Origin of the sequence: Herbiconiux daphne, assembly GCF_024979295.1 — a bacterium.
Classification (GTDB): domain Bacteria; phylum Actinomycetota; class Actinomycetes; order Actinomycetales; family Microbacteriaceae; genus Herbiconiux; species Herbiconiux daphnes.
Window position 1 is genome coordinate 339,110 of sequence record NZ_JANLCJ010000002.1, and the last position, 56,965, is coordinate 396,074.

The window sequence follows — 56,965 nt, forward strand, 5'->3', positions numbered from 1 at the left end:
AATTATGACGGAACAAAAATTACGACTGGACGAAGAACGAGGATTCCGCTCTCGCCTCGTTGCCGGTCTCGCCCGACACGGAGACGTGCGAGGGCGAGAGCAGGAAGACCTTGCTGGTGACTCGCTCGATCTTTCCGTAGAGCCCCTGCGAGAGGCCGCCGGCGAAGTCGATCAGGCGGCGCGCATCGGCATCCGTCATCTGCGACAGATTGATGATGACCGGGATGCCCTCGCGGAAGTTCTCGGCGATGACCTGAGCGTCTTTGTACTGCTTCGGGTGGACGGTGAGGATCTCATTCATTTCAGCAGGAGCCACATTCTTGACGGGCGCGGACTTGCGGAGCGGGGTCACCGGCGCACGGTTGGACGCCTGCGGCTGCGCGGGCGCCGCTTGGGGGTGAGGGTGGGGCACCGGCGCGACGGGAGCCGCGGGGGCCTCGTATTCGAGTTCTTCATCGGCGAGACCCAGATAAACCATGGTCTTGCGGAGCGGGTTGGCCATGCGAACCTCCGGTAGCAGTTACTTTTCCTAATCCAGAGATTAATCGCGCGGCGGTCGATTTCCCGTGATTGCCGTGCCGATGCGCAGGTGTGTCGCGCCTTCGGCGATGGCCTCACGGAAGTCGTGGCTCATGCCGGCCGAGATGGCCGTCGCCGACGGCACCACCGACGAGACGACCTCGCCGATGCCGCGGAGCCGCGCGAACGCGGGCCGCGGATCTTCGCCGAGCGGCGCCACGGCCATCACGCCGAGCAGCCGCAGACCGGATGCCGCGGCGGCGCTCTCGGCGAGGGCCCGAGCGTCCTCGGGCCGGGCTCCCCCGCGCGCGGGGTCGTCGGTGAGGTTGAACTGCAGGAACACGTCGACGGGTGGGGTCACCTCGGCCAGCTGGTCGACCAGGGCGACCCGGTCGATCGAGTGGATGACGCTCGCGTACTCGCGCACCTGCCGCGCCTTCTTCGACTGCAGCTGGCCGACGAAGTGCCAGCGCAGGTCGAGGTCGTCGAGTTCTGCCGCCTTCTCGCGCGCATCTTGGTGCCGGTTCTCACCGAAATCACGGAGGCCGAGGGCATGCAGCTCGCGCACGAGCGACACCGGATGGAACTTCGTGATCGCGATGAGCGTGATCTCGTCGGACGTGCGGCCGGCCGCGTGCGCGGCATCCGACACCTGGTCGGAGATCCACGCCACGCGGTCGGCGAGCGTCGCGTCTGCGCCGGCTGAACTGAGGCCCGGTGCGTCGGTCACAACGAGGCGTGCGTTACTTCAGGAAGTCGGGAACGTCGAGATCGGCGTCGTCGTCTTCTGACGCGGGGTCGAGCGCGACCGCGCCCGTGAGGCCGAGGTCGCTCGTGGGTGCCGACCAGGTCTGCGGCGCGGGAGCGGCTGCCGGTTCTTCGGCGGGCTCGGCCCGCTGATCACGGCGCAGGGTCGTGGTGGGCTGCGCAGCGCGGGCGAACGGGTCGCTGTCGTCGTTGGCGGCGTAGCTGCCGCGACGCGACTCGGCCGGGGTGTTGGCGTTGGGCTCGCCGCCGTCGAATCCGGCGGCGATGACGGTGACCCGCACCTCGTCGCCGAGGGTGTCGTCGATCACCGCACCGAAGATGATGTTCGCCTCGGGGTGCACGGCGTCTTGCACGAGCTTGGCGGCATCGTTGATCTCGAAGATGCCGAGGTTGGAACCACCCTGGATCGAGAGCAGCACACCGTGCGCCCCGTCGATCGAGGCTTCGAGCAACGGGCTCGCGACGGCGAGCTCGGCCGCCTTGATGGCACGGTCGGCACCCCGCGAGGAGCCGATGCCCATGAGCGCGGAACCGGCGCCCTGCATGACCGACTTGACGTCGGCGAAGTCGAGGTTGATGAGGCCGGGGGTGGTGATGAGGTCGGTGATGCCCTGCACACCGGCGAGCAGCACCTGGTCGGCGGTGGAGAACGCCTCGAGCATGCTGATGCCGCGGTCGCTGATCTCGAGCAGCCGGTCGTTCGGCACCACGATGAGGGTGTCGACCTCGTTCTTCAGGGTGGCCACGCCGTCTTCGGCCTGGGCCGCGCGGCGCTTGCCCTCGAAGCCGAAGGGCTTCGTGACGACACCGATCGTCAGCGCGCCGATCGATTTCGCGATGCGGGCCACGACCGGTGCACCACCGGTTCCGGTGCCGCCGCCCTCACCCGCGGTGACGAACACCATGTCGGCGCCCGCGAGCGCCTCTTCGATCTCTTCGGCGTGGTCTTCGGCGGCGCGACGGCCCACCTCGGGGTCGGCGCCGGCGCCGAGCCCTCGGGTGATCTCACGACCCACGTCGAGCTTCACGTCGGCGTCGCTCATCAGCAACGCCTGCGCGTCGGTGTTGATGGCGATGAATTCGACTCCGCGAAGACCGAGCTCGATCATGCGGTTCACGGCGTTCACGCCGCCGCCGCCGATGCCGACGACCTTGATTACGGCTAGGTAGTTCTGGTTTGACGTCACGTCCGGCCTCCGCTGAAACCTCGTAGGGTGCAACCTTAAAGTTCTAGTTGAAAGTTAAAGTTATTCCGAGTATGTATTTCCTAGGAATGAACCTAGGTGACGATCAGTTGGCCGCCCCGGATAGCGCGCCGCGTGTCGCGATCCGGCACCCCAGGTCGGTGGCCGAGACCGCTCCGACTCACCGCGGATAGAGCCAGACGCCGACGAAGACGAGCAGCGAGACCCACGCACCCGCCGCGGCAGCCAGGCCGACGCGCTTCCGCGTCGGAGTAGGCGGCCAGAGGTAGGGCAGCGAGAAGGCCACGGTGACGAACGCGGCGGCCGACGCCAGCACGAGAACTCGGGCCATGTCGCCGATGAGCACCCAGCCCACCACGATCCACACGGCGATCGCCGAGGTGGCAGCGCCGTAGACCAGCCGCATCCGCCGCACCCGAGCCCGGCGGGTGGCGGCCGAGCGTCGATCCTCCGCGGCGAACGCCGGCGGCGGCGAGGCGTGCGGCGACGGCGACGACGACGACGACGACCCTGATCCACTCATGACCGTGAGAACCTATCATGACCATGAGGATTTCTCAGCCGACGTACCGCCGGTCAGCGCACCACGGGGCTCTGCGGGCTCGACACGTCGTACTCGACCGGCAGCGAGGGGTCCTGCGTCGCGATCAGGCGCTGCAGGATGCGCGCCTTCAGCTCGGAGTCCTCGGCACTGCCCCAGACCACCCGCTGGCCGGCGCCGGTGAAGACCATGGTGACGCTGTCGGGAGTGGTGCCGCTGATGCGATCGACCTGCGCGATCAGGTCGTCGGGCAACGACATCAGCACGGCCGCAGCCGCCTCGAAACCGGGGCTGCCGATCTCGGTGCCGGTGAGGTCGAGCACGGGGAACCCGGCGATGCGGTCGGCCTGCTGCTGCACGGTCACCCCGGCCGCGTCGATGAGGTTGAATCCCGAGTCGGTCTGCACCTGGGCGACCGGGCGTCGCTCGACCACCCTGATCGCCAGGGTGTCGGGCGGCCGGGCCTCGACCGAATACGACTCGATCAACGGGAACTGGGCGAGATCGCTCTCGATGGCTCCGTAGTCGACCAGGGCGAGCGGTCGGCCGAGCTGGTCGTCGAGCGCGCCGGTGACGGCGACGGAGTCGAGACGGCTGGTGCCCTCGATCGCCACGGTGCGCACGGCGAGCAGGGGGGAATAGGCGGCGAGCAGCACCACCACCACGAGGGCGGCGACGGCTGCGCCGGCCGTCAGCCACGCGATGCGGCGCCGGCGCGAGCGCTGGGTGAACCGGCGGGCCTCGGCGCGCTCGTAGCGCCGGCGCTCACGGGTCGCCCGGCGCAGCTGCCTGCGCGCGTCGGCATTCGGGGCCTTCGAGGGCGATGACGTGGCCGAGTGCGATGATCCGGTCGATGTCGACGTCGATGTCGACGTGCTCGTGCCTCGCGACCCCGCTCCCCCGCCGGGCCTCGGCACCGCGGCCGCGCCGGGTGCGCTCGAGGGCACCCTGGGCGAACCGGAGGTCGAGCGGCCGATGGCGCCGGTCGATCCGGCCGAGCTCTTCGCTGTTCCCCGGGCTCCGGATGCCGCCGCCGCGGTCTTGGGGCCACCGGAGCTGCTCGCTCCCGCCCCCGCCCTCCCCGAAGACGTCATGCCATTCTTCGGGCGGGAACCTCGAGGCAATGGATCGATCGGCGTGGTCTTGGCCTCGCGCAGCGACGCGCCCGCCGCGGAGGAACCGTCGCGCGGGCCGCGAACGTCGGCGCTGCGATCATCAGCGCTGCGATCATTGGCGCTGCGATCATCGGCGCCGGAACCGTCCGCACCGCGATCGCCACGGCCACCGTCACGGCCGCGGCGGGCCGAGGAGTCCCGCACGGCGGCGAGCAGGGATTCCGACCCCTTCGAGCCGAGGTTCTCGGAGCTGTCGCGGCCGCTACCTCGAGGCGACCTGCCGCGGGCGGAGCCGGCCGACGGAGCGCCGGCGCCCGACCCGGCCGGCGCCGACGGCGCCACGCTCGACGGACTCGCCGATCGCGACGGGCCCGACGGCACCGACGGACGGGGAGGCACAGCCTGACGCGAAGGCTCGGTCTGACTCGCCGGCTGACTCGCCGGCACAGCCGGGCTCGTGGGCACCGACGGGCGCCGCCGGCCCTTCGAGCGGGCCGCGGGCTGCGGGTCGGGCTCGGGAGCCGGCGCAGGCGGCGGCGTCAGGCCCGGCGGCCGCTTCACTCTCCTCCAGTGCCCGACGAGACGGGCTCGGCCGACGCGGCGCCGGAATCGGCCGACGGCCCGGCGACCCGCTCGAGCGACTCGAGCAACTGCGGAACCAGGAGGTTGACGTCGCCGCAGCCGAGCGTCACGACGAAGTCGCCCGGCTCGGCGTACGAGGCCATGAAGTCGGCCGCGCGCTGCCAGTCGTCGATGTAGACCACGTGGTCGGGATCGGCGAAGCGCTCCGAGACGAGCGCGCCGGTCACTCCGGGCACCGGGTCTTCGCGGGCGCCGCAGACGTCGAGCACGATGGTGAAGTCGGCGGTGCGCTCGAGCGTCTCGGCGAACTCGCCGGCCATCAGCTGCGTGCGGCTGTAGAGGTGCGGCTGATGCACCGCGATGATGCGGCCCTCCCCCACGACCGTGCGGGCGGCGGTGAGGGCGGCGTCGACCTCGGTCGGGTGGTGCGCGTAGTCGTCGTAGACGCTGACCCCGCCCACCGTGCCGTGCAGTTCGAAACGGCGGCCCGTGCCACCGAAGGCGCCCACGGCCTCGATCGCGGCATCCGGAGCAAAACCGAGCCCGACGAGCACGGCGACGGCACCGGCCGCGTTGATGGCGTTGTGACGGCCCGGCACGCGTAGCCGGCCCGGGTAGCTGACGCCCTGGTGCTCGATCGCGTAGCTCACGGGGCCGGAGGTCTCGATGGAGTGCACGCGGAAGTCGGCATCCGGTGCCTCACCGAAGGTGAACACGCGCTCGTGCTCGAGGCGCGACGACACGCGCAGCGCCCCGGCGTCGTCGGACGAGATCACGACGAACTCCGTGCTCGCCTCGGCGAACCGCACGAACGCGTCTTCGACGGCCTCGACCGAGCCGTAGTGGTCGAGGTGATCGGGGTCGACGTTCGTGATGAGGGCGACGGCGGTGTCGTAGAGCAGGAACGATCCGTCGCTCTCATCGGCCTCGACCACGAAGATCTCGCCGTCGCCGAGAGCCGAGCTCGTGCCGAGTTCGGAGATGACGCCGCCGTTGACGAAGCTGGGCTCCTGGTCGAGCTCGAGCAGCGCCGTGACGATCATGCCCGTCGACGTGGTCTTGCCGTGCGCCCCGGCCACGGCCACGAGCCGCTGCCGGTTCACCAGCCAGGCCAGGGCCTGCGACCGGTGCAGAATGGTGAGCCCGCGCTCTTGGGCGAGCAGGTATTCGGGGTTGTCGGGCCACAGCGCGCTCGTCACCACGAGGGTGTCGGCCGACCCGACGTTGGCGGCGTCATGCCCCACCGCGACGGGGATGCCGAGGGCGCGCAGCTTTCCGGCGGTCTTCGAGTCGTTGCGGTCGGAGCCCGTGACGGTGACACCGGATGCCGCGAAAAGACGCGCGATGCCGCTCATGCCCGATCCGCCGATGCCCACGAAGTGCACGGCGCCCAGGTCGTCGGGAATCTCGATGTCGAGGTCTGGCTTGATCACGGGTTGCTGCTCTTTCGTCGGTGTTCGGGATGCGCGGGGCGGCCGGGCATCCCATACAACGTTACGCTCACGCCGAGTCCTTCCCGTTCAGGTCGTCGTGCCGTGCGGCGGGTCCGCTGGTGCCGCCGGGTGTGCCGTCGACAGCGCCCGCGACCGCCTGGTCGATCAGGGCGGCGAGACGCACGTCGCCGTCGGGGATGCCGACCTCGCGGGCGTGCGCGGCCATCAGCGCGATGCGGTCGCGGTCGCCGAGCAGGGGCACGAGCTCGCGCGAGACCCACGCGGGAACGAACTCGGCGTCGGCCACCAGCAGGGCTCCCCCCGCCGACACCAGGTCGTGGGCGTTGAAGCGCTGCTCGCCGTTGCCGACCGGGTAGGGCACGAGCACGCCCGGCACCCCGAGGGCGCCGAACTCCGACAGCGTCGAGCCGCCCGCCCGCGAGACGGCGAAATCGGCGACGGCGAGTGCGAGGTCCATGCGGTCGCAGTAGTCGAGGAACACGTACCCGGGCAGGCCCGGATCGGTCACCTCGGCCCGGCCGCCGGCGATGTGCAGCACGTTCCAGCCCGCGGCGAGCACCTGCGCCGCCGTGGCGTGCACGGTGGCGTTGATGCGGCGGGCGCCGAGCGAGCCGCCCGTCACGAGCAGCGTGGGGCGTGCGGGGTCGAGACCGAAGACGCCGTGGGCTTCGGTGGCAGCCGCCGCCCGGGCGCCCGCGTCGGCGAGCGAGGTGATCTCGCGCCGCAACGGCATGCCGACGAGCGTGGCGTGCGGCAGCCGCGTCGACGCGAAGCTCACGCCGACCCATGGTGAGAAGCGGGCGCCGAGCCGGTTGGCGAGGCCGGGTTTCGCGTTGGCCTCGTGGATGACGAACGGCACGTGCGCCTTGCGCGCCCCGAGATAGGCCGGCGCCGAGGCGTAGCCGCCGAAGCCCACCACGACGTCGACGTGGCGGTCGGCGATGATCGAGGCCACCCGCGCGATGGTGCGCCGGAACGCCCCGGGAAACCGCAGCGCCGCGGCGTTCGGCCGGCGCGGGAACGGCAGTTTGGGGATCGTCACGAGCTCGTAGCCGCGCTCGGGCACGAGCCGGGCCTCGAGGCCTTCGGCGGTGCCGAGCACCACGATCTCGGCTGCGGGGTCGCGGCGGCGCAACTCGTCGGCGGTGGCCAGCAGCGGGTTGACGTGCCCCGCGGTGCCGCCTCCCGCCAGGAGGTAGGTGGTCATCGCAGCGGGCTCCGCGACGACGAGGGGCGCGTGACGCGCGAGGCGCGAGGCGCCGGCGCAGCCTGCGGGGCTTGCGGCGCCTGCGACATCCGTTCTGCCCTCGCGCTCGCCACGGCGTTCTCGCGCGCGATCGAGAGCACGATGCCGATGGCGGCGAGGGTCGTCAGAAGGGCCGACCCGCCCGACGAGATGAGCGGCAGCGGCACGCCGAGCACCGGCAGCACGCCGAGCACGACCGCGATGTTCACGAACGCCTGCCCGATCAGCCACACCATCACGGCGCCGGTCACGACCTTCGAGAACATGTCGTTCGACGACCGGATGATGCGCACGAACGCGATCGCCAGGGCGATGAAGAGGATGAGCACCACGATGGCACCGACGAGGCCGAGCTCCTCGCCGATGATGGCGAAGATGTAGTCGTTGTCGGCCGCCGGCAACCACGACCACTTGGCCTTGGAGTTGCCGAGCCCCACTCCGAAGACACCTCCGCCGGCCAGCGCCCACTCCCCGTGCTGCGCCTGCCAGTCGGTGCCCTGGTAATCGGCGCCGGTGCCGTTGAAGAACGACATGATGCGGGTGGTGCGGCTCTCGCTCGAGAACGCCACCACCACGGCGATGATCGCGCCCGCGATGACGGGCAGCACGATCATGCGCAGCTTGATGCCGGCGAAGAAGAGCGCGCCGAACACGAGGCCGGCCATGATCATCACCGTGCCGAGGTCGCCGCCGAGCAGCACGAGCAGGATGGCGCCGCCGGCGACCGGGAGCACCGGGATGGCGACGTGCCCGAGCGTGCCGAGCAGGGCCTCCTTCTTGGCGAGGATCGCGCCCACCCACACCACGAGGGCGAGCTTCACGAGCTCCGAGGGCTGGAAGGTGTAGCTGCCGATCGCGATCCAGTTGAGGTTGCCGCCCACCTCGTCGCCGAGCGGGGTGAACACGAGCAGCTGCACGCCGATCGCGACGAAGATGGCCAGCCACGCCCAGCGTTTCATGAAGCGGATGGGCAGGCGCGACACGACGAGCATGAGCGGGATGCCGAGCAGGGCGAAGAGCCCCTGCTTGAGGAAGACGCTGAAGAAGTCGCGGCCCGAGGTGAACGAGTCGATCGAGCTCGACGAGAGCACCATCACGAGCCCGAGCAGCACCAGGAAGAGCGTGGTGCCGAGCAGCAGGAAGTAGTTGCTCGACTCGGCCGTGAACACCTGGCCGAGCGAGATGCGCGCCGAGTGGGCGCTGCCGGCCGTGCCACCACCGCCGCCGCCGGTAGCGGGTGCTCCGGATGCCGCGGCCGAAGGCCTATTCCGGCCGAATCTCGGAAGGGTTCGGGAGGGTGTCGTCACCGTCAATACCTCCCACGTGCTTGCGCACGGCCTCCGCGAATCGGGTTCCGCGGTCGGCGTAGTCTGCGAACTGATCCATCGATGCCGCTGCCGGTGCCAGCAGCACGACGTCTCCGGGCTCTGCCGCGGCGGCCGCCAGAGCGACCGCACGCGTCATCACGTCACTAGTCTCATCGTGCTCGACCTCGAAGAGCGGCAGCCCGGGCGCGTGTCGCCGTAAAGACGCGACGACCTCGGAGCGGTCGGCCCCGATTACGACCACGGCACGCACGCGACCGCCGTCGCCGCCGACCGAGGCCTCGACGAGCGGGTCGATGTCGACGCCCTTGAGCAGGCCGCCGACCACCCACACGATCGACGGATACGCCCGCAGGGATGCCGCGGCCGCATGCGGATTGGTCGCCTTCGAGTCGTCGACCCAGGTGACACCGCCGGCCGTCACCACGTGCTCGATGCGGTGCCGGTCGAGCGTGAACTGCGCCAGCGCGGCACGGATGGCCTCGATCGAGGCGCCGTAACTGCGGGCGAGCGCACTCGCGGCGAGCACGTCGGCGACGGTGTGCGGAGCGCCGAGGCCACGCATCCGCAGTTCGTCGACCGTCGCGATCTCGAGGGCGGCGTCGCGGCGGTCGTCGAGGAATGCGCGGTCGCACAGGATGCCGTCGACCACCCCGAAGTCGCTCGGGCCCGGCACCCCGAGCCCGAAGCCGATGGCGCGGGCGCCCTCGATCACGTCGGCGTCTTCGACGAGGGTCATCGTGCGCAGGTCGTCGCGGTTGTAGACGCAGGCGATCTGCGTGTTCGTGTAAACCCGGGCCTTGGCGGCGACGTAGGCCTCGAACGAGCCGTGCCAGTCGAGGTGGTCTTCGGCGAGGTTGAGCACCACCGACGCGTAGGGAGACATGCTCGACGTGGAATGCAACTGGTAACTCGACAACTCGACCACCAGCACGTCGAACCCCTGGGGGTCGCGGATGGCGTCGAGCACCGGGATGCCGATGTTGCCGCACGGCGCCACGCGGTGCCCGGCGGCCAGCAGCATCGAGGCCGTGAGCTGCACGGTGGTGGTCTTGCCGTTGGTGCCGGTCACGGCGATCCAGTCGGCCGGCTTGCCCGTCTGGGCGTCGACGACCTTGTCGCGCAGCCGCCAGGCGAGTTCCACGTCGCCCCAGACGGCGGTGCCGCGGTCGCCCGCCCACACGAGCAACGCGTCGTCGGGGTGGTAGCCGGGCGAGGCGACCACGAGTTCGGGGTCGAAATCCTGCAGCTCGGCGGGCACCTCCCCACCGGGCGCGAGCACGAGCTCGGCGCCGATCACGGGGATGAGGTCGGCGTACTGCTTCGCCGCCTTGGCGGCGACCACCAGAACGGATGCGCCGAGTTCGGTGAGCGTGTCGGCCACGGAGAATCCGGTGATGCCGAGACCGAGCACCGCCACCCGGAGCCCCGCCCAGTCGGAGTGCCAGCTGGTGAGGCCGTCGAGACGGGACGGCTCGGGAATCGGGGTCGCCGCGGCATCCGTCATCGTGACAGCCACTCGAGATAGAACGAGCCGACGGCGCCGGCCACGAAGAGACCGGCGATGATCCAGAACCGCACGACGATGGTGACCTCCGCCCAGCCCTTCATCTCGAAGTGGTGGTGCAGCGGGCTCGCGCGCCAGATGCGTTTGCCCTTGGTGAGCTTGAAGTAGGTCAGTTGCACGGCGACCTGGCCGGCGACGATCACGAAGATGCCGCCGATCAGGATGAGCAGCAGTTCGGTGCGGGCGAGGATCGCGAGAGCCGCGAGCGCCCCGCCGAGGGCGAGCGAGCCGGTGTCGCCCAGGAAGATCTTGGCCGGGTTGGTGTTCCACCAGAGAAAGCCGATCAGGGCCCCGACGATCGTGGCGGCCACCACCGCGAGGTCGAGTGGATCGCGCACGTCGTAGCACTTGTCGAGCACGTCGGTGTCGAGCGTCACGCTCGCGCAGCTCTGGTTGAACTGCCAGAAGCCGATGATCACGAACGAGCCGATGGCGAGGATCGACGATCCGGGCGCGAGGCCGTCGAGCCCGTCGGTGAGGTTCACGCCGTTCGAGGTGAACATGACGATGATGCAGATCCAGACCACGAAGGCGATGACGCCGAGAACGAGGCCCCAGGAGAGGAAGTCGAACGGCAGGTCGCGGATGAACGACACCCGGGTCGACGCGGGGGTCTCGCCTTGCTTGTTCGGGAACTGGATGGCCAAAAGCGCGAAGATGATGCCGACGATCACCTGCCCGATGATCTTCGCCACAGGGCTCAGGCCGAGACTGCGCTCCTTGTGCACCTTGAGGAAGTCGTCGATGAAGCCCACCACGCCGAGCCCGGTCATGAGGAACAGCACCAGCAGGCCCGAGATGGTGGGCGGCTCCTGGGTGAGCAGCGCCGAGACGAAGTAGCCGAAGAGCACCGCCAGGATGATGACGATGCCGCCCATCGTGGGCGTTCCGCGTTTGACGTGGTGGGCGTCGGGCGTGTCGATGTTGATGAATTGACCCCAGGCGAACCGCTTGAACATGCGGATGAACACCGGGGTGAGGAAGAGCGAGAACGCGAGCGAGAGCGACGCGGAGGCGAGGAGGGTGATCATGCGTTCGCCTGCTCGGTCGAGTTCGCCTGGGCGATGCGGTCGCCGAGGAAGCGCAGGCCGGCCGAGTTCGACGACTTCACCAGAATGAGGTCGCCGGGCTGCGTGTCGGCGGTGACGAGGTCGAAGGCCTCGTCGGCGGTCTCGACGAAGAACGCCTCGCTGCCCCACGACCCCTCGTGCTCGGCGGCCAGGTGCATGGCACGGGCGGCCTCGCCCACGACGTAGAGCTTCTTGATGTTGAGGCGCACCGCCATGCGGCCGATGCGGTCGTGCTCCTCGACCGAGAACGGCCCGAGCTCGCTCATCTCACCGAGCACGGCGATGGTGCGCTGGTCGTCGCGGGCGATCTGGGCGAGCGTCTTCAGCGCGGCGGCCATCGAGTCGGGGCTCGCGTTGTAGGCGTCGTTGATCACCTGCACGCCGTTCTTGCCGCCGAGCAGCTCCATGCGCCAGCGCTCGGCGCGCACGACGGTCTCGAGCGCGGCGACGATGTCGTCGACCCCCACCCCGAGAACGTGCGCGGCAGCGGCGGCGGCCAGGGCGTTCATGACGTGGTGCTCGCCGAGCACGGCGAAGCGCACCGCGCGCGACTCGCCCGTCGGCAGGTGCAGCACGAAGGTGGTTCCGGCGGCCGTCGCGTCGAGGTCGGTCGCGCGCACCTCGGCCTCGGGCGACAACCCGAACCAGAGCACGCGAGCCGCCGTCTTGTCGGCCATGCTCGCCACCCGCGGGTCGTCGCGGTTCAGCACGGCGACGTCGCCGGGCACGAGGTCTTGCACCATCTCGGTCTTGGTGGCGAGGGTGGTCTCGATGCCGCCGAACTCCCCCGCGTGGGCGAGTCCGACCGTCAGCACGACACCCACGTCGGGCTTCGCCATGCGGATCAGGCGGGTGATCTCACCCTTGCCGCTCGCGCCCATCTCGGCCACCAGGAACCGGGTGGTCGGGGTGAGCTTCAACATCGTGAGCGGGGCCCCGACCTCGTTGTTGAACGAGTCGCGCGGGGCGACGGTCTCGCCCACCCGCGCTGTGATCGCGCTCAGCAGGTTCTTCGTGGTGGTCTTGCCGTTCGAGCCGGTGATGCCCACGATCTTGAGGTCTCCGGTCGCGCGCACGCGCGCCACGACCTCGGTCGCGAAGTGGCCGAGGGCGAGCACCGAGTCGGCCACGACGACCTGCGGGATGGCGAGATCGAACGGCCGCTCGACCACCACGAGCGCCGCGCCGGCCTCGACTGCCGCGGGAACGAACCGGTGGCCGTCGTCGAACTCGCCGCGCTTCGCGACGAAGATGTCACCGTCCCGCACCAGACGGGAGTCGGTGTCGACGGTGCCGTTCACGACCGTCTCCGGCGACCAGCCCGCGAGCGAGGCGGCATCGGTGATCACGAGTTCGCCCTGGAGCGCCTTCGCGATCTCGGTGAGTGTGAGATCGAGCATGTGTCAGAGCCATCCGTGTTCGTGCAGGGCGTTCCGTGCGTCGTCGCGCGCGGAATAGGGGATCTTCTCGCCCGCTACTTCGTGGTAGTCCTCGTGGCCGGGGCCGGCGTAGAGCACCACGTCGCCCTCCGAGGCGATCGACAGCGCCTTGCGGAACGCCGCCCGCGGATCCGCGACCTCGTAGATCTCGCGGCCGGGGGCTGCGGCTCGAGCGGAGTCGAGCAGCACGCGCCGGATGGCGGCCGGGTCTTCGTAGCGTGGGTGGAAGTCGGTGACGACCACGGCATCCGCGAGCCGGGCCGCGATGGCGCCCATCTCCTCGCGTTTGGAGGGGTCGCGGTCGCCGTCGGCGCCGAAGACCATGATGATGCGGCCGTCGGTGACCCGCCGGATCGACTCGAGCGTGAGCGTGAAGGCGTCGGGCGTGTGGCCGTAGTCGATGTAGACGACGGGCCCGCGGTCGCCCGAGACCTTCTCGGCTCGGCCGGGAATGTAGACGTCGATGCCGGGCTCGCGGTCGCCGTCGTCTTGCGCCGACCCGTTCGAACCGCCCTCGCCGCTCAGGGCGTGGGCGATGGCGCCGAGGTCGAAGCCCGATTCGACGAGCATCACGATCGCGAGGGCCGCGTTGGCGGCCATGAAGCTGCCGAGCAGCGGAACGGATGTCGTGAGCGACCGGTGGTCGGGCCCGCTCAAGGTGAACGTGGTGCGGTCGGCGGTCTCGTCGTCGATCGTGAGATGCCACTGCGCCTCGCCGAACCGCGCGTCGGAACTCGGGGCGGTCGAGATGGTGGTGAGCGGGATGCGCGACTCCGAGGCGAGGCGCTCGCCCCACTCGGCGTCGACGATCACGACGCCGCGCTTGGCGCGATCGGGCTGGAAGAGCTCGCGCTTGGCCGCGTAGTAGGTCTCCATCGTCGAGTAGTCGTCGAGGTGGTCGTGCGAGAGGTTGGTGAACCCCACGACGTCGAAGACGATGCCGTCGACGCGGTGCTGGGTGATGGCCTGCGCCGAGACCTCGAGGATGACCGAGCGCACGTGGGCCTCACGCATCCGCGCGAGCATGGCGTGGATCTCGGTCGCCTCCGGCGTGGTCAGCGTCGACACGATGGTCTCGTCGCCGATGCGGCGCTCGGCGGTGGTGCTGAGACCGGCGACGATTCCGAGCTGGCGCAGGATGGCCTCGAGCAGGTAGGCGACGCTCGTCTTGCCGTTGGTGCCGGTCACGCCGAACAGCGTCGGCGGCTCCTCGCGGGTGCGGTAGATCCAGGCCGCGAGCTCGCCGAGCGCGAGCCGGGGCTCGGGGGTGACGATGACGGGCAGGCCCGCCTCGGCGGCCAGGGGCACGCCCTCGGGGTCGGTGAGGATGGCCACCGCGCCGGCGTCTCTCGCGGCCTGTGCGAACGAGGCGCCGTGGAACCGCGCGCCCTTGAGGCCCACGTAGAGGTCGCCGGGAACCACGTCGCGCGACGAGATGGTGATGCCGGAGACCACGTCGGACACGGGGGGCCCGACCTGCTCGAACCCGAAGTCCTCGACCAGGTGAGGGAGCGATCGCGCGATGGGATGCTCCGGTCGTAGAGCCGAAGAAGCCCGATCAGCCACTGGTCTCCTTCGTGCTCAATATGTTGTCGGAAGATCGGGCGCGGGCTCCGTGGACGGAAGAACGCGGTGCTCTTTCAGAACCTGCGACATGATCTTCTGAAAGACCGGTGCCGCCGCCAAACCGTTCTCAATGGTAACCGGCTTCGCGATGGTGACCGAAACGACGTATTGCGGATCGTCGGCCGGAGCGAGCCCCGCGAGCGACGTGATGTAGCTGTCGCCGTAGGCTCCGTTGCCGTCGCTCATCTGCGCCGTTCCGGTCTTCGCGGCCACCCGGTAGCCCGGGATCTGCAGGTCTGCCGAGGCGTAGCCGCCGGTCGCGACGGTCTCGAGCATGTTGATCGTGTCGGTCGCCGCCTGGGGCGAGACCACCTGCGATCCGGTGGTGTCGGGCACCTGGGTGACGGTGCCGTCGGCCTGCTTGCAGCCCTCGACGAGCTGCACCGGCAACCGCACGCCGCCGTTGCCGAGCGCCTGGTAGACGCTCGCGATCTGCACGGCCGTGGTCGAGATGCCCTGCCCGAAAGTGGTGGTGAGGTTGGTCTGGTCGTCCCAGGCGTCCCACGGCGCCAGGATGCCGCCCGACTCGGCCGGGAAGCCCACCTCGCTCGGGCTCGTGACGTGGAACTTGGTCATGTAGTCGAACCGCTGCTGCGGGGTGAGCAGCTCGCCCAGCATCGCGGTGCCGGTGTTCGACGACTCCTGGATGACGCCCGCGAAGGTGAGGCGCAACGGGTCGACGTGGAACTCGCTGTCACGGGTCGACGCCCCGTTGGGGTCGGTGTAGACGTAGGGCGCTTCGACCTGCGTGCCCACGTTCGCGAGGCCGGCGTCGAGAACGGATGCCGCGGTCAGCGCCTTGAAGGTCGAACCCGGTTCGAACGGCGCCTGGAACGCGATCGAACCGCGCTGGTCGGCGGGCGTCGCGTCGATGTTGTTGGGGTCGACGCTCGGGTAGTCCGCCACGGCCAGCAGCTTGCCGGTCTTCACCTCAGTGACCACCACGGTGCCCCACGCGGCTCCGGTCTCCTGGATGCGGGCCGCGAGGGTCTGCTGCGAGAACCACTGCAGGTCGCTGTCGATGGTGAGCACGGCGGTGCCGCCGTTCTTCGCCTCGGTCTGCGTGACCGTGCTGCCGGGGATGGCCACGCCGTCGGCGCCGCGCTCGTAGGTCTCGAGACCGTCGGTGCCGGTGAGGCACTCGTTGTCGATCTGCTCGACGCCGGCGGTGCCGGTGGTGCCGTCGGACAGGAAGCCGATCAGGTTGCCGGCGACGGCGCCGTTCGGGTAGGTGCGCACGGGGTTCGACTCGTAGTAGATCCAGGGGATCTCGAGGTCGCGCACCGCCCGGAAGACGTCGACGTCGACGTTCTTGACCAGATAGGTGAAGTTCGACGAGGGGTCGGCCGTGAGGATGCCGTAGACCTCGTCGGAGGTCTGACCGGTGATCGCCGCGATCTCGGCGGCGGCCTGCGTGGGGGTGACGGTCGACGTCGTGCCCGCGGCATCCGTTCGGTCGAAGTCGGTGACCGATTTCGGCGAAGCCGTGATGTCGTAGCGCAGCACGGTCGTGGCGAGCACGGTGCCGTCGTTGTCGGTGATGTCGCCCCGGAGGCCGTAGGTCGAGGTGGAGGCCGAGAGCTTGTCGAACGACTCCGCGTTGAGGGTGTCGGCCTGCACGATCTGGATGGTCACCAGGCGCACGACGAACACCGCGACAACCGCGACGACGGCGAACACGGCGACGGCGGCCCGGCGACGGGTGCTTCGGGTGGCGGCGGTGTTCACTCTGGTCTCCCCTGAAGCCTGCGCCCGGTGCGGCGCGTCGGTCGTCGGATCATGCGGTGGTGGCTACCGCGTGGTCGGGGAAGGAAGTGCACCCTGCCACGGTACGTCGGGCTGGGGCTCGGCCGCGGGAGGCGCGCTTGCGACCGCGGTTCCGGTCGCGGCATCCGTGCCGGCCGCTGCCGTCGTGCCCGGGGTCGTCGTGCCCGGGGTCGTCGCGTCCGGGGTCGTCGCGGGCGGGGTGAGCAGCGAGTTCGGAATGAGCGAGGCGCCGGCCACCGCGCCAGGAGCCGCCGCGACCGGCGAACCGAGCACGGCACCGTCGGAGAGCCGCAGGTAGACCGGGGCGCTGTTGGTGACCATGCCGAGGGCGGCGGCGCTGGCCGCGAGGTTCTGGGGCGACGACAGCTTGTCGAACTGCTCGCTCAGCACCTGGTGGCTGCGGTCGAGCTCTTTCTGTTGCTGCTGCAGCGACGAGATCTCGTAGGCGCCGTCGGAGAGGCCGATGCTCAGCATGAGCTGCGTCACCACGATCGCGAGCACGCCGGTCACGACGACCGCCGCGTAGGCGATCTTCGGCCGGGCCCGACGCTGGCTGCGCGTCGGCACGATCTCGATGCGCGGTGCGGTCTCGCGGCGTCCGGGCTGCGGTCGCCCGATGCCGGGCCGAGCCGTGTCGGGGAACGCCGTGTCGGGGAACGCCGTGTCGGGGAGGGCGGAGCCGGAGGGCAGGAACGTGCGCGGCCTCGTCATGGTCGCGCCGGCCAGGTTGGTCATGCGATCTTCCTGATCTTCTCGGCCGCGCGCAGTCGCACGGGGATGGAGCGCGGGTTGCGCGCACGTTCGTCGTCGTCGGCGAGCTCGGCGCCGCGCACCAGCAGCTTCAGCTCGGGGCGGTGCTCGGGCAGTTCGACCGGCAGGCCGGCCGGAGCGGTGGATGCCGCCCGCGCCTGCAGCTCGCGCTTCACGATGCGGTCTTCGAGCGAGTGGAAGGCGAGCACCACGATGCGGCCGCCGACCTTCAGCGCGTCGATCGCCCGCGGGATGGCGCGTTCCAGCACGGCGAGCTCGGCGTTGACCTCGATGCGCAGTGCCTGGAACACCCGCTTGGCTGGGTGACCCGAGTGCGAGAACTTCGCCGGGGTCGCCGCCTGGATGATGTCGACCAGATGTCCCGACCGCAGGATCGGCCCGTCGGCCCGCGCTGCGACGATCTTGCGGGCGTAGCGGTCGGCGAGCTTCTCTTCGCCGTAGTCGCGGAAGATGCGGCGCAGGTCGGCCTCGGAGTAGGTGGCGATGATCTCGGCCGCGGTGAAGGCGGCCGTGTCGTCCATGCGCATGTCGAGGGGCGCGTCTTTGGAGTACGAGAAGCCCCGCTCGACCTGGTCGAGTTGCATCGACGAGACGCCGAGGTCGAACAGGATGCCGTCGACCTCGTCGATGCCGAGACCCTCCAGCGCTTCGTCGATCTCGTCATAGACGCAGTGCACGAGGTCGATGCGGTCGGCGAAGGGAGCCAGTCGCTCGCCGGCCAGACGCAGGGCGTTCGGGTCGCGGTCGAGGCCCACGAGGTGGAGGTCGGGGAACGCGCGGAGGAACGCCTCGGAGTGACCGCCGAGCCCGAGGGTGCAGTCGACGAGGATGGCGCCCGGCGCGCCGAGCACCGGCCCGAGCAGCTCGATCGTGCGCTCGAGGAGCACCGAGGTGTGGATCGAGGCGGGGTCTTGCTGCCCGTGCTGTTCGTGGTGTTCGCGCTGTTCGCGCTGTTCTGGCTGCTGGTGCTGTTCTGGCTGCTCGTCCATGTGCATCCGGTTCCTGGTTCGCAACCCCTGATCCCCATCCATTCCGACCTGGCACCGGGGAAGTGCGCCAGGGCGATGAACGGCTGGGAGTCAGGGGCGACGACTCAGAAGAGTCCCGGGATCACCTCCTCGTCGGTGGAGGAGAAGGCGGCTTCCTGGGCTTCGAGGTAGGTGTTCCAGGCCTCGGCGTCCCAGATCTCGGCGCGGCTGCCGGCACCGATCACGACGAGGTCGCGATCGAGGTTGGCGTAGCTGCGCAGTGGGGCGGGAACCGTCACGCGGTGCTGCTTGTCAGGGGTCTCGGCGCTGGCGCCGGAGAGGAAGACACGCAGGTAGTCGCGGGCCTGCTTCGAGGTGACCGGCGCTTGCCGGATCTTGTCGTGCAGGTCTTCGAACTCGCGGGTGGAGAAGACGTAGATGCAGTTCTCCTGGCCGCGGGTCATGACGACTCCCCCGGCCAGTTCATCGCGGAATTTGGCGGGCAGGATGATGCGCCCTTTTTCGTCGAGCTTGGGAGCGTACGTGCCAAGGAACACTTACCTCCCCTTACTCTTCCGGCCAGAATTGTGGGCTACCTCCACTTTACTCCACTTCACACCACCAATCAACGATCAAACCGGGATAAGCGTAGTGAATCGTAGAAAAACCCCCAAGATCATGCGGATCTCAGGGGTGGAGGGAAATGGAGGGTCTGGGGCACTCCCGGGAGGGTCCGGGCACAAAAAAAGACCGGCCCGAAGGCCGGTCTTCTCAGAAGTGGTGGGGACTACTCGTCGCCGTCGTCGCGACGCTCCCAGCGGTCGTTCAAGCGGTCCATGAAGCCCGACTTGTTCGACGACGCCTTGCCGGCCCGCGCCGAGCTGGCGGGGGCACCCGGTGCAGCCGGCATGCCGCGACCGCGCTTCGTGCGACGCAGTGCGAGCAGCACCCCGCCGAACATGGCGATGAAGCCGACGAGCCCGATGAGGGGTTGGTGGAAGATGACGCCGCCGATGACGATGCCGAGGCCCAGGATTCCGACCAGGATTCCGAGCACCAGGGCACCGTAATTCAATCGACCTCGACCACCGCCGACGGCCGATACGAAATCGGCATCGTTGTGGTAGAGGCTGCGCTCCATCTCATCGAGGAGTCGTTGTTCTTGCTCCGAAAGCGGCATCCTATTTCACCTCAGGCTCGGGACCGACGCGTGATACTGCTGATTGTAGTGCGCGCAGTCTAGCTAGGCTAGGCGAGTGATGGAAAGCCCGCGCCTAGTCAAACTGGTTGACGCACGAATCAAGGAATTCCTCGTATCGCGTGAGTCCATTCTGATCCGCATAGCCCCCGAGCTCCGCCCGTTCGCGCACTACTCCCGGGATCTTCTCAGCGGCGGCAAGCGGTTCCGCGCGCAGTTCTGTTACTGGGGCTGGCGCGCGGTCTCTCCGGTCAACTCCGCCACCGCCGTTCCGGGCGAAGCGGAGCTCGACGCGCTGGTCGATCTGTGCGCCGGTCTCGAGCTCTTCCACGCCGCGGCCCTCGTGCACGACGACATCATCGACAACTCCGACACCCGCCGGGGCATGCCGGCGGCTCACCGCCGCTTCGAGGCGCTGCACCGCGAAGAGGGGTGGCGAGGCGAGCCCGAGTCGTTCGGCGAGGGCAGCGCCATCCTGCTCGGCGACCTGCTGCTCGCCTGGAGCGACGAGCTGATCTCGGGTGCCGTGCTCGGCGCGCCCACGCTTCCGACCCTGATCGCGACCCGCGAGGCCGTCGACGTGATGCGCACCGAGGTGACCCTCGGCCAATACCTCGACCTGCTCGAGGAGCGTGCCTGGGCGACCACCGATCCCGACCGCGCCTTCGAGCGGGCCGAGCGCGTGATCGTCTACAAGTCGGCGAAGTACAGCGTCGAGGCGCCGCTGCAGATCGGGGCATCCCTTCGCGGTGCGTCGCTCGAACAGCTCGACAGCCTGCGCCGGTTCGGCCTGCCGCTCGGCATCGCGTTCCAGCTGCGCGACGATGTGCTCGGCGTGTTCGGCGACGCGGCGCGCACCGGCAAGCCGAGCGGCGACGACCTACGCGAGGGCAAGCGCACCGTTCTGGTGTCGCTCACCCGCGGCCGGCTCGATGCGTCGTCACGCCGTCTGTTCGACGAGTTGCTGGGAGACCCCGAGCTCGACGAGTCGCAGATCAGGATGCTGCAGCAGACCATGCGCGACACCGGCGCCCTGGCCGAGGTCGAGACCATGATCGCCGAACGCGTGCGCAGTGCGCTCGGCGAACTCGAGCGCGCTCCCATCGGCGACACCGCGCGGGCCGAGCTCGCGAGCCTGGCGCGCGTGATCACCCAGCGCGAGACCTGAGCCGCGGGTCGCTAGGCCGGGGTCGGTGAGCCGCGGGTCGCTAGGCCGGGGTCGGTGAGCCGCGGGTCGCTAGGCCGGGGTCGGTGAGCCGCGGGTCGCTAGGCCGGGGTCGGTGAGCCGCGGGTCGCTAGGCCGGGGTCGGTGAGCCGCGGGTCGCTAGGCCGGGGTCGGTGAGCCGCGGGTCGTGAGCTAAGAGTCGGTGATCTGGGCTCAGAACGCGAGGGCCTGGGCCACCCGGCGCACCTCGGCCTTGCGGCCGGCGTGCAGTGCCTCGATGGGCGACACGTCGAGCAGGTCGTTCTCATCGAGCAGCCACTCCACGATCTCGTCGTCGCTGAACCCGTTGTCGGCGAGCACGATGATGGTGCCCCGCAGCTCGGTGAGCGGCTCGCCGTCTTTGATGAACCGGGCGGGCACCGACACGACGCCGTCTCGTCGAACGGCCACCAGCGTGCGGTCTTCGATCAGCCGCCGCACTTTGCTCGGAGTCAGGCCGAGCAACTCGACCAGGTCGGGAACGGTCAGCCACTCGGTGGCAGGCAGATCAGTCACGAGTACAGATTGCCACGCATCCGGGCCGCCCGGGCAATGCCGTTCCGTCACGAAACCATAAAGATGGCCGCCGGAAGGCCAACCACTCGGTGTCTATGCGGCTAAGTGGATACCGCGCTCTCTAAACTCGAAGGCGTGACCAACGCCCCTCCCGACCCCATGATCGGACGTCTCATCGACGGCCGATATCAGGTGCGATCGCGAATCGCCCGGGGCGGCATGGCGACGGTCTACCTGGCCACCGATCTGCGCCTCGAGCGCCAGGTCGCGATCAAGATCATGCACGGCCACCTGGCCGACGACATCGTGTTCAAAGAACGATTCGTGCAGGAGGCCCGGTCGGCGGCGCGGCTCGCGCATCCCAACGTGGTGAACGTGTTCGACCAGGGTCAGGACTCCGACATGGCCTACCTCGTGATGGAGTACCTGCCCGGCGTCACGCTGCGCGACCTGCTGAAAGACTACGGAAAGCTCACCACCGAGCAGACGGTCGACGTGATGGATGCGGTGCTCGGCGGCCTCGCGGCGGCCCACAAGGCCGGCATCGTGCACCGCGACCTCAAGCCCGAGAACGTGCTGCTGGCCGACGACGGGCGCATCAAGATCAGCGACTTCGGTCTGGCCCGTGCGGTGTCGGCGAACACGGCCACCGGGCAGGCGCTGCTCGGCACCATCGCCTACCTCTCCCCCGAACTGCTCACCCGCGGCACCGCCGACGCCCGCAGCGACATCTACGCCGCCGGCATCATGATGTACGAGATGCTCGTCGGCAAACAGCCGTTCACCGGCGAGCAGCCGATGCAGATCGCGCTCATGCACGCGCACGACCAGATGCCGACGCCGAGCACCGCGAACCCCGGGGTGCCCGAGCAGCTCGACGACCTCGTGCTCTGGGCCACGGCCAAGGAGCCCGACGAGCGGCCGACGGATGCCCGTGAGATGCTCGAGCGCCTGCGCACGGCCGAGATCGAGATCGTCGGGTCGCGCCCGTCGTCGAATGCCACGCAGCGCACCATGGTGCTGCCGGCCGACACGTTCGACGCCGACCTCGACCACGCGCAGACCCAGGTGCTCGAGGAGCGCCGTCGCACCGACCCGGTGAAGACCGTGGGCGCCGGCGCGGCTGCTACGGCCGGAGCCGCGGGGGCGGGCGTGATGGCGGCGGGAGCCGGGCCGGCCGGCGCTCTCGCCGACGGCACCGACATCTTCGCCGGCGTCGGGGCCACCACCGTCTACGGCAACTCCGTGGGGGCGCCCCGCGCACCCCGCCCGCCCGACGGCCCGAAAGAGAAGTTGGCCCGCAAGGCGTCGTCGCGCCGCAAGCGCGGCTTCTGGATCTTCGCGATCGTCGTCATCATCGCCGCAGCGCTCGGCGGAGGCACCTGGTACTTCGGCGCCGGCCCGGGCGCCATGACGAGCGTGCCCGACGTGGCCGGGCAGTCGCCCGACTCCGCGATCAGCACGCTGACCGCGCTCGGCCTCGAACCCACGCGCGCCGATCAGTCGAGCGTCACCGTCGCCGCAGGCACGGTGATCGGCACCGATCCGGCATCCGGCGCCTCCGTGCGCAACGGCTCCGCGATCTCGGTGCTCGTCTCGTCGGGGCCGGCCCTACTGCCGGTGCCCACCCTCAACGGGCTCGCCCAGGCCGATGCCGAGGCGGCCGTGCAGAGCGCCGGCTTCACCCTCGCCGACCCGCAGCGCGAGTTCCGCGACGACGTGCCCGACGGCATCGTCGCCGCCTCGCTCGGTGCCGACGGCAACCAGGTCGGTCTCGACGGCGCCCAATATCCCGAGCAGCAGCCCATCACTCTGGTGGTGTCGCTCGGCCCGGTTCCGGATGTCGTGGGCCAGACCCTCGACGAAGCCAAAGCCACCCTCGAATCAGTCGGCCTGGTCGGGGTCGACGGGTCGCAGGACTTCAGTGACGACATCCCGGAGGGCTCGGTCTTCGAGGCCGTGCGTTCGACCGACCCGGTGCGACCCGGAGACAGCATCTCGCTCAACGTCTCGCGCGGGCCCGCCCCGGTGGCCGTTCCCGACGTGATCGGGATGACGTGGGACAAGGCGAAGCCGCTCCTGGCCGACGCCGGGTTCTCGCTCGACTACAACTTCGGTGCCGACCTCGCGCCGGGCCTCGTGCGTGTCACCGGCACGAACCCGTCGGCCGGAACGCTCGCGCCCAAGGGCTCGTCGATCAGCATCGCCTTCACCTGACCCATCCCGCGAGTTGCGCCGAAGTGCCCTTCCCCTGCGGGGAACAGGGCACTTCGGCGCAACTCGCGGGAGGGTGGAAAGCCCTGGGCTAGCGGCCGCCGTTGGTGGCCACGAGCTCCTCGGCCACCAGGAACGCCAGCTCGAGCGACTGCATGTGGTTGAGGCGCGGGTCGCAGAGCGACTCGTAACGGGTGGCCAGGGTGGCCTCGTCGATGTGTTCCGACCCGCCGAGGCACTCGGTGACGTCGTCGCCGGTGAGCTCGACGTGGATGCCGCCTGGGTGCGTGCCGATCGCGCGGTGCGCCTCGAAGAATCCCTTGACCTCGTCGACCACGTCGTCGAACCGACGGGTCTTGTAGCCGTTGGGTGTGGTGAGGCCGTTGCCGTGCATCGGGTCGGTGACCCACAGCGGCTTGGCGTCGCTGTTCTTCACCGTCTCGAGCAGCGGCGGCAGCGCATCCCGGATCTTGCCGGCGCCCATGCGCGTGATGAACGTCAGACGACCGGGCTCGCGGCTCGGGTCGAGCTTGTCGATCAGCCGCAGCACGTCGTCGCCGGTGGTCGTCGGGCCGAGCTTGACGCCCAGCGGGTTGCGCACGCGCGAGAGGAAGTCGACGTGGGCGCCGTCGAGGTCGCGGGTGCGCTCCCCGATCCAGACGAAGTGGCTCGACGTGTTGTAGGGAGTTCCGGTGCGCGAGTCGATGCGGGTCATCGGGCGCTCGTAGTCGAACAGCAGCGCCTCGTGGCTCACGAAGAACTCGGTGCGCTTCAGCGCCTCGAAGTCGGCGCCGCACGCCACCATGAACTTCACGGCGCGGTCGATCTCGCCGGCGAGCTGTTCGTAGCGCACGTTGGCCGGGTTCGACGTGAAGCCCTTGTTCCAGGTGTGCACCTGACGCAGGTCGGCGAACCCGCCCTGGGTGAAGGCCCGGATGAGGTTGAGCGTCGACGCGGCCACGTGGTAGCCGTCGAGCAGGCGCTGCGGGTTCGCGGTACGCGACTCCGGCGTGAAGTCGTAGCCGTTCACGATGTCGCCGCGGTAGGCGGGCAGCGTGACGCCGTCGCGCGTCTCGGTGTCGCTCGAGCGCGGCTTGGCGAACTGACCGGCCATGCGGCCCATCTTGATCACCGGCATCGAGGCGCCGTAGGTCAGCACGACCGCCATCTGCAGCACCGTCTTCACGCGGTCTTTGATCTGGTCGGCGGTGGCGCCGGCGAAGGTCTCGGCACAGTCGCCGCCTTGCAGCAGGAAGGCCTCGCCGTTGGCCGCCGAGGCGAGCCGCGAGCGCAGGTTGTCGACCTCGCCCGCGAAGACGAGAGGCGGGAACGAGGCGATCTCGCGTGAGACCGATTCGACGGCATTTTGATCGGGCCACTCCGGCTGCTGCTTCACCGGAAGGGTGCGCCAATAGTCCAGACCCGCGATCACCGATTCATCCGCTTCGACGACGAGTTCTGTTGGATCTACCACTGGTCTGTTTCCCGTATCTGTTTGCTGTCTCTACTCTTTCGAGACAGGCCGCGCGACGCTCGCGCGTTTCTCCTTTACCGAAGTCGCATACACGTCGGCGTATTCCTGACCGCCGAGGCGGTGGAGCTCGTACATGATCTCGTCGGTGACGGAGCGGAGGATGAATCGGTCGGATTCGAACCCCTCGAACCTAGAGAAATCTAGTGGCTTGCCGATGATGATGCCAATCCGCCGGATCTTCGGAACCTTGGTGCCGATGGGCATCACCTTCTCGGTGTCGATCATCGCCACCGGGATGATCGGAACGTGTGCCTCGAGCACCATCCGGGCCACGCCGGTGCGGCCTCGGTAGAGCTTCGCGTCGGGGCTGCGGGTGCCCTCGGGGTAGATGCCGAGCAGTTCACCCTTGGCCAGAACGCCGAGGCCGGTGTTGAGCGAGGCCTCCGACGCCTTGCCGCCGGAGCGGTCGATCGAGATCTGACCCGAGGCCGAGAAGAACAGGCGCACCAGCCAGCCGCGGAGACCCTTGCCGGTGAAGTAGTCGCTCTTGGCCAGGAACGACACCTGCCGGTCGACCACGACCGGCAGGAACACCGAGTCGCTGAACGAGAGGTGGTTCGAGGCGAGGATCGCCCCGCCCTTCTCGGGGATGTTCTCGAGGCCGATCACCCAGGGGCGGAAGAACGTCTTCAGCACCGGGGCGACGATCAGGTACTTGGCGAGGAAATAGAACATGGCCGCCTACAGGGTCTCGGCGTAACGACGGGCGAGGTCGGCGGCGCCGACCACGCCGGCGTCGTTCACCAGTTCCGCGATCGTGAACTCGGGCTCCGGATGGTAGCCGCGAGCGGGAAGGGTCTCGAGGAAGGCGGCGCGGATAGGGTCGAGCAGCACGGCGCCCGACTGCGCGACTCCCCCGCCGATCACGAACAGCTGCGGGTCGAGCACCGCGGCGAGGCTCGCGCAGGCCTGACCGAGCCAGGTGCCGAGCGTGCGCACCGCCGAGAGCGCGCCCGGGTCGCCGATGCCGACCAGTTCGCTGATGTGCTGACCGGTGAGCACGCCGTCGCGGGTGCGCACCGAGGCGAGCACCTGCCCGATGCCACCGGCATCGGCGAGTTCGTTGGCCATGCGCAACAGGGCACGGCCCGAACCGTACTGCTCGATGCATCCGTGGGCCCCGCAGCCGCAGGGAAGACCGTTCGGCACCACGCGAAGATGACCGAGCTCGGCGCCCGCGCCGAAGCCGCCGCGGAACAGCCGGTCGCCGCTCACGATCGCGCCGCCGACCCCGGTGCCGATGGTGAGGATCACCATGTCGCTGACCAGCCTGCCGGCGCCGAACCGGAACTCTGCCCAGCCGGCGGCGTTCGCGTCGTTCTCGATGATGATCGGCAGGTCGAGGCGGCGCTCGAGCTTCTCGCGGAACGGCTCGTTGCGCCAGTTGATGTTGGGCGCGTAATAGACGGTCGACTGCGACGAGTCGATGAAGCCGGCGGCGGCCACACCGACGGCGGCGATGTCTTCGCCCTCGGAGAGCCGCGTCACCATCTCGACGACGGTGTCTTCGATCACCTGGGGGTCGGCGGCGGATGTCGGCCGGCGGTCGTGCGTCACGATGGCGCCGAGTTCGTCGACCACTGCTCCGGCGATCTTCGTGCCACCGATGTCGATTCCGATGGCGCGCATGACCGGGGATCCTTCCGCAGTAGTGGGACGGCATCCAGGCTAGCCTCGGATGCACCAAGTAGAGTGTAGATGAGTTGCACTCGACCGGTACCAAAGGAGCTGCCGTGAACCACTATTCCGTTCCCCCCGTCGTCGCCGCCGACCCTGAAGCGAACGCGACCGACCTTCTCATCGAGCGGGTTCGGCAGACCCCCGACGACGCTCTGTTCGCGGTGCCCGACGGCGCCGGCTGGCGCGACATCACCGCGGCCGAGTTCCTCACGCAGGTGCGCGCCGTGGCCAAGGGCCTCATCGCGGCCGGCATCCAGCCCGGCGACAAGATCGGGCTCATGTGCAAGACGCGCTACGAGTGGACCCTGATCGACTTCGCCACCTGGTTCACCGGCGCCGTGCTCGTGCCGGTCTACGAGACCTCCTCCCCGGCGCAGGTGCAGTGGAACCTCAGCGACTCGGGAGCCGTCGCGGTCATCCTCGAGACGGCCGACCACTTCGCCCGGTTCGACGAGGTGCACGCCGACCTGCCGCTCGTGAACCAGGTCTGGCAGGTCGACCTCGGCGACCTCGACAAGCTCGCAGGTGCGGGGGGCGCCGTCACCGACGACGAGCTCGAACGCCGCCGGTCGATCGCGCGCGGCTCCGACCTCGCGACCCTCATCTACACCTCGGGCACCACGGGCCGGCCGAAAGGCTGCATCCTGACCCACTCGAACTTCGTCGAGCTGTCGCGCAACGCGGCGGTCGTGATGAAGGATGTCGTGCAGCCCGGCGCCTCGACGCTGCTGTTCATCACGACGGCGCACGTGTTCGCGCGGTTCATCAGCATTCTGAGCGTGCACGCCGGCGTCAAGGTCGGGCACCAGGCCGACACGAAGCAGCTGCTGCCCGCCCTCGGGTCGTTCAAGCCGACCTTCCTGCTGGCCGTGCCGCGGGTGTTCGAGAAGGTCTACAACTCGTCGGAGCAGAAGGCCGAGACCGGCGGCCGGGGCAAGATCTTCCGCAGTGCCGCGGCGGTCGCGGTCGAGCACTCCGAGGCGCTTGACGCCGGCCATGTGCCGCTCGGCCTCAAGGTGAAGTTCGCGCTGTTCGACCGGCTGGTCTACTCGAAGCTGCGCACCGCGCTCGGCGGCAACGTGAAGTACGCCGTGTCGGGCTCGGCCCCGCTCGGCCACCGTCTCGGGCACTTCTACCGCAGCCTCGGCGTCAAGATCCTCGAGGGCTACGGTCTCACCGAGACCACGGCGCCTGCCACCGTGAACCTCACCGACAAGTTCAAGATCGGCACCGTCGGCCCGGCCCTGCCCGGTGTCGGCATCAAGATCGCCGACGACGGCGAGATCTGGGTGTCGGGCGTCAACGTCTTCGCCGGCTACTGGCAGAACGAGGCAGCGACGGCCGAGGTGATGGACGGCGAGTGGTTCAAGACCGGCGACCTCGGCGCCCTCGACGACGACGGATTCCTCACCATCACCGGCCGCAAGAAGGAGATCATCGTGACGGCCGGCGGCAAGAATGTCGCTCCCGCCGTGCTCGAAGACCCCATCCGGGCCAACCCGCTCGTCGGGCAGGTGGTCGTCGTCGGCGACCAGAAGCCGTTCATCTCGGCCCTGATCACCCTCGACCCCGAGATGCTGCCCGTCTGGCTCGGCAACAACGGCCAGCCCACCGGCCTCACTCTCACCGAGGCCGCCGAGAACCCGGCGGTACTCGCCGAGATCCAGCGGGCTGTGGATGCCGCCAACAAACTGGTCTCGCGCGCCGAGTCGATCCGCAAGTTCATCGTGCTCGACACCGACTTCACCGAGGCGAGCGGTCACCTCACCCCGAAGCTCACCATCAAGCGCAACGTCATCGTGAAAGACTTCGCGCCCATGATCGAGGGCATCTACAACGCCGCTCCCGCCACCGAGGGCCAGTCACTGGTGCACTGACCCCCTGGCCCTGCGCCACGCCGCGCATCCTCCTCCGCGAGTGGTCAGTTTCGGCGCCATAACTGTCGGTTTGGCGCTGAAACTGACCACTCGGCGGGGGTTCAGAACCAGGAGGACTCGCGCACCTGCTTCATGGCCTCGCGCCGGGTGGGCTTGTCGAGGCGGTCGAGGTAGAGCAGGCCGTCGAGGTGGTCGGTCTCGTGCTGCAGCGCCTGGGCGAGCACGCCGGTGCCCGACACCTCGATCTCGTTGCCGTCGAGGTCGAGGCCCCGCGCCCGGGCGAACGGGTAGCGCGAGGTCTTGAACCACAGGTCGGGCACCGACAGGCAGCCCTCGTCGATGAGTTCGGGCTCGCCCGACACCTCGACCAGCACGGGGTTGAGGATGTAGCCCACCTCGCCATCGACGTTGTAGCTGAACGCCCGCAGGTTGACACCGATCTGCGACGCTGCGACCCCCGCCCGGCCGGGCACCTTCACGCTGTCGAGCAGGTCGTCGACGAGTGCGCGCACGCGGTCGTCGATCTCGCCGATCGGGTCGGAGACGGTCTTCAGAACGGGGTCGCCGAACAGGCGGATCTCACGAACGGTCACTGTGGTGCTTTCACTCTCATGCGTCGGGGGTGACGACCACGAGCAGGTCGCCCGCCTCCACCTGCTGGGTCTTCGGAATGGCCAGTCGGGTCACGGTGCCGCCCACCGGTGTGGTGATGGCCGCCTCCATCTTCATCGCCTCGATCGTTGCGACGGCTTCTCCGGCGGACACCTGAGCGCCCTCCTCCACCTTCAACGTGACGACGCCCGAGAACGGCGCCGCGATCTGGCCGGGCTTCGACTGGTCGGCCTTCTCGGCGGCCTTGGCCTCGACGCGCACCGAGCGGTCACGCACGTTCACCGGGCGCAACTGCCCGTTGAGGGTTGTCATGACCGTGCGCATGCCCTTGCTGTCCACCTCGCCGATGGCCTCGAGACCGACGAACAGGCGCACGCCCGGCCCGATCTCGACCACGTGCTCGACGCCCTGCGTGAGCCCGTAGAGATAGTCGACCGTGTCGACGACGGAAAGGTCGCCGAACAACTCGCGCAACTCCTCGAAGGTGCTGGTCGGTCCCGGGAACAACAGCCGGTTGAGGGTCGCCCGGCGCTCGAGGGCGTCGCCGCCGAGCGCCTCGCGGTCGCCGGCCGAGAGCTCGGTCACACCGATCGTGACGTTCTTGCCCGCGAGCACCTTGGTGCGGAACGGCTCGGGCCATCCGCCCGGCAGCTCGCCCAGCTCGCCGGCCATGAACCCGATCACGCTGTCGGGGATGTCGTAGTTCTGCGGGTTCTCGGCGAAGTCGGCCGGATCGGCCTTCACCGCGGCGAGATGCAGCGCGAGGTCGCCGACGACCTTCGACGACGGGGTGACCTTCGGGATGCGCCCGAGAATCTGGTTGGCCGCCGCATAGAGGTCTTCGATCAGCTCGAAGTCGTCGGCGAGCCCGAGCGCGATGGCCTGCTGGCGCAGGTTCGACAGCTGTCCGCCCGGGATCTCGTGCTTGTAGACCCGGCCGGTCGGGCCGGGCAGACCCGACTCGAAGGGCCGGTAGACCTGCCGCACGGCCTCCCAATACGGCTCGAGGTCGGAGACCGCCTGCAGCGACAGGCCGGTGTCACGCTCGGTGTGCGCGAGCGCAGCGACGAGAGCGGATGCGCTGGGCTGGCTGGTCGTGCCGGCCATCGGTGCGGCCGCGACATCCACCGCGTCGGCACCCGCCCGCGAGGCCGCCAGCAGCGTCGCCAGCTGGCCGCCCGCGGTGTCGTGCGTGTGCACGTGCACCGGCAGATCGAAGTTCTCGCGGAACGCCGTGACGAGCTTCTCGGCGGCATACGGCCGCAACAGCCCGGCCATGTCTTTGATGGCGAGCACGTGCGCGCCGGCCGCCACGATCTCGTCGGCCAGTCTCAGGTAGTAGTCGAGGGTGTAGAGATTCTCGGCCGGGTCGAGCAGGTCGCCGGTGTAGCAGACGGCGACCTCGGCGATCGTCGAGCCGGTGGCGAGCACCGACTCGATGGCCGGGCGCATCTGCGCCACGTCGTTGAGTGCGTCGAAGATCCGGAAGATGTCGACTCCGGTCGCCGCGGCCTCGGTGACGAAGGCATCCGTCACCTCCGTGGGGTAGGGCGTGTAGCCGACCGTGTTGCGGCCACGCAGCAGCATCTGGATCGCCACATTCGGCAGCGCCTCCCGCAGGGTCGCGAGCCGCTCCCAGGGGTCTTCGCCGAGAAAGCGCAGGGCGACGTCGTAGGTGGCACCGCCCCAGGCCTCGACGCTCAGCAGTTCGGGCGTCATGCGCGCCACGTAGGGCGCGACCGCCACGAGGTCGCGGGTGCGCACCCGGGTGGCCAGCAGCGACTGGTGCGCGTCGCGCATCGTGGTCTCGGTGACCGCCAGCGCCGTCTGCGACCGGAGCGCGTGCGCGAAGCCCACGGGGCCGAGCTCGAGCAGCCGCTGCCGCGAACCCGCGGGCGGCGTGGTCGCCAGGTCGATCGACGGCAGCTTGGCTGCCGGGTCGACCGACCCCACCCGGGGGCCGTTGGGCTGGTTCACCGTGACGTCGGCGAGCCAGTTCAAGATCTTGGTGCCGCGGTCTTTCGACTGGTGACCGGCGAGCAGTTGGGGGCGCTCTTCGATGAAGCTCGTCGAGAGGTCTCCGGCGATGAAGTCGGGGTCGTCGAGCACGCCCTGCAGGAACGGGATGTTCGTCGACACCCCGCGGATGCGGAACTCGGCCAGCGCGCGCCGGGCCCGTCGCACCGCGGCCGGGAAGTCGCGGCCCCGGCAGGTCATCTTCGCGAGCATCGAGTCGAAGTGGGGCGAGATCTGCGCGCCGACGTCGACGGTGCCGCCGTCCAGGCGCACCCCGGCTCCGCCCGGCGAGCGGTAGGCGGCGATCTTGCCGGTGTCGGGCCGGAAGCCCGCGGTGGGGTCTTCGGTGGTGATGCGGCACTGCAGCGCGGCGCCGTGCAGCACGATGCCGTCTTGCGTCAGCCCGAGATCGACGAAGGTGGACCCCGACGCGATGAGCATCTGAGACTGCACCAGGTCGACATCCGTCACCTCTTCGGTCACGGTGTGCTCGACCTGGATGCGCGGGTTCATCTCGATGAACACGTGCTCGCCCGCGCGCGCCCCGACGGTGTCGACCAGGAACTCCACCGTTCCGGCGTTCACGTAGCCGATCGAGCGGGCGAATTTGATGGCGTCGGCGTGCAAGGCAGCGCGGAGCTCGTCGCTGATGTTCGGCGCCGGAGCGATCTCGACGACCTTCTGATTGCGGCGCTGCACCGAGCAGTCGCGCTCGTAGAGGTGCAGCGTCTCCCCCGCGCCGTCGGCGAGGATCTGCACCTCGATGTGCCGGGGCCGCAGCACCGCCTGCTCGAGGAACATCGTGGGGTCGCCGAACGCGCTGTCGGCCTCGCGCATCGCCGCCTCGAGGGCGCCGCGCAGCTCCTCCTGGGTCTCCACCCGGCGCATCCCGCGCCCACCGCCGCCCGCGACCGCCTTGGCGAAGATCGGGAACCCGATCTGCTCGGCTCCGGCCAGCAGCTCCTCGATGTCGCGCGTCGCCGGCGTCGACTTCAGCACCGGCACGCCGGCGGCGATCGCGTATTCCTTCGCCGTGACCTTGTTGCCCGCCATCTCGAGCACGTGCTCGCCGGGACCGATGAAGGTGATGCCGTTCTCGGCCGCCGCCTTGGCCAGCTCGGGATTCTCGGACAGGAAGCCGTAGCCGGGGTAGATGGCGTCGGCCCCCGCAGCCAGGGCGACCCGGATGATCTCGGAGACATCGAGGTAGGCGCGCACCGGATGCCCCGGCTCGCCGATCTGGTAGGCCTCGTCGGCTTTCAGCCGGTGCATCGAGTTGCGGTCTTCGTACGGGAACACCGCGACCGTCTTCGCACCCAGCTCATACGCCGCCCGGAACGCCCGGATCGCGATCTCTCCGCGGTTCGCCACGAGAATCTTCTTGAACATGGAGACCTTTCAAGGGCATGCGCGCACAGCGAACAGTTAGGTTCTCTAAGCCTAGTGAAGGTAACGTTGTCGATTGTGCATGTACTCAGCGTCTCTTCCCTCAAGGGAGGTGTGGGCAAAACCACAGTGACGCTCGGACTCGCCTCCGCCGCGTTCGCCAAAGGTTTGCGCACCCTCGTCGTCGACCTCGACCCGCAAAGCGATGTGTCGACCGGAATGGACATCCGTGTCGCCGGTCACCTCAACGTCGCCGACGTTCTCGCGTCGCCCAAGGAGAAGATCGTTCGGGCGGCCATCGCGCCCTCGGGGTGGACGAAAGACCGCGGCGGCAAGATCGACGTTCTGATCGGCTCGCCCTCGGCGTTGAACTTCGACGGCCCGCACCCCTCGATCCGCGACATCTGGAAGCTCGAAGAAGCCCTCGCCACCGTCGAGAGCGAATACGACCTCGTGCTGATCGACTGCGCCCCGTCGCTCAATGCGCTCACCCGCACCGCGTGGGCGGCATCCGACCGCGTCACGGTCGTGACCGAGCCGGGCCTGTTCTCGGTGGCCGCCGCCGACCGTGCGCTGCGGGCGATCGAGGAGATCCGTCGTGGTCTGTCTCCCCGACTCCAGCCGCTCGGCATCATCGTTAACCGCGTGCGGTCGCAGTCGCTCGAGCACCAGTTCCGCATCAAAGAGCTGCGCGACATGTTCGGCCCGCTCGTGCTCAGCCCCCAGCTGCCCGAGCGCACCTCGCTGCAGCAGGCCCAGGGCGCGGCGAAGCCGCTGCACGTGTGGCCCGGCGAGGGCGCTCAGGAGATGGCCCGCAACTTCGACCTGCTGCTCGAGCGCGTCATGCGCACCGGTCGCGTGGGCGAGTACGCCGACGTCACCAAAGCGTGAGAGACCTCAGACCTACCGAAAAGTCATAATCCGCTCCATATCGCGAGATGTGGAACGGATTTCGACGTTTCGAGGGAGTCTGGTGCGCTACGACCTGGCGGGAGGGCTAGACCGCTTGGCGGGAGGCTAGACCGCTTTGCGGGCGGCGCGACGGGCGGCGAGCTCGTCGGCCGGGTCCATCACGACGGAGTCGAGTTCGACCAGGCTGTTCTCGACCTCCCGCAGCACCTTACCGACAGCGATGCCGAAGACGCCCTGGCCGCGGCTGACGAGGTCGATGACCTCGTCGTTCGACGTGCAGAGGTAGACGCTCGCTCCGTCGCTCATCAGCGTGGTCTGGGCGAGGTCGTTGATGCCCGACTCGCGCAGCTGATTGATGGCGGTGCGGATCTGCTGCAACGAGATGCCGGTGTCGAGCAGGCGCTTGACGAGCTTGAGAACCAGGATGTCGCGGAAGCCGTAGAGGCGCTGCGAACCCGAACCGGCCGCACCGCGCACGGTGGGCTCGACGAGCGCGGTGCGCGCCCAGTAGTCGAGCTGACGGTAGGTGATGCCGGCCGCGCGGGCGGCCACCGCGCCGCGATACCCGTTGGCGTCGTCGAGGTCGGGAAGACCGTCGGTGAACAGCAGACCGAGATCGTAGCGAGAATCGTCGTTCTGGCTTAGCTCGGTCATCAGCGCCTTCCATCGTCCGGAGCATCCGGAACTCGTCTTTGCTTACCCCACGCTATCGATGCTGGAACCCGGGGGCAACGACATCACGACTTCCGGCCACGGCGTGTCGCGCGACGGAGCCAATCGTTATCGAGATCGCCGTCTCGAGCTCGCCGCCTCGCCCTACGGCGCGATGCGCCCGAGCGCTGAACGGATGAGGCTCGACCGCACCACCTCGAGCTGCCCGGCGATCTCCATCGCCATCTCGGCCACTTTCGCGCGGCTCGACGGATCACGACGCCGGGCCACCGGCATCAACGCGCTCTCGATCAGGCCGAGCTCGCGCTCGGTGGCCTGCCGGAAGCCGCGCAGGTGCCGCGGTTCGATGCCGCTGCGTTGCAGTTCGACCAGGGCCTTCAGCACCACCAGCGAATCTTCGCCATAGGACTCCGCGGGGGTGAGCACCGACGCCGAGAAGGCATCCTGAACCAGCATCGGGGTGGCACCGGCCTCGCGGGTGAGGTCGTCGCGACTGAGCCGGCGCCCGGTCTGCAGAATCGAGGCGCCACCCGCGAGCCCGGCTCCGGGCATCGGCGGGTTGAGGCCGGCGTCGACGTCGGCCAGATAGTCCTTGATGACCGCGAGTGGCAGGTAGCAGTCGCGCTGCATGGTGAGGATGAGGCGCAGACGGCTGAGGTCGTTCTGCGAGAACTTGCGGTAGCCCGACTGGGTGCGGGCCGGATGCACGAGCCCGCGCTCCTCGAGGAAGCGCAGCTTCGAGGGCGTGAGGTCGGGGAAGTCGGTGGTGAGCTTCGACAGCACCTGGCCGATGCCGAGCAGAGGGCCTGACGCCGTGCCGCCGGACGGCGAGACGGACGAAGGGCCGGGATTGGTCGACGCCGGCGACGACGCCCGCGACCGCCCGTCGGGTTGGACTGCGGCCGCCACTACTCTCCCGCGGCGGTGACCACGTCGATGCGTGATGGGTAGAACGTGAGCCGGAACTTGCCGATCTGCACTTCGGCCCCGTCGTCGAGCAGCGCTTCGTCGACGCGCGCTCCCCCGACGTAGGTGCCGTTCAGCGAACCGAGGTCGCGCACGACGAACGAGCGGCCGTGGCGCGAAAACTCGGCGTGCCGGCGTGAGACGGTGACGTCGTCGAGGAAGATGTCGGCATTCGGATGCCGGCCGACGGTCGTGACATTGGTGTCGAGCAGGAATCGGGCGCCGGAGTTCGGGCCGCGCCGCACGATCAGCAGGGCCGAGCCCGACGGGAGAGCCGCGATGGCCTCGAGCTCTTCGCTCGTGACACCGCCTTCGAGAGCCGCGAGCTGGGCGGCGAATTCGCCGGTCAGCGAGAGGGTGGTGTCGCCGGTGGTCGTCGGGATGGTGATGCGCGCCGTGTGGTCGCCGTTCGGCGCAGCGCTCTTGTGCACGTCACTGTTCTGCACACCGCTGTTCTGAACATCACTGTTCGCGTCGTTCGTCATCGTCAGCCCTCCTCTGCTGCTTCCAGCGTAGTCGATCGCGACGCCACTCCAACCCGGGAATTGCCCGTGCAGCGCCTGCCCGGTGACCTACACTGGCCCCATGTTTCCGTTGACTGCGTCGCTCTGGGTCTTCGCCGTGATCTGCGTCGCGGTCTGGGTGACCTCGGTGATCACCCGCGAATACTCCTGGGTCGATCGCATCTGGTCGATCATCCCGGTGGTCTACGTCTGGATCTTCGCGGGAGCCGCCGGCTTCGCCGATCTGCGCCTCGACCTGATGGCGTCGGTCGTGACGCTCTGGGGCGCCCGGCTGACCTTCAACTTCTCCCGCAAGGGCGGCTACGCCCGCGGCGGCGAGGACTACCGCTGGGCGGTGCTGCGCGCCCGGATGAAGCCCTGGCAGTTCCAGGTGTTCAACCTGTTCTTCATCACGATCTACCAGAACGTCATCCTGCTGCTCATCACCTTGCCCGCCTTCATGGCGTTCGAGCACCGGGCGACCCCGTTCGGTCTGCTCGACGGCGTGCTGTTCGCGGTGTTCCTGGCCTTCCTCGTCGGTGAGACCGTCGCCGATCAGCAGCAGTGGAACTTCCATCAGTGGAAGAAGGCCGAGACCGCGGCCGGTCGCGATCCGCGGCCCCGGTTCTTGCAGACCGGCCTGTTCCGCTTCTCGCGGCATCCCAATTTCTTCTTCGAGCAGGCTCAGTGGTGGGTGATCTTCTTCATCGGGGCCACCGCGGCCGGCACGGTGCTGCAGTGGACGGCGGCCGGGCCGATTCTGCTCACCCTGCTGTTCATCGGGTCGACGTTCTTCACCGAGAGCATCACGCTCTCGCGCTACCCGGAGTACGCGAGCTACAGGAAGAAGACGTCGGCGCTCATCCCGTGGTTCCCCGGCAAGACGAGCACCGACGCCGACCCGCTGGCGGTCAGTTGACGTCGTTGGGGTGAGACCCGTTGCGGCCGTCTTCGCCGCGATCGAGCGTCGCGATGGTCGCGATCTCGGCAGCGGAGAGCTCGAAGTCGAAGATGTCGAAGTTCTGCGCCATCCGCTCCCTGTTGTTGCTCTTCGGAATGACGATGTTGCCGATCTGGGTGTGCCAGCGCAAGATCGTCTGCGGAACGGACGTGCCGTGGGCCTCGGCGATCGCGGCGAGCTCGTCGGAATCGTTGATCTTGCCCTGGCCGAGCGGGCCCCACGCCTCGATTGCGATGCCGTTCTCGGCGGCGTAGGCGCGCAGTTCGGGCTGCTGGAAGTCGACGTGCAGCTCGACCTGATTGACGGCCGGAACGATCTCGGTCTCGGCCAGCAGGCGCTCCAGGTGGTCGATGGTGAAGTTCGAGACGCCGATCGCCTTGGCGCGACCGGAGGCGAGGATCTGCTCGAGCGAGCGCCACGCCTCGAGGTAGGTGTCTTTCTCGGGCGTCGGCCAGTGGATGAGGTAGAGGTCGACGTAGTCGGTGCCGAGCCGCTCGAGGCTGCCCTCGAACGCGTCGAGCGCGCGGGTCTGGTCGGCGTTCCAGAGCTTCGTGGTGATGAAGATCTCGTCGCGTGCGAGACCCGACTCGGCGACGGCCCGGCCGACGCCTTCTTCGTTGCCGTAGATCTTCGCGGTGTCGAGATGCCGGTAGCCGACGTCGAGAGCGTCGCGCACGACGCGATCGGTCGTGCCGGGATCGACCCGGAACACTCCGAAACCGAGCTGCGGAATCTCGACTCCGTTGTTGAGGGTCACGAGGGGAACGGCGTTTTCAGTCATTCCCCAACCCTATTCCTCGTCTATTCGCCGTCGGTGACCAGACTCTGAACGATCAGGTCGAGCACCGCTTCGCCATAGGCGTCGGCGACGGTCAGGGCTTCGAAGGTGCGCACCTCGCCGCGCACGCTCGCGGTCACGAGATAGAGGGGCTCGCCGCCCGACCGGTCGACGTCGAGCGTGCGGAATCCGTCTCGCAGGATCTCGCGCAGCTGATCTTCGCGGGGCAGCCAGAGCGTGTCGGTGACGTCGACCGAGTCGAGCGCCCACTCGGTGGTGCCGTTGAAGCCGATCAGCTGCCCCGACGGGAAGTCGTGCACCTCGACGGTCATCTCGCTCACCGTGAACACGTCGCCCGTCGACTCCGAGGTCTCGATGACGAAACTGTCGCCCGACCGCGGATGCCACCGCAGGCCGGCGGTGCGAAGGGCGCGAGCGAGCTCGATGGAGATCATCTGCCCATCATTCCAGCGATGACCCTCCGGCCGCGGCGCGGATTCACAGATCGTTGGCTAACGTGGAGGTAAATCGGGAACCATCCAGGCGCATCCCGACGCAGAAACGGCACCGCACAATTGGCACTCGAGCGACGGACCTTCCTGGTGGGCGCCCTCTCGGCCGTGTCGCTCGCCACGCTCTCCGCCTGCACGCCTCCGGCGCCCCGCCCCACGGCAACCATCACGCCCACCGAGCTGCCGCCGTCGCCCGTGCCGCACCCGGCGTCGTTCCTGCGCACCTCGTGGGCGAACGACCCCTACGCGCTCGGCTCGTTCAGCATGACTCCCGTGGGCGCCACGCCCGCCGACCGGGCGACCCTCCGCGACACGGTCGGAGCGCGCGTCTTCTTCGCGGGCGAGGCCACCTCGAGCGAGTTCCCGGGCACCCTCGCCGGTGCGGATGCCTCGGGCGTCGCCGTCGCGGCCCGCGTCGAGGCCGTCGCGCAGCCCGACGAGCGCATCGCGGTGATCGGCGCCGGGCTCGCCGGGGCCCGGGCTGCCCGACTGCTGGCCGACGCCGGGTTCGACATCGTGGTGGTCGAGGCCCGCGATCGCGTGGGTGGCCGGATCGACACGCGCGACGACGACTCGTGGCCGTTCCCGGTGGAGCTGGGCGCGGCATCCGTCACCGGGTCGGACCTCGACGAGCCCTTGCGCACCAACGACGTCGGCACCATCTCGCTCGAGGCCACCAGCGAGGTGCGCACGGCCGACGGCGTCGTGGTGCCGCCCTCGAACGTCGGGCCGAATTCGGTCACCACGGCGGTCGAGTGGGCGCGGGCGCAGACGACCGACAGCTCCCTCGCCTCGGCACTCTCGGCGTCGGGGGCGGCGAACGTGTCGACGACACCGGATGCCGCGGGCGTGTCGTCGGCGGCCGAGCTCGCGCACTACCTCGACACCGTGATCGCGAGCGAGTACGGCGCCAACTCGTTCCGGCTCTCGGCCTCGTGGGGTCTCGATCGCTCCGGTCTCGCCGACGGCGAGCGGCTCGTCGTGGGCGGGCTCGAAACCGTGGTGTCGAACGCCCTCGACGACCTCGACGTGCTGTTGTCGAGCACCGTCATCCGCATCGGCTACGACGACGACGGGGTGAGCCTTCGGCTCGGCACCGGCGAGTCGCTCTCGGTCGATCGCGTGATCGTCACCGTGCCGATCGGCGTGCTGCAGGCCGGCACCATCGAGTTCGCGCCGCCACTGCCCGAGGCCATGACCACGTCGATCGAGTCGCTCGGGATGGGATCGCTCGAGCAGCTCTGGCTGCGGTTCGACGAGCCGTTCTGGTCGACGGATGCGACCGTGCTCTCGGTCATCGACGAGACGTCGGAGATCGCCGAGTGGATCAACCTGCTGCCGGCGACCGGTCAGCCCATCCTGGTGGGGCTCACGGCCGCCGATGATGTTCCCGTGGTGCTGAAGCAGGGCGACGACGAGCTCATCGCGGCGGCGCTGCGTTCGCTCGTGCCGTTCGTCGACGCGTCGCTCTCGACCACCACCGCTTCGCCGACCCCGAGCCTGCCGCCGACCCCGACGCTGATTCCCTGAGCCCGCCGTCTTCCCTGAGCCTGCCGTCTTCCCTGAGCCCGGGGTCGGCCGCAGCGCCGCGGGGCAGCAGCGGCCTCAACCGGCTGAGCGCCACGAGGCCCGCCATGATTCCGGCGAACAGGCCGATGGCGATGCCGCAATAGAGGGCGAACTCCCCCGGGCCCGACACCTGGTCGGGGTCGAGGAAGAAGTAAGGGTACCAGCGCACCGCCTGACCGCGGATGAGGGTGAAGATTCCCCAGACCACGGGGAAGATGAGCACGATCCACACCGTGCGCCAGCGCAGGCGGCGACGGCCGACGCCGATGATCCAGTCGATCAGCACGTACGACGGCAGCCAGAAATGCAGCACCTGGCTCGACCAGGGAACATCGATGCGGTAGTGATGGCTGCCCGCCTGCGACACGATCAGGCCGAACACGACGCCCGAGACGATCACGTAGGTGGTCACCATGGCCCGGGCGCTCACGAGCGCGCGGCCGACGGTGTGGCCGCGTAGCAGCAGAGCGCCCGACGCCCCGAGGGTGATCACGTTCAGCAGGTTGCTCTGAAAGGTGAAGTAGCTGAAGTAGTTGATGGTCGAGAAGGTGCTGAAACCGAGCACGTAGTCGAAGTCGAAGACGAGGGCGACGATGCCGACCGCTGCGACCACGAGTCGCAGGATGCCGAACGCACGTCGCACACGGGCTCCGATCATCTGCTCCTGGTCTGCTCCGCCCGGCCGGTGCGCCCGGGGAACGAGGTGTCATTCGAGGGTAGTCGGTTCCGGCGTGGCAGGATTTGCGCATGGAGAGACGGCGGGTCGTGGTGCGGGGCGAGGTGCAAGGCGTCGGCTACCGCTGGGCCGCACGCGAGCGGGCGAATGAGCTGGGCGTCGCGGGATTCGTGCAGAACCGGCCGGATGGCTCGGTGCTCGCCGAACTCCGCGGGGAGGCCGATGCGGTCGACGCGATGGTGGAGTGGCTGCGCCACGGACCGCCCGGCGCGCGGGTCACGTCCGTGGAGACGAGCGAGGGTTCGGCGGAGGCCCTGGCCGGGTCGGCGGAGGCCGGCGATTCTGGCGACGCCGGCGCCGAGGCCGGGTCGGCGAAGGCCGGCGCGCAGTTCGAGATCCGGCGCTGATCGCTCGGCACCGCGCGCGCTCCCTGTGAGCTCGACGGTTCGGCCCGTCGGCGGTCGGGTCTTCTCCGAACCACCGGCATGACCATGCGTACTGGCGTGCGGGCCGCTCCCCCGACAGCGTCGCGGCGGATGAAGGAGCCGTATGCCCCGTTCGACCTGTCGACCGATCCGGAGCGGTTCGGATTGCACACCTCGACGATCGTCACACCGCTCGGTGCCATCGTCGTGCGCTCGAGCCGTCGGCGCTGGGCTCGCGAAGCCGGAGGCCGCGCCACGGTCATGCTGCACGGCGCGGCGGGGTCGTGGACGACCTGGACCCCGCTGCTCCTCGAGGCCGAGCGCCGCGGCGAGCCGCTTCGCGACCTCGTGATCGTCGACCTGCCGGGCTGGGGCGACTCGCCGCTGCCCCGGCGCCGGCCGCTCGATGTCGAGGCCTACGCCCGGGCCGTCGCGGAGGTGCTGCGCCGGCTCAACTACTGGGAGTGGCAGGCGATCGGTCACTCCCTCGGCGGTTTCATCGCGCTCCATCTGGCCGCGCTGGAGCCGATCGCCACCCGGTCGGTCACACTCGTGTCACCGACGACCTTCTCCGTGGCAGCAGTCGCACGCCACCCGGTGCGCGAGTTCGGGCGGTTGCCGGCATTCGCGGCCCTGCTGCTCGCGATGCGCGCGGTCGCGCCGTTCGGCCGGGCCGCATCCGTTCTTCTCGGCGGGTTGCGCCGGATCGGGTTGCTGCCGCTCGTCGTCGCGCCGCTGTTCGCCCACCCGGCACGGGTGCCCGCCGGCGTGCTCATCGCGCTGGCGAGGGAACTGCGGCCCCGCTCCTTCACGATCGCCGCGCGCGTGGCCGCCGAGTGGGCTGCCGCGGGGTCGGATGGCGTGGGGCGGGACGGTGCCGGGCGGGACGGTGCGGGCCGGGATGCCACCGGCACAGCTGCGTCGAGGTGGGACGGCACGGGCCCGGATTCGACGGGGCGGCTCAGCGCGGCGTCGGATGACGTGGGCCCAGGGGCCGCGGGGCGGCACGGCACAGGGCTGGATGCGACGGGGCGAGTCGGTGCGGGGCGGGATGGCTTGGGCCCGGATGCCGCGACGCCGGATGCCGCGGGGCACGATGCCGACCGGTGCGCTGGGGACGACCGGTCGTGGCGGCGGATCACGTGCCCGGTGGTGTCGGTGCGTGGTGATCGCGATGTGTTCGTGACCGGCGACGACGATCGTCGGCTCCGAGCGATGGTGCCGGGATTGTCGACGGTGGTGCTACGCGAGGCCGGGCACTTCGGTCACATCGAGGCGCCCCGGGCGGTGCTCGGAGCCTTCCACGCGGTGAACGGTGCCGAAGCGCTCGCGACCGCCGATCGACGCGATCGGGCTCAGCCGGCGTGAATCACGGTCGAACGAGCGTGCGCCCGACGGTGCTGCTCGGGCTTCGGGGCACGCACCACCGTGGGGGCATCGTTGCGGGTGGGGATGCGACGGTGTCCGTCGCGCGCCACACCGACGAGAGCGGCCACGATGGCCCAGAGGGAGAGGGCGCCGAGAGCGATGAGGAAGATGGTCATGATGTCCTGCCTGGTCGAGGAGTTCGTGTGAAGGACACGTTCCTCGGTAAGGCGGGTGGTGCTCATCGGGCGGATGCCCTATTCCTCCTCATCGCGCCCGGGCCGGCCTAGGACGCGACCAGCCCCGGGCAGCTCAGGACGAGACGTGCGCGAAGCTGCGCGCCAGGAACGCGGCTTCGGTGCGTGAGGTGGTGTTCGTCTTGCGCAGGATGTTCGACACGTGCACGCTCGCGGTCTTGGCGCTGATGAACAGCTGCTCGGCGATCTGCCGGTTGCTGAGACCCTGGGCGATCAGCGCCAGCACCTGCCGCTCTCGATCGGTCAGCTCGTCTTCGACGCTGCGGGTCGCGCCCTCGGTGCTGTCGCGGCCCCCTGGCAGTCGCACGAGGCCCACGCGCCGCTCGAGGTCGGCCACCTGGGTCACGATCAGCCCCATCTCGATGCGCTCCGCCGCCACCCGGGCCTCGTCGGCACGCAGCCTTGCGGCGGCCCGCTCGCCCGACGCGGCGAGGGCCTCGGCCAGCCGCAGTCGCGCGTAGGGCTCGAAGGGAGCGGGCACGCCGGGCGCCGTGCAGCGCTCCACCGCTGCTTCCCAGAGTGCACAGTCGCTGCCGGCGTGGTCGGGGCCACCGAGTTCGGCCTCGAAGAGCGCCACGAACACCGGCGCCGTCGGCCAGGCCGACACGGCGGCCAGGGCCGAGCGGAGGCGGCCCTCGATCTCGTCGGGGTCGACCGGTGACGACTCGCCGCCCGCAGCGAGATCTACGCCGAGATCGACACCGCCGGCCCGGGCCGCGCCGAGCACCCTCGCGGCGACGACGAGCAGCGGCAGGTCGTAGGCGGGGAAGGTGCGGTGCTCGGGCGACACGATCACCGATGCTTCTCGCCACGCGAGGGCGATGTCGCCCGACGCGAGAGCGATCTCGGCGGCGATGGTCGCGAAGCCGAGCCGCGACTGCGCGTCGATGCGGAACTGGAGGCTGAGCGCCGCCCGCCAGGTGCGGAGCAACCGCTCGGCGCCGCTGACGTCGCCACCCCTGAGGGTGGCCTGCAGCTTCTGCAGCTGCAGATGGGCGCTGAACCCGATGGGCGGGTCGAGCTCGAGCGCGCGGTCGAGGATCTCGTTCGCCCGCCTGGTCTGCCCGAGCGCGAACAGCGGCGCGATGACGTTCGACATCAGGATGACGCCCGACGTGCGTTCCACGCCGCGCAGCCGGGCCCGCTCCGCGCCGGACTCGGCGATGCGGATGGCGTCGTCGAACCGGCCGAGCAGGTACATCGCGTCGGACTCGTTCACCCAGTAGCGCAACCGCGCCGAGTCGTTGCCCTCGGAGAGCTCGCCCGCGAGCGCGAGGTCGGCGAGCCCGGCGTCGATCTCGCCGAGCGACAGCCGCGAGATGCCGCGCATGTTGACGGCCACCGACATGCGCGCCCGGGAGTCGACCGCCTCGGCCTCGGCGAAGGCGCGATCGGCCGTGGCGACGGCGTCGGCGAAGCGAGCCGCGAGCATCAACCGCGCGGCCAGCTCGCCGAGCACGTTGGCCCGCAACACGCTGCGGGGCGACCCCTCGAGCACGTCGAGAGCCTGCCGCAACAGCTCGATCGACCCGGTGTGACCGACGTTGGCGAGGAACGACGCCTTGTCGCGCAGAAACCGGGCGAACTGCTCGGGCTCGTCGGCCGACGAGCCCGCGATGGCCTCGTCGATGAGCAGGATGGCCCGGTCGCTCTCGCCCGCGTTGCGGAGGATGTAGGAGGTCTCACCCAGGAGCGCCACCCGGGTGCGGCCGGCGAGCGTCTCGGCATCCGGAACCTGCTCCCAGAGCTCCAGCGCGCGCTCGCCCATGCGCGCCGCGGTCGCGTTGGCGTAGGAGGCGCGGGCCTCGGCCATCGCGGTGAGCGACGACTGGAAGGCGGCGGTGAGGTTGTGCGCCGCCATCCAGTGGTAGGAGATGGCGGTGGAGTCGACGCCCGGTGCGCCCGGCCGGTCTTCGAGGGCTTGCGCGTAGGCGGTGTGGAAGCGCATGCGCTCACCCGGCAGCAGTTCTTCGTGGATGGCCTCGCGCACGAGGGCGTGGCGGAAGGCGTAGGCCGTGTCGTCGACCACGAGCACGTTGGCCAGCACCGCCTCGCGCGCCGCGTCGTCGATCGCGTCGGGCGAGGCGTCGCTGACGGCGGCGAGCAGCTCGTGCTCCACTCGCACACCACCGGCCGCGAGCAGGCGCAGAAGCCGCTGCGTGGGGTCGCTCAGCGTTTCATAGCGGGCGAGCAGGATGTCGCGCAGTGTGTCGGGGAACGCCTCGGCGCTGACGAAATCGCACAGCAGCTCTTCGATGAAGAACGGCACGCCGTCGGTGCGCTGGAACACCACCGCGAGATCGTGCGCGTCGAGCGGCACGCCCCGCAGCGCCGACGAGAGCTGCCGCACCTGCCGCTTGTTGAGCCGCGGCAGCTCGCGACGCGAGACCCGGGCGTTGCGGTCGAGCTCGGGCAGCCAGGCCCGCAGAGGATGCCCTCGGCCCAGCTCGTCGCTGCGGAACGTGACCACCAGCAGGATGCGCGCGCGCTCGAGCACGCGCACGAGAAAGCGCAGCAGCCCGAGGGTGGCCTGGTCGGCCCAGTGCAGGTCTTCGATGATGACGACCAGGGGACGCGAGCGGGCGACGTTCTCGAGCGCGGCGGCGACGGCGTCGTAGAGGTAGCTGGCCGAACGCTGCTCGCCACCCGAGGGGCCCTGGGCGCTCGAGGGACGGGGTTGCGCCGGCGGCCGGTCGGACGAATCGCTGCTCGCGCCGATGGTCGCGAGCTCGGGCAATAGCACGGCGAGCGCGTCGCGCGCGGGGCCGGCGGCCTCGAACAGGGCGCTCTCGCCGATCTCGGCGGCGAGCGCCCGGAGCGGAGCCACGATGGGCGCGTAGGGCGGGGCGTCGCGGTCGAGGTCGACGCACTGGCCCCGCAGCACGATGGTGTCGGCCGGAACGCCGGCGATGAACTCGGCCACCAACCGGGTCTTGCCGATGCCGGCCTCGCCGCTCACCGCGACGACCCGGGTCGCGCCGCCGCGGCTGTCGACGACCGCGGTGCGCAGCGACTCGAGGTCGCCCTCGCGGCCGATGAGCAGTGGGCTCGACGTCTGCATGCCTACATCGTGCCACCCGCGACCGACATCCGTCGCAGCCAGCGGCCGACGCGCACCGGCACGGTGCCTGTGGGCACCTGCTGCTCCGCGCGCTCCTGCGCGACGCGCCGGCGCTCGAGCTGCTCGGTGACCTGCTGTTCGCGGGCCTCGTTGAGCCACGGGAACGAGTATTCGCTGATGTTCATGATGGCCTCCGTCACCTGTGTCGTTCGATGACTAGAGAGTGCTCTCTAAGACGGAGGCCGGACATGGGGCAGATGCCCTATTCAGGTCTGGTCGGCGGCCTACCGGCCTGACGGGTCGCGGGCCCCGACGGGTCGCGGGCCGGGCGGGACGACCCGTACGACCCGGCCCGGCCCGGCCCGTGCCGGGCCCGCGGGCATCCCGGCCTAGTCGGCCAGGATGAGGTAGAGAGCGCGACGGGCCTCGTCGAGCTTCTCGGTGGCCTGCGCGCGCTGCTCATCGGTGGCGGCGAAGCGGAACTGCTGCACCACTCCCATGAGCTTGCCGACGCTGGCGTGGAACTCGCCGTCGGCGGTGGACTGGCCGGCCGTGGCCTCCCAGGCCTTCTGCAGCTCGTCGTCGTGCTCGGCCACGTAGGCCTTGCCCGCGTCGGTGAGTTCGAACTCGGTGCGACGTCCGTCTCCGGTCGACACGATGAGTTCCTCATCGACGAGCTGCTGCAGGGTGGGGTAGATCGAGCCGGGGCTCGGGCGCCACACTCCCCCGGTCTTCTCCGAGATCGCCTTGATCAGGCCGTAGCCGTTCGAGGGTGCTTCGGAGAGCAGGGAGAGGATGGCCGAACGCACGTCGCCGCGGCTCGCGCGTTGCGGGCCGCGAGGCCCGAAACCGGGGCCGAAACCGCCGAAGCCGGGGCCGCCACGGCCGTGACCGTGGGGGCCGCGCTGCCAGCCGGACTGGCCGCGGCCGCCGCGGAGCGGGTGTCGTTCGTCGTGGACGTCGTCGTTGATGGTGTCGTGAATGCCTCTCATGATGCATCCGCCTTTCGTGTTGATATGGTCTTTAGTATCGCGAGTGTTCCGCGATGTGTTAAAGATATATCGGTACTTCACGAAAGTCAACCCAAAGATATATCGGTGACTATTCCGCCTCTTGCGGCGGCGAGGTCCACCGCTACTTCGGCGGGTCTTCGGCGAAGACCTCTTTCTCCATGGCGTCGTAGCCCTCGGTCTGCGGGTCGCCGTGCAGACCGCCGCTCAGGGCGTATTCCTCCTCGGGTGAGAGCACCAGGCGCTTGCGGCCCACCAGCGCGAACAGCGCGATGCCGACCACGAAGATGACGACGAAGGTGATGACCGCCAGCTGGAACGTCGGTGCCAGCAGGATGCCGAGGAACGCGGCGAACGCGATCACGCCGGCGATCACGGCCCCCGCCACCCCGGTCGGGCTCTTCCACGGCCGCTTGGCGTTCGGGAAGCGCCGGCGCAGCACCACGAACGAGATCATCTGCATCATGTAGGAGATGACCGCGCCGAATACCGCGATGAACAGGATGATTCCGTTCGCCGCCCCCGCGATGTCGGGGTTGGCCGTGCCGATGAGGTTCACGACGAGCAGGATGACGAAGCCGATCACGCCTCCGACGAGAAGGGCGACCCAAGGGGTCTGGTTCTTCTTTCCGGTGAGCGAGAGGAACTTCGGGTAGTAGCCGGCCCGCGAGAGCGAGTACATGTTGCGCCCGTAGGCGTACATGATGCCCTGCAGCGAGGCGAGGAGCCCGATCAGGGCGAACGCCGAGAGCACGGCCGCGACATCCGCCGGCAGGAACACCCGGAAGCCCGCGAGCAGTGGTTCGTCGCCGTCGCCGGGCGACACGGTCAGCGCCGACGACCCGGTCACCGCGGGGTTGAGGAAGAGCACCAGCAGACCGAAGAACGCGAGCGTGACGACGCCCCAGACGCTGGCCTTCGGAATGTCTTTCGCGGGGTTGTGCGCCTCTTCGGCCGCCAACGGCAGCTCTTCGATGCCGAGGAAGAACCAGATGGCGAACGGCAGGGCGAACAGGATGCCGATGCCTCCGAACGGCAGGAACGACGAGTTGCCCTCGGTCGGCGCGATGTCGAGCAGCTTGCCGAAGTCGACCGCCCCGTTCGCGATGGCGAGGATGGCGAACAGCAGCAGCACGGCCATCGAGATCACCGCCACGACGAGCGCGAACCGGAACCCGACCGAGGCGCCGAGCGAGTTGAGCCCCACGAAGACGGCGTAGAGGATGATCCACCAGAGCCATCCCGGCAGCGAGAAGCCGAAGAGCTCCGACACGATGCTGTCGGCGTAGTAGGCCGAGAATAGCACCACCACGGCGGTGGTCACGACGTATTCGATGGTCTCGGCGAGGCCGGTGATGAACCCGCCCCACGGCCCGAGCGCGGCCCGCGAGAACGAGTAGGCGCCACCGGTGTGCGGCATGGCGGCCGACATCTCGCCGATCGAGAAGATCATGGTGAAGTACATGACGATCACGATCGCGGTGGCGATGAGCAGGCCACCCCAGCCGCCCTGGCCGAGGCCCGGGTTCCAGCCCGAGAAGTCGCCCGAGATGACGGCGGCGATGCCGATGCCCCAGAGCCCCCAGAAGCCGGCGGAGCGGCGCAGCTTGCGTTTGTCGAAGTACTCGGCGCCCGCGGTCTCGTAGGAGACGCCCGACGTGTTCCTGATCGCATTGGTCATACCCGGCATATTGGCGTTCAATGGCTCGCCCTGTCTACCTTTGGATATTACGACCACGTTAATTGCGCCCGGACGGGCTCCGGATGCGTGTGGTCTAATGGTCGGAAACGTCGCGCAAGGAGATTCACTGTGGCATCATCAACGGCACCTCTCAGCCTCGAACGCCTCACCGAACTCGTCGGCCTCGGCGAGATCGACACCGTCATCGTGGCCTTCACCGACATGCAGGGGCGACTGGTCGGAAAGCGCGTCTCGGCACGCCTCTTTCTCGAAGACGTGGCGGAGCACGGGGCCGAGTGCTGCAACTATCTGCTCGCGGTCGACGTCGAGATGAACACCGTCGCGGGCTACTCGATGTCGAGCTGGGAGCGCGGCTACGGCGACATGGCGATGATCCCCGACTTCTCGACCCTGCGCCTCGCGCCCTGGCTCACGGCGACCGCCATGATCACCGCCGACCTGCAGTGGCTCGACGACTCCCCCGTCGTGGCGTCGCCGCGGCAGATCCTCAAGGGCCAGCTCGATCGCCTGAAAGACCGCGGTCTCGAGGCCTTCGTCGGCACCGAGCTCGAGTTCCTCGTGTTCGACGACGGCTACCGGGAGGCCTGGGCGAAGGGCTACCGCGACCTCACCCCCGCCAGCGACTACAACATCGACTACGCACTGCTCGCCTCGACCCGCATGGAGCCGCTGCTGCGCGACATCCGCAACGCCATGGACGGCGCCGGCATGTACTGCGAGGGCGTGAAGGGCGAGTGCAACCTCGGTCAGCAGGAGATCGCCTTCCGCTACGCCGGCGCCCTCGAGACCTGCGACAACCACTCGATCTACAAGAACGGCGCGAAAGAGATCGCCGACAAGCACGGCAAGAGCCTCACCTTCATGGCGAAGTTCAACGAGCGCGAGGGCAACAGCTGCCACATCCACATCAGCCTGCGCGGCGCCGACGGCGCCGCCGTGTTCGCCGAGGTCGACCCCGACGAGGGTCCGTCGTCGAACCACGGCATGTCGAAGCTGTTTCGGCACTTCCTCGCCGGCCAGATCGTGGCGATGCGCGAACTGACGCTCTTCTACGCCCCCAACATCAACAGCTACAAGCGCTACGTCGACGGCAGCTTCGCCCCGACGGCGGTGGCCTGGGGCTTCGACAACCGCACCTGCGCACTGCGCGTGGTCGGGCACGGTCTCGGCATGCGGGTCGAGAACCGGGTGCCGGGCGGCGACGTCAACCAGTACCTCGCCGTCGCGGCCCTCATCGCCGCGGGCCTGTACGGCATCGAGAACGAGCTCGAACTCGAAGACGCCTACGTCGGCAACGCGTACGAGGGCGATTCGCCCCGGGTGCCCTCGAACCTGCGCGACTCGATGGCGTTGTTCGCCGAGTCGGCCATCGCCCGTGAAGCCTTCGGCGACGAGGTCGTCGACCACTACCTCAACAACGCCCGCATCGAGCTGGCCGCGTTCGATGCGGCGGTGACCGACTGGGAGAGGGTGCGTGGCTTTGAGCGTCTCTGATTCGCCGCAGGTCTCCCTTCCCGAGAGCGGCACGCAGGCCGGCGCTCCGGATGCCGATGCTCCGGAAGCCCGAACTCCGGATGCCGCGGCTCCGGATGCCGGCAGCCGCCCGGTGATCGGCCTCACCACCTACCTCGAGCGCGCCCAGACCGGCGTGTGGGATCTTCCGGCCGCCTTCCTGCCGCACGCCTACTTCGACGCCGTGGTGCGGGCAGGCGGCATCGCCGTGCTGCTGCCCCCGCAGGCCGTCGACGACCGCGTCGCCGACCGCGTTCTCGACACGCTCGACGGTCTCATCGTCACGGGGGGCAAGGATGTCGACCCCGCGCGCTACGGCGCACCCGCGCACCCCGAGACCGATGAGCCGCGGCGCGATCGCGACGCGTGGGAGGACGCCCTGCTGCGCCGGGCGATCGACCGCGAGCTGCCGTTCCTCGGCATCTGCCGCGGCGCGCAGGTGCTCAACGTGGCACTCGGCGGATCGCTGCACCAGCACCTGCCCGAGCTCGTCGGCGACCGCCGTTACCAGCTCGGTGGCGGGGCCTACTCGTCGGCCGCCGTCGCCGTGACTCCAGACACGCTCCTGGCGGACGTGCTCGAGGCGACCCCGTCGCTCGACGTGCCGGTCTACCACCACCAGGCGATCGACCGGGTCGCCGACGGGCTCGTCGTCACAGCCACGACCGCCGACGGCGTGATCGAAGCGGTGGAACTGCCGACGGTGCCGTTCGGCATCGCGGTGCAGTGGCATCCGGAGGTCGACTCGAACGACCTGCGGTTGTTCGCCGCCTTGGTCGACGAAGCCGCCCGCTACTCCGCCGAGCACACGGCCCGCCATTCCTCCCGCACCCGCCACCCGGAGCCCGCCCGATGACCCTCACCCTCATCAACCCGGCCGACGAGACGGTGCTCGCCGAGATCGCCGAATACGACCTCGAGGGCACCGACGACGCCATCGCGCGTGCCGCTCAGGCTCAGCGCGGCTGGGCCCGGCTCGCCCCCGCCGACCGTGCTGCGGCGCTGCGGCGGTTCGCCGCGGTCGTCGACGCGCACCGCGAAGAACTCGCGCAGCTCGAGGTGCGCAATTCGGGTCATCCGATCGGCCAGGCGCGCTGGGAGGCCGGCCACGTGCGCGACGTGCTGGAGTACTACGCCGCGGCGCCCGAGCGACTGTTCGGCCGGCAGATCCCGGTGGCCGGCGGCCTCGACGTGACCTTCAACGAACCGCTCGGCGTGGTGGGCATCATCACGCCGTGGAACTTTCCGATGACGATCGCCGCGTGGGGGTTCGCCCCGGCGCTGGCCGCGGGCAACGCCGTGGTGCTGAAGCCGGCCGAGTGGACGCCGCTCACCTCGGTGCGCCTCGCAGAACTCGCGCTCGACGCCGGCCTGCCGGAGGGTCTCTTCACCGCGCTGCCCGGTCGCGGGCCGGTCGTCGGCGAGCGCTTCGTGACGCATCCGCTCGTGCGCAAGGTCGTGTTCACCGGATCGACCGTCACCGGCAAACGCGTGATGGCGGGCTGCGCCGACCAGGTGAAACGGGTCACGCTGGAGCTCGGCGGAAAAAGCGCCAACATCGTGTTCGCCGACTCCGACCTCGAGAAGGCCGCCGCGACCGCCCCCTACGGCGTTTTCGAGAACGCCGGCCAGGACTGCTGCGCGCGCAGCCGCATCCTCGTGGAGCGCTCGGTCTACGACCGGTTCATGGAGCTGCTCGAACCGGCGGTCGCGGGCGTGCGGGTGGGCGACCCCGCCGACGAGAGCACCGAGATGGGGCCGCTCGTGTCGCGCGCCCATCTCGACAAGGTCGCGTCGTATGTTCCCGACGACCGGGCGGTCGCGTTCCGGGGGCAGGCTCCCTCGGGCCCCGGCTTCTGGTTCGCCCCCACGGTGCTCGAACCGCCGTCGCGTGCCGACCGCACGGTGACCGACGAGATCTTCGGACCGGTCGTGACCGTGCTGCCCTTCGACGACGAGGCCGACGCGATCACCCTGGCGAACGCGACCGACTACGGCCTCAGCGGATCGATCTGGACGAGGGACCTCAGTCGGGCCCTGCGCGTCTCGCGGGCGATCGACTCCGGCAACCTGTCGGTGAACTCGCACTCGTCGGTGCGGTTCAGCACGCCGTTCGGCGGGTTCAAGCAATCCGGGCTCGGCCGGGAACTGGGGCCGGATGCGCCCCTGGCGTTCACCGAGACGAAGAACGTCTTCATCGCGGTCGACGACTGACGCCCGCGGCGAAAGCCGTGCTGCACCCGCAACCACCGCACCCGCACCTCAGCACCCGCACCACCGCACCCGCACTACCGCGACATCCGCACCACCTGTTAGGAGAGAAATGCCCGACGTCACCCCCATCGACCTCACCCAGCGCCTCGCGGGGAGGGTCGCCGTGATCACCGGCGGAGCGGGCGGCATCGGCCTCGCGACCGCGCGACGCCTGGCGGCCGAGGGAGCCCGGGTGGTGATCGGCGACGTCGACCCCGTCACAGGCAGCCAGGCGGCCGACCAGGTCGGCGGCCTGTTCGTGCCGGTCGACGTGACCGATCAGCAGCAGGTCGACGCGCTGTTCGACATCGCGGCCGAGAACTACGGGTCGGTCGACATCGCCTTCAACAACGCCGGCATCTCGCCCGCCGACGACGATTCGATCGAGACCACCGAGCTGCCCGCCTGGCAGCGCGTGCAAGACGTCAACCTCAAGTCGGTCTACCTCTGCTCGCGAGCGGCGCTCCGCCACATGGTGGAGCAGGGCAAGGGCTCCATCATCAACACGGCGTCGTTCGTGGCCGTGCTCGGCTCGGCCACTTCGCAGATCTCCTACACCGCGTCGAAGGGCGGGGTGCTGGCGATGAGCCGCGAGCTGGGCGTGCAGTTCGCCCGGCAGGGCATCCGGGTGAACGCGCTCTGCCCGGGCCCCGTGAACACGCCGCTGCTCGAAGAGCTGTTCGCGAAAGACCCCGAGCGCGCGGCCCGGCGGCTCGTGCACATCCCCCTGGGCCGTTTCGCCGATCCGTCCGAGATCGCCGCGGCGGTCGCGTTCCTCGCCAGCGACGACTCCTCGTTCATCACCGGCTCGACGTTCCTGGTCGACGGCGGAATCAGTTCGGCCTATGTCACGCCCGTCTGATCCGCCGGAGGCATCCGAAGGCTCGCCGCAAGGCGCACCGCAGGACGCCCCCCACGGCACTCCCGAATCGGCGGGCGCGCCCGCGCTGCCCGCGACCCTGCTGCTGCGCTCAGGCCGCACCACCAACGCGTTCGAGGAGTGCGTCGAGAAGCTGCTGCAGACGGTGCGGCTCGGAGTGGTGGCGCCCGGCAACCGCCTGCCGGCCGAGCGTGAGCTGGCCGCGCTCATGGGGGTGAGCCGCGACACCCTTCGCGAGGCGCTCGCCTCGCTCGCCGACGCGGGCTACCTCGAGGCGCGCCGCGGCCGCTACGGCGGCACGTTCGTCAGCGATCCGGTGCCGAGCCGCGTTCCGCGAGGCATCACGGCTCCGGATGCCGCGCCCACCGCTCTGCCCGACGCCGACGCCTTGGCCGACGTGCTGACCCTCCGCGACATCCTGGAACCCGGAGCCGCCCGCGCCGCGGCGAACCGCTCGCTGACGGCGCTCGAGCGGGAGCAGCTGTGGTCGGCGCTGCGTGACACGGCCGACGCGGATGCCGCGGACTACCGCCGCCTCGACTCCCGCCTGCACCTCGTGATCGCCGAGCTCGCGGGCTCGGCGTCGCTCGTGCCGATCGTCGCCGAGAACCGCATGCGCGTCAATGCGCTGCTGGACGCCATCCCGCTGCTGGAGAAGAACATCGAGCACTCGAACGAGCAGCACGAGGCGCTCGTCGGCGCCATCCTCACCGGCCGCGGCGACGACGCGGCGCGGGTGATGGCCGAGCACATCGCGGGTTCGGCGGCCTTGCTGCGCGGCTTCCTGTCGTGAGCCTGCGGGCGCCCAGGTCGCGTCAGACGACGCAACCGCCCTCACCCGGTGCGCCCTAGAATCGCAGTCATGCACGACGAAGCCTGGGACCGCACCCCGATCGAACCGCAGAGTGTCGACGCCCCGCTCTCCACCTCCGCCATCTTCCTGGTGGTCACCATCGCCGACGGCGCCGAGGCGGCCGATCGGGTGCGCGACGTCATCTCCGACATCGGCGGCCTCGTGCGGGCCGTCGGTTTCCGCGACCTCGGCGGGCACCTGTCGTGCAACGTGGGCATCGGCTCGGCGGCGTGGGACCGCTTCGGGCAGCCCTCACGGCCGGCCCAGCTGCGCCCGTTCTTCGAGGTGCGCGGGCCCGTGCACACGGCGGTGTCGACCCCGGGCGACCTGCTGTTCCACATCCGCAGCGAGCGCGCCGACCTGGGCTTCGAACTCGAGCGCCTGCTGCTGGGCAAGCTCGGCGACGACGTGACCGTGGTCGACGAGGTGCAGGGCTTCCGATTCTTCGACTCCCGCGATCTGCTCGGGTTCGTCGACGGCACCGAGAATCCCACCGGCGCCTCGATGGCACGCTCGTCGATCGTGGGCGACGAAGACCCCGATTACGCCGGCGGCAGCTACGTCGTCGTGCAGAAGTACCTGCACGACCTGGACGCCTGGGGGCGGCTCACCACCGAGCAGCAGGAGCACGTCATCGGGCGCACGAAGCTCGACAACGTCGAGCTCGACGACGCACCCGAGGGGCAGCAGTCGCACAAGTCGCTGGCGACCATCGTCGACGCCAACGGGGTGGAGCACGACATCCTGCGTGACAACATGCCGTTCGGGCGCCCCGGTCAGAAGGAGTTCGGCACCTACTTCATCGGCTACGCGCGCGAACTCTGGGTGATCGAGCAGATGCTCCGCCGCATGTTCCTCGGCGATCCGTTCGGCGACTACGACCGCATTCTCGACTTCTCCCGCGCGGTGACGGGCACGACGTTCTTCGTGCCGTCGAACGACCTGCTGGAGTCGCTCGCGGGCTGACCGGCGGGCGGGACATCCGGGCTCCGGGCATCCGGGCTGCGGGCATCCGGTGCCCGCGGTCAGTCGCGCCCGGCGCGGAAGGCGTAGCCGCGGTGATCGGCGGGCAGGTGCACGTTGCCCTCGCCGAACAGCCGCTCGCGCAGCGTCGAGCCCTCGTGGCCCGTCTTCGCCAGACCGCGCTCGCGCAGCACCGGCAGCAGCAGGCCGATCAGGTCGTCGTAGGTGCCCGGAGTCAGGTGCGGCTGGATGAGGAACCCGTCGGCGCCGGTCTGCTGCACGAACTGCTCGATCTGGTCGGCGACCTCGTCGGGGCTGCCGACGAACACGCTGCCGTTGATGCCGGTGCGCCGGAAGTTCTCGAGGATGTCGCGCACGAGCGGCGCCGGCTTGCCGTCTTTGCCGAGGTAGCGCTCGAGGTTCGACTGGCCCATCTCGGTGCTCGTCTGGGCGATGGGTTTGTCAGGGTCGAGCGCGAGCAGGTCGACCCCGGTGTTGCCGGCGTAGATCGCCGCCGCTCCCTCGGGTGTCGACATCGCGAGCATCTCGGCGTGCTTCGCCCAGGCCTCCTCGCTCGTGGGCGCGGTGATGAACAGGGCCCCGACGAGCACCTTGATCGACTCCGCCGACCGCCCTGCGGCCACGGCGCTCTCACGGATGCCGGTGATGTTCGCCGCGACGGTCTCAGGCTCTCCCCCGCCCACGAACACCGCCTCGGCGTTGCGGCCCGCGAACTGCCGACCCCTCCCTGATGCGCCGGCCTGCACCAGCAGCGGCGTGCGCTGGGGCGACGGCGGCAGGTTCAGGATGCCGTCGGTGCGGAAGTAGGGGCCCTCGTGATGCACCATGTGCACCTTGGCCGGGTCGGCGTAGACGCCGGCCGCCTTGTCGCGCACGAGGGCGTCGTCCTCCCACGACCCCTCCCACAGGGTGAGGTTGACGTCGACGTAGTCGTCGGCCATGTCGTAGCGCAGGTCGTGCGCGATCAGCTCCTTGCCCATCAGCGCCGCGGCGGTGGCGCCCGATGAGCCCGTGACGATGTTCCAGCCGATTCGGCCGTCGGTGAAGTGGTCGAGGGTCGCGAAACGGCGCGCGTTGGCCGCCGGTGGTTCGACCGTGGTGGACGTCGTGACGATGAAACCGAGCTTCTCGGTCACCGCGGCGAGGGCCGACACGAGCGGCATCGGGTCGCCGTGCGGGATGCCGCGGCCCTCGCGCACCGAGGCGTCGAGCAGTTCTCCGTCGAGCGCCGGGAACCCGTAGCTGTCGGCGAGGAACAGGAAGTCGAGGCCCGCGTCATCGAACTGCTTCGCCAGGGCGGTCCAGTGACTCAGTTTCGTGAAGTCGGCGGAGGTGTCGTCCGGATGCTGCCAGGCCGAGCCCACCGTGCCGTTCGGCCCGATGTACTGGAAGATGCCGAGAACGAGAGGAGTCATGCTCTCTTTATGTCACAGCCGTTTTTCGGCCATGTTTCCGCGCGTTTCGATCAGAAGCCGACCACGGGGGTGGCTGTGGGATCGTCGATGCGGCCCGGCGCGAGCACGTGCTCGATCGCGAGCATCCCGGCGCCGATCAGCCCCGCGTCGCCCGCGGCCCGCGACGCCACGATCGACAGGTGCTCGCTCGCGAGCGGCATCGAACGGGCGTAGACCACCTCGCGCACCCCGGCGATCAGGTGCTCACCGGCCTGAGCCATCGACCCGCCGATCGCGATCACGGAGGGGTTCATCAAACTCACGCATGCGGCGAGCACCTCGCCGATGTCACGCCCGGCCTGCCGCACGGCCTGAATGGCGTCGACGTCGCCCGATCGCACCCGGGCCACCACGTCGGCACCGTTCGGGGAGTCGATGCCCCCGGCCCGCAGCCGTGCCGCGATGGCGGGGCCCGACGCCACGGCCCCGAGGCAGCCGATGTTGCCGCAACGGCAAGGCGTGCCGTCGCCCCGGGGCACCCGCACGTGACCGATGTCGCCGGCGATGCCCTGGGCGCCGCGTTGCAGCCGACCGCCCGAGATGACCCCCGAGCCGATGCCGGTCGCCACCTTGACGAACAAGAAATGCGGCACCCCGGGCCACGCGAACGCCACCTCGCCGAGGGCCATCAGGTTCACGTCGTTGTCGACGAGCACCGGAACGGGCACCGGGATGCGGTCGTGGATCCACCCCGGCACGTCGAAGCCGTCCCACCCGGGCATGATGGGCGGGTTGGTCGGGCGCCCGGAGGAATGCTCCACCGGGCCGGGAAGGCCGATGCCGATCGCCGCCAGGTCGGCCACGTCGTGCCCCGCCGAGCGGATCAGGTCGAGCCCCGTGTCGACGAGCCAGCCGAGCACACGCTCGGGGCCGGCGGTGATGTCGAGGGGGTCGCTGTGGCGGCGCAGCACGGTGCCGTTGAGGTCGCTGACGCCGATGGTGGCGTGGGTGGCGCCGAGGTCGGCGGCGAGCACGACGCGCGCGATGGGGTTGAACGCGAAGCGCGACGACGGGCGACCACCGGTCGAGAGTGCGTCGGCCACGGGCATCACCAGACCGAGTGCGAGCAGGGTGTCGATGCGCGACGCGATCGTCGACCGCGCGAGACCCGTGCTGGCGGCGAGCTCGGCGCGGGTGCGCGGCCGGCCGTCGCGCAGCAGCTGCACGAGCTCGCCCGCACCGGGCGCGGGGGTCTCCGTGCGGCCGAAGATTCCACTCATGCCGCCAGTAAAGCATGCACGGATGCGCCCGCCGTGGGGTGCTGATAACGAACGAGTCACTTTTGTCGGCACACACGCATAAGTCGCCGCGTCGGTGTCATAATCGCTCCGACGGCGACGGAGCCATCGGGCTCGTCGCGCACCGACGACGTGGAGGCATGGATGCATCACGAGCTCGAAGTCAACGCCTGGGTCTGGCCGAACGGCGATTCGTTCGTCGTGCAGATCATCGCGGTCGAG

Annotated in this window: 51 protein-coding genes (1 of these 51 only partly in view); 15 read left to right on the top strand and 36 right to left on the bottom strand. The window is 69.5% G+C overall.

Annotation, left to right across the window (positions count from 1 at the left end; translation table 11 throughout):
• Positions 1-19: 19 nt before the first annotated feature.
• The 17 genes from N1032_RS07145 to N1032_RS07225 all read right to left on the bottom strand — a co-directional run bounded on the left by N1032_RS07145 (position 20) and on the right by N1032_RS07225 (position 19,143).
• Entirely contained in the window at positions 20-502 is a 483-nt protein-coding gene (locus N1032_RS07145; protein ID WP_259538329.1) for a cell division protein SepF, read from the bottom strand.
• Between the two features lie 39 nt (positions 503-541).
• Positions 542-1,249 (bottom strand): YggS family pyridoxal phosphate-dependent enzyme, encoded by a 708-nt coding sequence (locus N1032_RS07150; protein ID WP_259538330.1) that lies wholly within the window; start codon positions 1,247-1,249, stop codon positions 542-544.
• A 13-nt stretch (positions 1,250-1,262) separates the two neighbouring features.
• Positions 1,263-2,474 (bottom strand): cell division protein FtsZ, encoded by a 1,212-nt coding sequence (gene ftsZ, locus N1032_RS07155; RefSeq protein ID WP_259538331.1) that lies wholly within the window; start codon positions 2,472-2,474, stop codon positions 1,263-1,265.
• Between the two features lie 178 nt (positions 2,475-2,652).
• A complete protein-coding gene (locus N1032_RS07160) occupies positions 2,653-3,015 on the bottom strand; it encodes a hypothetical protein (RefSeq protein WP_259538332.1) in 363 nt (120 codons plus the stop codon).
• Between the two features lie 53 nt (positions 3,016-3,068).
• Complete coding sequence (locus tag N1032_RS07165) at positions 3,069-4,709, bottom strand: FtsQ-type POTRA domain-containing protein (RefSeq protein WP_259538333.1); 1,641 nt, start codon at positions 4,707-4,709, stop codon at positions 3,069-3,071.
• Positions 4,706-6,163, bottom strand: a complete 1,458-nt coding sequence (gene murC / locus N1032_RS07170) for a UDP-N-acetylmuramate--L-alanine ligase (RefSeq protein WP_259538334.1) — start codon at positions 6,161-6,163, stop codon at positions 4,706-4,708. The genes N1032_RS07165 and murC overlap by 4 nt, the downstream gene beginning before the upstream one ends.
• A gap of 67 nt (positions 6,164-6,230) precedes the next feature.
• Positions 6,231-7,391, bottom strand: coding sequence for a UDP-N-acetylglucosamine--N-acetylmuramyl-(pentapeptide) pyrophosphoryl-undecaprenol N-acetylglucosamine transferase (locus N1032_RS07175; protein WP_259538335.1), 1,161 nt, complete (start codon positions 7,389-7,391; stop codon positions 6,231-6,233).
• On the bottom strand, positions 7,388-8,737 hold the full coding sequence (ftsW, locus tag N1032_RS07180) for a putative lipid II flippase FtsW (RefSeq protein WP_259538336.1): 1,350 nt from the start codon (positions 8,735-8,737) through the stop codon (positions 7,388-7,390). The genes N1032_RS07175 and ftsW overlap by 4 nt, the downstream gene beginning before the upstream one ends.
• Positions 8,694-10,262 (bottom strand): UDP-N-acetylmuramoyl-L-alanine--D-glutamate ligase, encoded by a 1,569-nt coding sequence (gene murD, locus N1032_RS07185; RefSeq protein ID WP_259538671.1) that lies wholly within the window; start codon positions 10,260-10,262, stop codon positions 8,694-8,696. Before murD ends, ftsW begins: the two co-directional genes overlap by 44 nt.
• Entirely contained in the window at positions 10,259-11,353 is a 1,095-nt protein-coding gene (mraY, locus tag N1032_RS07190; protein WP_259538337.1) for a phospho-N-acetylmuramoyl-pentapeptide-transferase, read from the bottom strand. The genes murD and mraY overlap by 4 nt, the downstream gene beginning before the upstream one ends.
• On the bottom strand, positions 11,350-12,792 hold the full coding sequence (locus tag N1032_RS07195) for a UDP-N-acetylmuramoyl-tripeptide--D-alanyl-D-alanine ligase (protein ID WP_259538338.1): 1,443 nt from the start codon (positions 12,790-12,792) through the stop codon (positions 11,350-11,352). The genes mraY and N1032_RS07195 overlap by 4 nt, the downstream gene beginning before the upstream one ends.
• Positions 12,793-12,795: 3 nt before the next feature.
• Positions 12,796-14,397 (bottom strand): Mur ligase family protein, encoded by a 1,602-nt coding sequence (locus N1032_RS07200; protein WP_259538339.1) that lies wholly within the window; start codon positions 14,395-14,397, stop codon positions 12,796-12,798.
• Positions 14,398-14,412: 15 nt separating this feature from the next.
• Positions 14,413-16,185 (bottom strand): peptidoglycan D,D-transpeptidase FtsI family protein, encoded by a 1,773-nt coding sequence (locus tag N1032_RS07205; protein WP_259538341.1) that lies wholly within the window; start codon positions 16,183-16,185, stop codon positions 14,413-14,415.
• Between the two features lie 63 nt (positions 16,186-16,248).
• Positions 16,249-16,959: a hypothetical protein gene (locus N1032_RS07210; RefSeq protein WP_259538342.1), complete on the bottom strand. Its 711-nt coding sequence runs from the start codon at positions 16,957-16,959 to the stop codon at positions 16,249-16,251.
• The gene (gene rsmH / locus N1032_RS07215) at positions 16,956-17,984 is read right to left on the bottom strand and encodes a 16S rRNA (cytosine(1402)-N(4))-methyltransferase RsmH (RefSeq protein ID WP_259538343.1); all 1,029 of its coding nucleotides are present in this window, start codon (positions 17,982-17,984) and stop codon (positions 16,956-16,958) included. Before rsmH ends, N1032_RS07210 begins: the two co-directional genes overlap by 4 nt.
• A gap of 104 nt (positions 17,985-18,088) precedes the next feature.
• A complete protein-coding gene (gene mraZ / locus N1032_RS07220; RefSeq protein WP_259538344.1) occupies positions 18,089-18,520 on the bottom strand; it encodes a division/cell wall cluster transcriptional repressor MraZ in 432 nt (143 codons plus the stop codon).
• Positions 18,521-18,750: 230 nt separating this feature from the next.
• Positions 18,751-19,143, bottom strand: coding sequence for a DUF3040 domain-containing protein (locus N1032_RS07225; protein ID WP_259538345.1), 393 nt, complete (start codon positions 19,141-19,143; stop codon positions 18,751-18,753).
• Positions 19,144-19,219: 76 nt separating this feature from the next.
• Here N1032_RS07225 and N1032_RS07230 point away from each other — a divergent pair, with 76 nt between their 5' ends.
• The gene (locus N1032_RS07230; RefSeq protein WP_259538346.1) at positions 19,220-20,329 is read left to right on the top strand and encodes a polyprenyl synthetase family protein; all 1,110 of its coding nucleotides are present in this window, start codon (positions 19,220-19,222) and stop codon (positions 20,327-20,329) included.
• Positions 20,330-20,539: 210 nt separating this feature from the next.
• Here the strand turns inward: N1032_RS07230 and N1032_RS07235 are convergent, their stop codons facing one another.
• On the bottom strand, positions 20,540-20,881 hold the full coding sequence (locus N1032_RS07235; RefSeq protein WP_259538348.1) for an Rv2175c family DNA-binding protein: 342 nt from the start codon (positions 20,879-20,881) through the stop codon (positions 20,540-20,542).
• Between the two features lie 159 nt (positions 20,882-21,040).
• Between N1032_RS07235 and pknB the strand changes: the two genes are divergently transcribed.
• Positions 21,041-23,098 (top strand): Stk1 family PASTA domain-containing Ser/Thr kinase, encoded by a 2,058-nt coding sequence (gene pknB, locus N1032_RS07240; protein WP_407933017.1) that lies wholly within the window; start codon positions 21,041-21,043, stop codon positions 23,096-23,098.
• 88 nt (positions 23,099-23,186) lie between these two features.
• Here the strand turns inward: pknB and N1032_RS07245 are convergent, their stop codons facing one another.
• Genes N1032_RS07245 through N1032_RS07255 form a run of 3 tightly spaced genes read right to left on the bottom strand, consistent with a single transcriptional unit; the run spans position 23,187 to position 26,258 of the window.
• On the bottom strand, positions 23,187-24,569 hold the full coding sequence (locus tag N1032_RS07245; RefSeq protein WP_407933012.1) for a class II 3-deoxy-7-phosphoheptulonate synthase: 1,383 nt from the start codon (positions 24,567-24,569) through the stop codon (positions 23,187-23,189).
• 30 nt (positions 24,570-24,599) lie between these two features.
• Positions 24,600-25,304 (bottom strand): lysophospholipid acyltransferase family protein, encoded by a 705-nt coding sequence (locus N1032_RS07250; RefSeq protein WP_259538350.1) that lies wholly within the window; start codon positions 25,302-25,304, stop codon positions 24,600-24,602.
• A gap of 6 nt (positions 25,305-25,310) precedes the next feature.
• Positions 25,311-26,258 carry an ROK family glucokinase gene (locus tag N1032_RS07255; RefSeq protein WP_259538351.1) on the bottom strand — a complete coding sequence of 316 codons (948 nt, stop codon included), beginning with the start codon at positions 26,256-26,258 and terminating at the stop codon, positions 25,311-25,313.
• Positions 26,259-26,362: 104 nt separating this feature from the next.
• Between N1032_RS07255 and N1032_RS07260 the strand changes: the two genes are divergently transcribed.
• Positions 26,363-28,186: an AMP-dependent synthetase/ligase gene (locus tag N1032_RS07260; protein WP_259538352.1), complete on the top strand. Its 1,824-nt coding sequence runs from the start codon at positions 26,363-26,365 to the stop codon at positions 28,184-28,186.
• A 101-nt stretch (positions 28,187-28,287) separates the two neighbouring features.
• Here N1032_RS07260 and def read toward each other — a convergent pair whose 3' ends face one another.
• Positions 28,288-28,779, bottom strand: coding sequence for a peptide deformylase (gene def / locus N1032_RS07265; protein ID WP_259538353.1), 492 nt, complete (start codon positions 28,777-28,779; stop codon positions 28,288-28,290).
• Between the two features lie 16 nt (positions 28,780-28,795).
• The gene (locus tag N1032_RS07270; protein ID WP_259538354.1) at positions 28,796-32,203 is read right to left on the bottom strand and encodes a pyruvate carboxylase; all 3,408 of its coding nucleotides are present in this window, start codon (positions 32,201-32,203) and stop codon (positions 28,796-28,798) included.
• Between the two features lie 75 nt (positions 32,204-32,278).
• On the opposite strand from N1032_RS07270, the gene N1032_RS07275 reads away from it, so the two are divergent.
• Positions 32,279-33,091, top strand: coding sequence for a ParA family protein (locus N1032_RS07275; protein WP_259538355.1), 813 nt, complete (start codon positions 32,279-32,281; stop codon positions 33,089-33,091).
• 126 nt (positions 33,092-33,217) lie between these two features.
• Here N1032_RS07275 and N1032_RS07280 read toward each other — a convergent pair whose 3' ends face one another.
• The 3 genes from N1032_RS07280 to N1032_RS07290 all read right to left on the bottom strand — a co-directional run bounded on the left by N1032_RS07280 (position 33,218) and on the right by N1032_RS07290 (position 35,235).
• A complete protein-coding gene (locus N1032_RS07280; RefSeq protein ID WP_259538356.1) occupies positions 33,218-33,766 on the bottom strand; it encodes a MerR family transcriptional regulator in 549 nt (182 codons plus the stop codon).
• Positions 33,767-33,928: 162 nt separating this feature from the next.
• Entirely contained in the window at positions 33,929-34,585 is a 657-nt protein-coding gene (ftsR, locus tag N1032_RS07285; protein ID WP_259538673.1) for a transcriptional regulator FtsR, read from the bottom strand.
• Between the two features lie 107 nt (positions 34,586-34,692).
• Positions 34,693-35,235: an FHA domain-containing protein gene (locus tag N1032_RS07290; protein WP_259538357.1), complete on the bottom strand. Its 543-nt coding sequence runs from the start codon at positions 35,233-35,235 to the stop codon at positions 34,693-34,695.
• A 100-nt stretch (positions 35,236-35,335) separates the two neighbouring features.
• Between N1032_RS07290 and N1032_RS07295 the strand changes: the two genes are divergently transcribed.
• Positions 35,336-36,172 carry a DUF1295 domain-containing protein gene (locus N1032_RS07295; RefSeq protein ID WP_259538358.1) on the top strand — a complete coding sequence of 279 codons (837 nt, stop codon included), beginning with the start codon at positions 35,336-35,338 and terminating at the stop codon, positions 36,170-36,172.
• On the opposite strand, the gene N1032_RS07300 is transcribed toward N1032_RS07295, so the two are convergent.
• Positions 36,165-36,995, bottom strand: a complete 831-nt coding sequence (locus N1032_RS07300; protein WP_259538360.1) for an aldo/keto reductase — start codon at positions 36,993-36,995, stop codon at positions 36,165-36,167. The genes N1032_RS07295 and N1032_RS07300 overlap by 8 nt on opposite strands.
• 20 nt (positions 36,996-37,015) lie before the next feature.
• Entirely contained in the window at positions 37,016-37,447 is a 432-nt protein-coding gene (locus N1032_RS07305; RefSeq protein WP_259538361.1) for a pilus assembly protein CpaE, read from the bottom strand.
• 120 nt (positions 37,448-37,567) lie between these two features.
• Here N1032_RS07305 and N1032_RS07310 point away from each other — a divergent pair, with 120 nt between their 5' ends.
• Positions 37,568-39,034 carry a flavin monoamine oxidase family protein gene (locus N1032_RS07310; RefSeq protein ID WP_259538362.1) on the top strand — a complete coding sequence of 489 codons (1,467 nt, stop codon included), beginning with the start codon at positions 37,568-37,570 and terminating at the stop codon, positions 39,032-39,034.
• On the opposite strand, the gene N1032_RS07315 is transcribed toward N1032_RS07310, so the two are convergent.
• On the bottom strand, positions 38,925-39,731 hold the full coding sequence (locus tag N1032_RS07315) for a Pr6Pr family membrane protein (RefSeq protein WP_259538363.1): 807 nt from the start codon (positions 39,729-39,731) through the stop codon (positions 38,925-38,927). The two genes, N1032_RS07310 and N1032_RS07315, sit on opposite strands and share 110 nt — an antisense overlap.
• An 89-nt stretch (positions 39,732-39,820) precedes the next feature.
• Between N1032_RS07315 and N1032_RS07320 the strand changes: the two genes are divergently transcribed.
• A complete protein-coding gene (locus tag N1032_RS07320) occupies positions 39,821-40,156 on the top strand; it encodes an acylphosphatase (protein WP_259538364.1) in 336 nt (111 codons plus the stop codon).
• 78 nt (positions 40,157-40,234) lie between these two features.
• A complete protein-coding gene (locus N1032_RS07325; RefSeq protein WP_259538365.1) occupies positions 40,235-41,542 on the top strand; it encodes an alpha/beta hydrolase in 1,308 nt (435 codons plus the stop codon).
• Here the strand turns inward: N1032_RS07325 and N1032_RS07330 are convergent.
• The 5 genes from N1032_RS07330 to N1032_RS07350 all read right to left on the bottom strand — a co-directional run bounded on the left by N1032_RS07330 (position 41,530) and on the right by N1032_RS07350 (position 47,548).
• Positions 41,530-41,784 (bottom strand): hypothetical protein, encoded by a 255-nt coding sequence (locus N1032_RS07330; RefSeq protein ID WP_259538366.1) that lies wholly within the window; start codon positions 41,782-41,784, stop codon positions 41,530-41,532. The genes N1032_RS07325 and N1032_RS07330 overlap by 13 nt on opposite strands.
• A 67-nt stretch (positions 41,785-41,851) precedes the next feature.
• The gene (locus N1032_RS07335) at positions 41,852-44,857 is read right to left on the bottom strand and encodes a helix-turn-helix transcriptional regulator (RefSeq protein WP_259538367.1); all 3,006 of its coding nucleotides are present in this window, start codon (positions 44,855-44,857) and stop codon (positions 41,852-41,854) included.
• A 2-nt stretch (positions 44,858-44,859) separates the two neighbouring features.
• Positions 44,860-45,042, bottom strand: a complete 183-nt coding sequence (locus tag N1032_RS07340; RefSeq protein ID WP_259538369.1) for a hypothetical protein — start codon at positions 45,040-45,042, stop codon at positions 44,860-44,862.
• Positions 45,043-45,246: 204 nt separating this feature from the next.
• Positions 45,247-45,849: a PadR family transcriptional regulator gene (locus N1032_RS07345; protein WP_259538370.1), complete on the bottom strand. Its 603-nt coding sequence runs from the start codon at positions 45,847-45,849 to the stop codon at positions 45,247-45,249.
• A gap of 142 nt (positions 45,850-45,991) precedes the next feature.
• On the bottom strand, positions 45,992-47,548 hold the full coding sequence (locus N1032_RS07350; RefSeq protein ID WP_259538372.1) for an amino acid permease: 1,557 nt from the start codon (positions 47,546-47,548) through the stop codon (positions 45,992-45,994).
• A gap of 129 nt (positions 47,549-47,677) precedes the next feature.
• Between N1032_RS07350 and N1032_RS07355 the strand changes: the two genes are divergently transcribed.
• From N1032_RS07355 to N1032_RS07380, 6 genes are all read left to right on the top strand, one after another.
• The gene (locus N1032_RS07355) at positions 47,678-49,063 is read left to right on the top strand and encodes a glutamine synthetase family protein (protein ID WP_259538374.1); all 1,386 of its coding nucleotides are present in this window, start codon (positions 47,678-47,680) and stop codon (positions 49,061-49,063) included.
• Between the two features lie 112 nt (positions 49,064-49,175).
• Positions 49,176-49,937, top strand: coding sequence for a gamma-glutamyl-gamma-aminobutyrate hydrolase family protein (locus N1032_RS07360; RefSeq protein ID WP_259538674.1), 762 nt, complete (start codon positions 49,176-49,178; stop codon positions 49,935-49,937).
• The gene (locus tag N1032_RS07365; RefSeq protein ID WP_259538375.1) at positions 49,934-51,295 is read left to right on the top strand and encodes an aldehyde dehydrogenase family protein; all 1,362 of its coding nucleotides are present in this window, start codon (positions 49,934-49,936) and stop codon (positions 51,293-51,295) included. Before N1032_RS07360 ends, N1032_RS07365 begins: the two co-directional genes overlap by 4 nt.
• Positions 51,296-51,404: 109 nt before the next feature.
• Positions 51,405-52,196, top strand: coding sequence for a 3-oxoacyl-ACP reductase (locus tag N1032_RS07370; RefSeq protein ID WP_259538376.1), 792 nt, complete (start codon positions 51,405-51,407; stop codon positions 52,194-52,196).
• A complete protein-coding gene (locus N1032_RS07375) occupies positions 52,180-53,007 on the top strand; it encodes a FadR/GntR family transcriptional regulator (protein WP_259538377.1) in 828 nt (275 codons plus the stop codon). Before N1032_RS07370 ends, N1032_RS07375 begins: the two co-directional genes overlap by 17 nt.
• Positions 53,008-53,076: 69 nt before the next feature.
• Positions 53,077-54,033, top strand: a complete 957-nt coding sequence (locus N1032_RS07380; RefSeq protein ID WP_259538378.1) for a Dyp-type peroxidase — start codon at positions 53,077-53,079, stop codon at positions 54,031-54,033.
• Between the two features lie 59 nt (positions 54,034-54,092).
• Here N1032_RS07380 and N1032_RS07385 read toward each other — a convergent pair whose 3' ends face one another.
• Together N1032_RS07385 and N1032_RS07390 are read right to left on the bottom strand one after the other, a co-directional pair.
• The gene (locus N1032_RS07385; RefSeq protein ID WP_259538379.1) at positions 54,093-55,466 is read right to left on the bottom strand and encodes an NtaA/DmoA family FMN-dependent monooxygenase; all 1,374 of its coding nucleotides are present in this window, start codon (positions 55,464-55,466) and stop codon (positions 54,093-54,095) included.
• Between the two features lie 50 nt (positions 55,467-55,516).
• A complete protein-coding gene (locus N1032_RS07390; protein ID WP_259538381.1) occupies positions 55,517-56,725 on the bottom strand; it encodes an ROK family transcriptional regulator in 1,209 nt (402 codons plus the stop codon).
• Positions 56,726-56,887: 162 nt separating this feature from the next.
• Here N1032_RS07390 and N1032_RS07395 point away from each other — a divergent pair, with 162 nt between their 5' ends.
• Positions 56,888-56,965, top strand: partial view of a hypothetical protein gene (locus N1032_RS07395; RefSeq protein WP_259538382.1) — the 5' end (the start) only. It continues 297 nt past the right edge of the window; 78 of the gene's 375 nt are visible here — the first part of the coding sequence; it begins with the start codon at positions 56,888-56,890; its stop codon lies off the right edge, out of view.

What these genes read in the sequence shown, in the direction of transcription:
- N1032_RS07335 (WP_259538367.1), bottom strand. Translation starts at nt 44,857, where the DNA reads ATGCAGACGTCGAGCCCACTGCTCATCGGCCGCGAGGGCGACCTCGAG.
- N1032_RS07255 (WP_259538351.1), bottom strand. Translation starts at nt 26,258, where the DNA reads ATGCGCGCCATCGGAATCGACATCGGTGGCACGAAGATCGCCGGAGCA.
- N1032_RS07375 (WP_259538377.1), top strand. Translation starts at nt 52,180, where the DNA reads ATGTCACGCCCGTCTGATCCGCCGGAGGCATCCGAAGGCTCGCCGCAA.
- N1032_RS07300 (WP_259538360.1), bottom strand. Translation starts at nt 36,995, where the DNA reads ATGACTGAAAACGCCGTTCCCCTCGTGACCCTCAACAACGGAGTCGAG.
- N1032_RS07160 (WP_259538332.1), bottom strand. Translation starts at nt 3,015, where the DNA reads ATGAGTGGATCAGGGTCGTCGTCGTCGTCGTCGCCGTCGCCGCACGCC.
- N1032_RS07290 (WP_259538357.1), bottom strand. Translation starts at nt 35,235, where the DNA reads ATGACGAACGACGCGAACAGTGATGTTCAGAACAGCGGTGTGCAGAAC.
- N1032_RS07195 (WP_259538338.1), bottom strand. Translation starts at nt 12,792, where the DNA reads ATGCTCGATCTCACACTCACCGAGATCGCGAAGGCGCTCCAGGGCGAA.
- N1032_RS07340 (WP_259538369.1), bottom strand. Translation starts at nt 45,042, where the DNA reads ATGAACATCAGCGAATACTCGTTCCCGTGGCTCAACGAGGCCCGCGAA.
- N1032_RS07385 (WP_259538379.1), bottom strand. Translation starts at nt 55,466, where the DNA reads ATGACTCCTCTCGTTCTCGGCATCTTCCAGTACATCGGGCCGAACGGC.
- N1032_RS07225 (WP_259538345.1), bottom strand. Translation starts at nt 19,143, where the DNA reads ATGCCGCTTTCGGAGCAAGAACAACGACTCCTCGATGAGATGGAGCGC.
- rsmH (WP_259538343.1), bottom strand. Translation starts at nt 17,984, where the DNA reads ATGGACGAGCAGCCAGAACAGCACCAGCAGCCAGAACAGCGCGAACAG.
- N1032_RS07270 (WP_259538354.1), bottom strand. Translation starts at nt 32,203, where the DNA reads ATGTTCAAGAAGATTCTCGTGGCGAACCGCGGAGAGATCGCGATCCGG.
- N1032_RS07345 (WP_259538370.1), bottom strand. Translation starts at nt 45,849, where the DNA reads ATGAGAGGCATTCACGACACCATCAACGACGACGTCCACGACGAACGA.
- N1032_RS07320 (WP_259538364.1), top strand. Translation starts at nt 39,821, where the DNA reads ATGGAGAGACGGCGGGTCGTGGTGCGGGGCGAGGTGCAAGGCGTCGGC.
- N1032_RS07370 (WP_259538376.1), top strand. Translation starts at nt 51,405, where the DNA reads ATGCCCGACGTCACCCCCATCGACCTCACCCAGCGCCTCGCGGGGAGG.
- pknB (WP_407933017.1), top strand. Translation starts at nt 21,041, where the DNA reads ATGATCGGACGTCTCATCGACGGCCGATATCAGGTGCGATCGCGAATC.
- N1032_RS07380 (WP_259538378.1), top strand. Translation starts at nt 53,077, where the DNA reads ATGCACGACGAAGCCTGGGACCGCACCCCGATCGAACCGCAGAGTGTC.
- N1032_RS07145 (WP_259538329.1), bottom strand. Translation starts at nt 502, where the DNA reads ATGGCCAACCCGCTCCGCAAGACCATGGTTTATCTGGGTCTCGCCGAT.
- N1032_RS07175 (WP_259538335.1), bottom strand. Translation starts at nt 7,391, where the DNA reads ATGACCACCTACCTCCTGGCGGGAGGCGGCACCGCGGGGCACGTCAAC.
- murD (WP_259538671.1), bottom strand. Translation starts at nt 10,262, where the DNA reads ATGACGGATGCCGCGGCGACCCCGATTCCCGAGCCGTCCCGTCTCGAC.
- N1032_RS07365 (WP_259538375.1), top strand. Translation starts at nt 49,934, where the DNA reads ATGACCCTCACCCTCATCAACCCGGCCGACGAGACGGTGCTCGCCGAG.
- N1032_RS07350 (WP_259538372.1), bottom strand. Translation starts at nt 47,548, where the DNA reads ATGACCAATGCGATCAGGAACACGTCGGGCGTCTCCTACGAGACCGCG.
- N1032_RS07280 (WP_259538356.1), bottom strand. Translation starts at nt 33,766, where the DNA reads ATGACCGAGCTAAGCCAGAACGACGATTCTCGCTACGATCTCGGTCTG.
- N1032_RS07315 (WP_259538363.1), bottom strand. Translation starts at nt 39,731, where the DNA reads ATGATCGGAGCCCGTGTGCGACGTGCGTTCGGCATCCTGCGACTCGTG.
- N1032_RS07305 (WP_259538361.1), bottom strand. Translation starts at nt 37,447, where the DNA reads ATGATCTCCATCGAGCTCGCTCGCGCCCTTCGCACCGCCGGCCTGCGG.
- N1032_RS07210 (WP_259538342.1), bottom strand. Translation starts at nt 16,959, where the DNA reads ATGACCAACCTGGCCGGCGCGACCATGACGAGGCCGCGCACGTTCCTG.
- N1032_RS07325 (WP_259538365.1), top strand. Translation starts at nt 40,235, where the DNA reads ATGACCATGCGTACTGGCGTGCGGGCCGCTCCCCCGACAGCGTCGCGG.
- mraY (WP_259538337.1), bottom strand. Translation starts at nt 11,353, where the DNA reads ATGATCACCCTCCTCGCCTCCGCGTCGCTCTCGCTCGCGTTCTCGCTC.
- N1032_RS07250 (WP_259538350.1), bottom strand. Translation starts at nt 25,304, where the DNA reads ATGTTCTATTTCCTCGCCAAGTACCTGATCGTCGCCCCGGTGCTGAAG.
- N1032_RS07295 (WP_259538358.1), top strand. Translation starts at nt 35,336, where the DNA reads ATGTTTCCGTTGACTGCGTCGCTCTGGGTCTTCGCCGTGATCTGCGTC.
- N1032_RS07330 (WP_259538366.1), bottom strand. Translation starts at nt 41,784, where the DNA reads ATGAGCACCACCCGCCTTACCGAGGAACGTGTCCTTCACACGAACTCC.
- N1032_RS07390 (WP_259538381.1), bottom strand. Translation starts at nt 56,725, where the DNA reads ATGAGTGGAATCTTCGGCCGCACGGAGACCCCCGCGCCCGGTGCGGGC.